General features: G+C 68.6%; 51 protein-coding genes. 25 read left to right on the top strand and 26 right to left on the bottom strand.

Annotated elements, in window-relative coordinates:
- The first annotated feature begins 44 nt into the window (after positions 1-44).
- From ffh to rimM, 3 genes are all read left to right on the top strand, one after another.
- Complete coding sequence (gene ffh, locus JWQ05_RS14545; RefSeq protein WP_299659571.1) at positions 45-1610, top strand: signal recognition particle protein; 1566 nt, start codon at positions 45-47, stop codon at positions 1608-1610.
- A 112-nt stretch (positions 1611-1722) separates the two neighbouring features.
- Positions 1723-2085: a 30S ribosomal protein S16 gene (rpsP, locus tag JWQ05_RS14550; RefSeq protein WP_108034162.1), complete on the top strand. Its 363-nt coding sequence runs from the start codon at positions 1723-1725 to the stop codon at positions 2083-2085.
- A gap of 15 nt (positions 2086-2100) precedes the next feature.
- Complete coding sequence (gene rimM, locus JWQ05_RS14555; RefSeq protein WP_299659580.1) at positions 2101-2787, top strand: ribosome maturation factor RimM; 687 nt, start codon at positions 2101-2103, stop codon at positions 2785-2787.
- 40 nt (positions 2788-2827) lie between these two features.
- Here the strand turns inward: rimM and JWQ05_RS14560 are convergent, their stop codons facing one another.
- On the bottom strand, positions 2828-4372 hold the full coding sequence (locus tag JWQ05_RS14560) for a sensor domain-containing diguanylate cyclase (protein WP_299659582.1): 1545 nt from the start codon (positions 4370-4372) through the stop codon (positions 2828-2830).
- Positions 4373-4473: 101 nt separating this feature from the next.
- Positions 4474-5220, bottom strand: coding sequence for a methyltransferase domain-containing protein (locus JWQ05_RS14565; RefSeq protein ID WP_299659585.1), 747 nt, complete (start codon positions 5218-5220; stop codon positions 4474-4476).
- Between the two features lie 71 nt (positions 5221-5291).
- Between JWQ05_RS14565 and trmD the strand changes: the two genes are divergently transcribed.
- The 5 genes from trmD (at position 5292) to mtnA (ending at position 9258) form a co-directional block, all read left to right on the top strand.
- Positions 5292-6002, top strand: a complete 711-nt coding sequence (trmD, locus tag JWQ05_RS14570; RefSeq protein WP_299659588.1) for a tRNA (guanosine(37)-N1)-methyltransferase TrmD — start codon at positions 5292-5294, stop codon at positions 6000-6002.
- 129 nt (positions 6003-6131) lie between these two features.
- On the top strand, positions 6132-7301 hold the full coding sequence (locus JWQ05_RS14575; RefSeq protein WP_299659592.1) for a phosphoserine transaminase: 1170 nt from the start codon (positions 6132-6134) through the stop codon (positions 7299-7301).
- 267 nt (positions 7302-7568) lie between these two features.
- The gene (locus tag JWQ05_RS14580; RefSeq protein WP_299659595.1) at positions 7569-7790 is read left to right on the top strand and encodes a DUF1902 domain-containing protein; all 222 of its coding nucleotides are present in this window, start codon (positions 7569-7571) and stop codon (positions 7788-7790) included.
- 111 nt (positions 7791-7901) lie between these two features.
- Positions 7902-8096 (top strand): type II toxin-antitoxin system HicA family toxin, encoded by a 195-nt coding sequence (locus JWQ05_RS14585; protein ID WP_299659598.1) that lies wholly within the window; start codon positions 7902-7904, stop codon positions 8094-8096.
- A gap of 64 nt (positions 8097-8160) precedes the next feature.
- Positions 8161-9258, top strand: coding sequence for an S-methyl-5-thioribose-1-phosphate isomerase (gene mtnA, locus JWQ05_RS14590; RefSeq protein WP_299659600.1), 1098 nt, complete (start codon positions 8161-8163; stop codon positions 9256-9258).
- Between the two features lie 4 nt (positions 9259-9262).
- On the opposite strand, the gene JWQ05_RS14595 is transcribed toward mtnA, so the two are convergent.
- The 4 genes from JWQ05_RS14595 to JWQ05_RS14610 form a co-directional block, all read right to left on the bottom strand.
- A complete protein-coding gene (locus JWQ05_RS14595; protein ID WP_299659602.1) occupies positions 9263-10258 on the bottom strand; it encodes a MaoC family dehydratase in 996 nt (331 codons plus the stop codon).
- Positions 10259-10357: 99 nt separating this feature from the next.
- A complete protein-coding gene (gene ychF / locus JWQ05_RS14600) occupies positions 10358-11455 on the bottom strand; it encodes a redox-regulated ATPase YchF (protein ID WP_299659605.1) in 1098 nt (365 codons plus the stop codon).
- A 69-nt stretch (positions 11456-11524) separates the two neighbouring features.
- Entirely contained in the window at positions 11525-12133 is a 609-nt protein-coding gene (gene pth, locus JWQ05_RS14605; protein WP_299659607.1) for an aminoacyl-tRNA hydrolase, read from the bottom strand.
- A 126-nt stretch (positions 12134-12259) separates the two neighbouring features.
- Entirely contained in the window at positions 12260-12955 is a 696-nt protein-coding gene (locus JWQ05_RS14610) for a 50S ribosomal protein L25/general stress protein Ctc (protein ID WP_299659609.1), read from the bottom strand.
- A 400-nt stretch (positions 12956-13355) separates the two neighbouring features.
- On the opposite strand from JWQ05_RS14610, the gene JWQ05_RS14615 reads away from it, so the two are divergent.
- Positions 13356-13880 (top strand): TIGR02281 family clan AA aspartic protease, encoded by a 525-nt coding sequence (locus JWQ05_RS14615; RefSeq protein ID WP_299659611.1) that lies wholly within the window; start codon positions 13356-13358, stop codon positions 13878-13880.
- 36 nt (positions 13881-13916) lie between these two features.
- On the opposite strand, the gene mutS is transcribed toward JWQ05_RS14615, so the two are convergent.
- Entirely contained in the window at positions 13917-16571 is a 2655-nt protein-coding gene (gene mutS, locus JWQ05_RS14620; protein ID WP_299659694.1) for a DNA mismatch repair protein MutS, read from the bottom strand.
- Between the two features lie 259 nt (positions 16572-16830).
- Positions 16831-17118, bottom strand: a complete 288-nt coding sequence (locus JWQ05_RS14625; RefSeq protein ID WP_299659613.1) for a hypothetical protein — start codon at positions 17116-17118, stop codon at positions 16831-16833.
- A gap of 192 nt (positions 17119-17310) precedes the next feature.
- Here JWQ05_RS14625 and hrpB point away from each other — a divergent pair, with 192 nt between their 5' ends.
- Complete coding sequence (gene hrpB / locus JWQ05_RS14630) at positions 17311-19830, top strand: ATP-dependent helicase HrpB (RefSeq protein ID WP_299659616.1); 2520 nt, start codon at positions 17311-17313, stop codon at positions 19828-19830.
- Positions 19827-20276, top strand: a complete 450-nt coding sequence (locus JWQ05_RS14635; RefSeq protein WP_299659618.1) for a DUF805 domain-containing protein — start codon at positions 19827-19829, stop codon at positions 20274-20276. The genes hrpB and JWQ05_RS14635 overlap by 4 nt, the downstream gene beginning before the upstream one ends.
- A 10-nt stretch (positions 20277-20286) precedes the next feature.
- Here the strand turns inward: JWQ05_RS14635 and lpxB are convergent, their stop codons facing one another.
- The 9 genes from lpxB to JWQ05_RS14680 form a co-directional block, all read right to left on the bottom strand.
- Positions 20287-21459, bottom strand: coding sequence for a lipid-A-disaccharide synthase (lpxB, locus tag JWQ05_RS14640; protein ID WP_299659620.1), 1173 nt, complete (start codon positions 21457-21459; stop codon positions 20287-20289).
- A complete protein-coding gene (lpxI, locus tag JWQ05_RS14645) occupies positions 21456-22373 on the bottom strand; it encodes a UDP-2,3-diacylglucosamine diphosphatase LpxI (protein WP_299659622.1) in 918 nt (305 codons plus the stop codon). Before lpxI ends, lpxB begins: the two co-directional genes overlap by 4 nt.
- A complete protein-coding gene (gene lpxA / locus JWQ05_RS14650; protein ID WP_299659624.1) occupies positions 22370-23179 on the bottom strand; it encodes an acyl-ACP--UDP-N-acetylglucosamine O-acyltransferase in 810 nt (269 codons plus the stop codon). The genes lpxI and lpxA overlap by 4 nt, the downstream gene beginning before the upstream one ends.
- Complete coding sequence (gene fabZ / locus JWQ05_RS14655; protein ID WP_299659626.1) at positions 23176-23640, bottom strand: 3-hydroxyacyl-ACP dehydratase FabZ; 465 nt, start codon at positions 23638-23640, stop codon at positions 23176-23178. The genes lpxA and fabZ overlap by 4 nt, the downstream gene beginning before the upstream one ends.
- A gap of 157 nt (positions 23641-23797) precedes the next feature.
- The gene (gene lpxD / locus JWQ05_RS14660) at positions 23798-24856 is read right to left on the bottom strand and encodes a UDP-3-O-(3-hydroxymyristoyl)glucosamine N-acyltransferase (protein WP_299659628.1); all 1059 of its coding nucleotides are present in this window, start codon (positions 24854-24856) and stop codon (positions 23798-23800) included.
- A gap of 45 nt (positions 24857-24901) precedes the next feature.
- Positions 24902-27472, bottom strand: coding sequence for an outer membrane protein assembly factor BamA (gene bamA / locus JWQ05_RS14665; RefSeq protein ID WP_299659630.1), 2571 nt, complete (start codon positions 27470-27472; stop codon positions 24902-24904).
- A gap of 353 nt (positions 27473-27825) precedes the next feature.
- Positions 27826-28986, bottom strand: coding sequence for an RIP metalloprotease RseP (gene rseP / locus JWQ05_RS14670; RefSeq protein ID WP_299659632.1), 1161 nt, complete (start codon positions 28984-28986; stop codon positions 27826-27828).
- A gap of 159 nt (positions 28987-29145) precedes the next feature.
- Positions 29146-30726: a DHA2 family efflux MFS transporter permease subunit gene (locus JWQ05_RS14675; RefSeq protein ID WP_299659635.1), complete on the bottom strand. Its 1581-nt coding sequence runs from the start codon at positions 30724-30726 to the stop codon at positions 29146-29148.
- A 5-nt stretch (positions 30727-30731) separates the two neighbouring features.
- Positions 30732-31907, bottom strand: coding sequence for an HlyD family secretion protein (locus JWQ05_RS14680; RefSeq protein WP_299659697.1), 1176 nt, complete (start codon positions 31905-31907; stop codon positions 30732-30734).
- Between the two features lie 187 nt (positions 31908-32094).
- On the opposite strand from JWQ05_RS14680, the gene JWQ05_RS14685 reads away from it, so the two are divergent.
- A complete protein-coding gene (locus JWQ05_RS14685; protein WP_299659638.1) occupies positions 32095-32739 on the top strand; it encodes a TetR/AcrR family transcriptional regulator in 645 nt (214 codons plus the stop codon).
- A 7-nt stretch (positions 32740-32746) separates the two neighbouring features.
- Here JWQ05_RS14685 and dxr read toward each other — a convergent pair whose 3' ends face one another.
- From dxr to JWQ05_RS14730, 9 genes are all read right to left on the bottom strand, one after another.
- The gene (gene dxr / locus JWQ05_RS14690) at positions 32747-33910 is read right to left on the bottom strand and encodes a 1-deoxy-D-xylulose-5-phosphate reductoisomerase (RefSeq protein ID WP_299659641.1); all 1164 of its coding nucleotides are present in this window, start codon (positions 33908-33910) and stop codon (positions 32747-32749) included.
- Between the two features lie 12 nt (positions 33911-33922).
- Positions 33923-34786, bottom strand: a complete 864-nt coding sequence (locus JWQ05_RS14695; RefSeq protein ID WP_299659644.1) for a phosphatidate cytidylyltransferase — start codon at positions 34784-34786, stop codon at positions 33923-33925.
- A gap of 2 nt (positions 34787-34788) precedes the next feature.
- Positions 34789-35514, bottom strand: a complete 726-nt coding sequence (locus JWQ05_RS14700) for an isoprenyl transferase (RefSeq protein ID WP_299659700.1) — start codon at positions 35512-35514, stop codon at positions 34789-34791.
- A 177-nt stretch (positions 35515-35691) separates the two neighbouring features.
- Positions 35692-36258: a ribosome recycling factor gene (gene frr / locus JWQ05_RS14705; protein ID WP_299659647.1), complete on the bottom strand. Its 567-nt coding sequence runs from the start codon at positions 36256-36258 to the stop codon at positions 35692-35694.
- Between the two features lie 149 nt (positions 36259-36407).
- Positions 36408-36884: a BLUF domain-containing protein gene (locus tag JWQ05_RS14710; RefSeq protein WP_299659650.1), complete on the bottom strand. Its 477-nt coding sequence runs from the start codon at positions 36882-36884 to the stop codon at positions 36408-36410.
- A gap of 171 nt (positions 36885-37055) precedes the next feature.
- Entirely contained in the window at positions 37056-37778 is a 723-nt protein-coding gene (gene pyrH, locus JWQ05_RS14715; RefSeq protein WP_299659653.1) for a UMP kinase, read from the bottom strand.
- 156 nt (positions 37779-37934) lie between these two features.
- Positions 37935-38858, bottom strand: coding sequence for a translation elongation factor Ts (gene tsf, locus JWQ05_RS14720; protein WP_299659656.1), 924 nt, complete (start codon positions 38856-38858; stop codon positions 37935-37937).
- A 172-nt stretch (positions 38859-39030) separates the two neighbouring features.
- Complete coding sequence (locus JWQ05_RS14725) at positions 39031-40098, bottom strand: 30S ribosomal protein S2 (protein WP_299659658.1); 1068 nt, start codon at positions 40096-40098, stop codon at positions 39031-39033.
- 189 nt (positions 40099-40287) lie between these two features.
- Entirely contained in the window at positions 40288-40662 is a 375-nt protein-coding gene (locus tag JWQ05_RS14730) for a PH domain-containing protein (RefSeq protein WP_299659660.1), read from the bottom strand.
- 94 nt (positions 40663-40756) lie between these two features.
- Between JWQ05_RS14730 and JWQ05_RS14735 the strand changes: the two genes are divergently transcribed.
- The 13 genes from JWQ05_RS14735 (at position 40757) to JWQ05_RS14795 (ending at position 51841) form a co-directional block, all read left to right on the top strand.
- Positions 40757-41518, top strand: coding sequence for a pyridoxine 5'-phosphate synthase (locus JWQ05_RS14735; RefSeq protein ID WP_299659663.1), 762 nt, complete (start codon positions 40757-40759; stop codon positions 41516-41518).
- Positions 41515-41928 (top strand): holo-ACP synthase, encoded by a 414-nt coding sequence (acpS, locus tag JWQ05_RS14740; protein WP_299659665.1) that lies wholly within the window; start codon positions 41515-41517, stop codon positions 41926-41928. Before JWQ05_RS14735 ends, acpS begins: the two co-directional genes overlap by 4 nt.
- A 117-nt stretch (positions 41929-42045) precedes the next feature.
- Positions 42046-42846, top strand: coding sequence for a signal peptidase I (lepB, locus tag JWQ05_RS14745; RefSeq protein ID WP_299659668.1), 801 nt, complete (start codon positions 42046-42048; stop codon positions 42844-42846).
- 13 nt (positions 42847-42859) lie between these two features.
- On the top strand, positions 42860-43660 hold the full coding sequence (gene rnc, locus JWQ05_RS14750) for a ribonuclease III (RefSeq protein ID WP_299659671.1): 801 nt from the start codon (positions 42860-42862) through the stop codon (positions 43658-43660).
- A gap of 67 nt (positions 43661-43727) precedes the next feature.
- Complete coding sequence (gene era, locus JWQ05_RS14755) at positions 43728-44630, top strand: GTPase Era (protein WP_299659702.1); 903 nt, start codon at positions 43728-43730, stop codon at positions 44628-44630.
- Positions 44631-44758: 128 nt separating this feature from the next.
- Positions 44759-45679 (top strand): methyltransferase, encoded by a 921-nt coding sequence (locus JWQ05_RS14760; protein WP_299659673.1) that lies wholly within the window; start codon positions 44759-44761, stop codon positions 45677-45679.
- Positions 45680-45729: 50 nt separating this feature from the next.
- On the top strand, positions 45730-46431 hold the full coding sequence (locus JWQ05_RS14765; protein ID WP_299659705.1) for a 16S rRNA pseudouridine(516) synthase: 702 nt from the start codon (positions 45730-45732) through the stop codon (positions 46429-46431).
- Between the two features lie 72 nt (positions 46432-46503).
- A complete protein-coding gene (locus JWQ05_RS14770) occupies positions 46504-47208 on the top strand; it encodes an MgtC/SapB family protein (RefSeq protein ID WP_299659676.1) in 705 nt (234 codons plus the stop codon).
- 325 nt (positions 47209-47533) lie between these two features.
- Entirely contained in the window at positions 47534-48013 is a 480-nt protein-coding gene (gene rpsF, locus JWQ05_RS14775) for a 30S ribosomal protein S6 (protein ID WP_056190048.1), read from the top strand.
- A gap of 3 nt (positions 48014-48016) precedes the next feature.
- Positions 48017-48313: a 30S ribosomal protein S18 gene (gene rpsR, locus JWQ05_RS14780; RefSeq protein WP_299659683.1), complete on the top strand. Its 297-nt coding sequence runs from the start codon at positions 48017-48019 to the stop codon at positions 48311-48313.
- Positions 48314-48477: 164 nt separating this feature from the next.
- Positions 48478-49485, top strand: a complete 1008-nt coding sequence (locus JWQ05_RS14785) for a DUF2232 domain-containing protein (RefSeq protein WP_299659686.1) — start codon at positions 48478-48480, stop codon at positions 49483-49485.
- Positions 49486-49511: 26 nt separating this feature from the next.
- Positions 49512-50075 carry a 50S ribosomal protein L9 gene (gene rplI / locus JWQ05_RS14790; RefSeq protein WP_299659689.1) on the top strand — a complete coding sequence of 188 codons (564 nt, stop codon included), beginning with the start codon at positions 49512-49514 and terminating at the stop codon, positions 50073-50075.
- Between the two features lie 275 nt (positions 50076-50350).
- Positions 50351-51841, top strand: a complete 1491-nt coding sequence (locus JWQ05_RS14795; protein WP_299659691.1) for a replicative DNA helicase — start codon at positions 50351-50353, stop codon at positions 51839-51841.
- The last annotated feature ends 158 nt before the right edge of the window (positions 51842-51999 follow it).

Genomic DNA, 51999 nt, shown 5'->3' on the forward strand with positions numbered 1-51999 from the left:
GGTCCGTCGCGTGATGGCCTCGGGCGGCGGCGAGTAGGATCAGCATGTTCGAAGGCCTGTCGGAACGCCTCTCCGGTATCCTCGATACGCTCACGCGCCGCGGCGCGCTGACCGAAGAGGACGTCAACGCCGCCCTGCGCGAGGTGCGTCGCGCCCTGCTCGAGGCCGACGTCGCGCTCGAGGTCGTGCGCTCCTTCATCGACAAGACGCGCACCCGCGCGGTCGGGGCGAATGTCGTCAAGTCGGTGACGCCCGGCCAGATGGTCGTCAAGATCGTCCATGACCAGCTCGTCGAGATGCTGGGCTCGGATGCCGAGGTCATCGACCTCAATGCGCCGGCGCCCGTCGCCATCCTGATGGTCGGCCTGCAGGGCTCGGGCAAGACCACCACCACCGCCAAGATCGCCCGCCGGCTGGTGTCGCGCGACAAGCGCCGGGTGCTGCTGGCCTCCCTCGACACCCGCCGCCCGGCGGCGATGGAGCAACTCGCGATCCTCGCCAAGCAGGTCGAGGTCGAGTGCCTGCCCATCGTGGCGGGGCAGTCGGCGGTGCAGATCGCCCGGCGCGCCATGGACGCGGCGCGCCTCGGCGGCTTCGACGTGGTCATGCTCGACACGGCCGGCCGCATCACCCTCGACGAAGCGCTGATGGCGGAGGCGGCCGAGGTCAAGGCCGCCACCAACCCGCACGAGGTGCTCCTCGTGGCCGACGCGCTCACGGGTCAGGACGCGGTCAACACCGCCCGAGCCTTCGACGAGCGGCTCGGCGTCACCGGCATCGTGCTGACCCGGATGGACGGCGATTCGCGCGGTGGCGCGGCGCTCTCCATGCGCGCCGTGACCGGCAAGCCGATCAAGCTCGTGGGCACGGGCGAGAAGGTCGACGCGCTGGAGGAGTTCCATCCCTCGCGCGTCGCCAACCGCATCCTCGGCATGGGCGACATCGTCAGCCTCGTCGAGAAGGCGGCCGAGACCATCGACCACGAGCAGGCGCTCCGCACCGCGGAGAAGATGCGCAAGGGCAAGTTCGACCTCGACGACCTGTCGATGCAGCTCGCCCAGATGGAGAAGATGGGCGGCATCGGCGGCCTGATGGGCATGCTGCCGGGCATGGGCCAGATGAAGAAGCAGGTCGAGAGCGCGAACCTCGACGAGAACATGTTCAAGCGCCAGCGCGCCATCATCTCGTCGATGACCGCGCAGGAGCGAAAGAATCCCGACATCCTCAAGAATTCCCGCAAGAAGCGCATCGCTGCGGGCTCGGGGACGAAGGTGGAGGAGCTCAACAAGCTCCTCAAGATGCACCGGACCATGGCCGACATGATGAAGGCCATGGGCTCGGGCAAGCGCGGCATCGGGCAGGCCCTCGGCTCGATGTTCGGCATGGGCGCAGGCGGCGGCGGGATGAGCGGCATGCCCGGCCTGCCCCCCGGAATGGCGGAGCCGACGCCGGAGATGATCGCCGACATGCAGAAGCAACTCGGCGGCAAGCTCCCCCCGATGCCTCCGGGCCTCGGGGCCAAGATGCCAGGCCTGCCCGGTCTTGGAGGACCGAAGGGTCCGGGCGGCCTGCCCGGCCTCGGCGGCTTCCCGTTCGGGAAGAAGAAGTAACCCGGGGCGCCGGTGGGCAGCGACGAGCGAAGGGGACGACACAACCCGCCTCCGCTCATCACTGCCCATCGGTCGCCTCAGACGAAGCACCTACCCCCTCTCAGGAGAAACCATGTCCCTCAAGATCCGTCTCACCCGTGGTGGCGCCAAGAAGCGCCCGTACTACCGCATCGTCGTCGCCGACGCCCGCGCCCCCCGCGATGGCCGCTTCATCGACAAGGTCGGCGTCTACGATCCCATGAAGCCGAAGGATGATCCGGCCCGTATCGTTCTCGAGGCCGACAAGATCCAGGCCTGGCTCGCCAAGGGCGCCCAGCCCACCGATCGCGTGCTGCGCTTCCTCGATGCCGCCGGCCTCGCCAAGCGTCCGGCGCGCAACAACCCGCAGAAGGCCGAGCCGGGCGAGAAGGCCAAGGAGCGCGCCGCCAAGCGCGCCGAGAAGGCCGCCGCCCCGGCCGAAGACGCCGCGGCCTGAGGCTGAGGTCCGCGCATGGCTCGCCGTCCCGGAGGCAACACACCCCACGGTGACGGCGGCCGCCGTGCGCGGCCCGGCCGCATCGGCAGCGAGGCGGCCACCTCGGCCCACCGGCCGAAGCTGGACGTCGACATCGCCCTGCCCGAGACAGACCCGAGCCTCGTCCGGATGGGCGAGTTCGGACGGGCCCACGGCCTCAACGGTGAAGTCCGCCTGAAATCCTACACCGGCGATCCGCAGGCCATCGGAGCCTACGGGCCGTTGATCGGCGGCGACGGGCGCCGGGTCGAGCTGACCGACCTGCGCCGGGCCGGCGGGGCGTCTGCGGACCTGCTCGTCGTGCGCGTGAAGGGCGTGGCGGACCGGACCGGCGCCGAGGCGTTGAACCGCCTCGCCCTCTACCTGCCGCGCGAACGCCTCGGCATCGCTGCGGACGAGGACGAGTTCTTCACCGCCGATCTCGTTGGCCTGACCGTGATCGATACGGCAGGCGTCGTGCTCGGCACCGTCGCGGACGTGCCGAATTACGGCGGCGGCGATCTCCTGGAGATCAAGCCGGCGCTCGGCGGTGCCACCGCGCTCCTGCCCTTCACCAAGACCTTTGTGCCGACGCTGCAGATCGCCGAGGGACGGATCGTGGTCGATCCGCCGGAAGACCTTTTTGCGCCGGCCGGACCGCGCCCGCCCGACGAGCCGATCTGAGCGCAGGCGGCGCTCGAACGTTCATCCGCGCCAGCCGCACTCAGGTGGCCCCGATCGGGTGCCAACCTGCCTCATGCCCCGTCGCTTCGCTACCGCGCGGCGCCGACCGGGTCTGATTTCGCCCAGCGGCCTTTGCCTCGTAGAGCGCGGCGTCGGCGTGCCGGTACAGGTCGGACGGACCGGCGGAATCGCTGGCCCAAGGCCCGGTGCTCGCAAGCCCGATGCTCACCGTGATCGCCCCGGGACGGATGCCCGCTGGGACGACGGCCAGCTTTGCGACCTCCGCATGGACCTTGTCGGCGATGCGCCGTGCCCCGGCCTCGTCCGTCTCGGGGAGGAGCATCACGAACTCCTCGCCACCGACACGGCAGACGAGATCGTCCGGGCGGTGGACGCTCGCCGTCAGGCAGCGCGCCAGCCCGATCAGCACCGTGTCGCCGACCGAATGGCCGTGCCGGTCGTTGACGGCCTTGAAGTGATCGGCATCGATGACGAGCAGGGCGCGGGGACGTGCCGGATCGGACGGGCCATTCCAGGCACGGGCCATCTCCGCCTCGAAACGGCGTCGGTTCGGAAGGCCCGTGAGGGCGTCGGTCAGCGACAGGCGGGACAGTTCGACCTGCATCAGGGCACGCTGGCGCAATTCGCGTCCGAACAGGAGCGACAAGCTGATCGTGAGTCCGCACAGGGCCAGCACCGTCAACCCGATGACAAGCGCCTTCGTGCGCCATTCGGCTTCGATCTCGTGTGTGGCAAGCGCGACGTTGAGGATGAGAGGCAGCGTGCCGACGCCCGTGAAGGCGTAGAGGCGCCGGACACCGTCACGCACGGAATCCCCCACGAACAGGCCGCTTCCGTCGCGCCGGAATCGCTCGAACGTGGGGGCGCCGGCGATGTTCGCACCGATGTCCGCCTCGACGCTCGGGTGGCGCATCAGGCGCGTCCCGTCACTCAGGTAGAGGTTGATCGCGCCGCTCGTCCCAAGCGCGATATTCTCGAACAGCCGGCTGAAGTAGGACAGCTTCAGCGACGCGGACACGACACCGCCGAAGCTGCCATCCGGCTTGTCGATGCGCCGGCTGAGAACCACCACGGGAACGCCCAGGAGGCGGGAGACGATCGGCCGGCTGATGACGAGCCCGAGATCGGCGCGCTTCGCATGGGCCTGGAAGTAATCCCGGTCGGCGTTGTTGAGCGTGCGGGCAGGCATCGCGTTCGATTCGATGATCGTATCGCCGTGCTCGTCGACGACGAGCATCACGCCCATGTCCGTGGCGGTGGCGGCGCGATCGAACAGGACGAGTTGGCGCAGTTCCGGACTGATCTCGGCGATCCCCGGGGCCGACAGGTTGTCGATGACGGCGCGCAGGGAAAGATCGATGATCTCCATGTTGCGGGCGACATCGCGCTCGATCACCTGGAGCAGGTTGCGGGAGGTCTGGGTGGCCGTCGCCCAGGCGTCGTTGCGCAGGTCGAGCAGCATCAGCCCCGAGATCACGAGCATGCCGATGGGCGCCAGCACACCGAGGACGATCCAGGTGCGCGCCGAACGGAGCCATCGGTCGAGTCGAGGTGGCAGACGCATGGTGAGCCGTGCCGTCATTCGAGGACCCCACGGCATTCGTCACACGCCAATCCCTAAGCGACGCTTGCACGTCGAGGCGATATTGGTGCGACCCTCACAACCTAACGCATGCGCGCCGCGCCGCGCGTGGTCTCGTCCCGGCAAGGCCGAATCGAACCCGGCGCCGGCCGCGCGTCGGGTGCCGGCGCCTCGAAGGTCGCGAGGTAGCCAACCCCTCCGTCGAGGGTGGTGAAGCCGGTGGGGCGGTAGCCGGCGGCGGCGAGTTCGCAGGCGAGTAGCGCCGGCGGCGTGCCGTGGCGGGCCGGCACGTCGTCGGCATCGACGATGCCGACGCGTCCGCCGGGCTTCATCGCGGCGGCGAGGTTGTGGAGCAGGCCGAAGGGCTGGGCGATCTCGTGGTACATGTGGACCAGCACGGCGGCGTCGAGGGAGCCCCGCTGCAGACGGGGGTCGTGCGGCTCGCCCCGAACCACCGTGACGTTGGCGAGCCCCAGCTTCGCGATCCGGGTTTCGAGACCGGCAAGGTAGCGCGGCGTCACGTCCTCGGCAAAGACCCGGCCCTCCGGCCCGACACGCTCGGCGAGCCTCACGGTGTAGTAGCCGCTGCCGGCGCCGAGATCGGCGATGCTTTCGCCGGGGGACAACCGCATCAGCCGCGCGACCTGCCCGACCTCGTCCACCGAATCGCGCTGCTTCTCCGAGGCCCAGAGCGGCGCGACGATCTCGGCCACCGGCCGGTCGGGCTTCGGGAAGGCCTCGGCCGGCGCACCGGGCGGGGCGAGGGGCTCGGCCGCCGTGGCGGGCGCGAGCATCAGGATGCAGACGAGGGGCAGCCAGGAGCGGATCATGCCGGGACAACAGCCCGCCGGCCCATCGGTGCCACGTTGACCGCGCAGCGTGCGGCACGCCATCAAGCGCCATGACCACCGCGACGCCGCCGACCTGGAACGCCACCATCCTCACCCTCTACCCGGAGATGTTTCCGGGCCCGCTCGGGCTCTCGCTCTCGGGGGATGCCCTGGCGCGCGGCACCTGGGGGCTGGAGGCCCGCGATATCCGCGAGCATGGCCTCGGCCGCCATCGCGCGGTGGACGACACGCCGGCGGGCGGCGGCGCCGGCATGGTCCTGCGCTGCGATGTGCTGGGGGCCGCCATCGACGCCGCCTCGGGCCCTGACGATCCCCGCCCGCGCCTTCTCATGAGCCCGCGCGGACAACCCCTGACCCAGGCCCGCGTCCGGCGCTTGAGCGAGGGACCGGGAATCGTCGTCGTCTGCGGCCGTTTCGAGGGGGTGGACGAACGCGTCATCGCGGGCCGTGGTCTCGAGGAGGTATCGATCGGCGACTACATCCTGTCCGGCGGCGAGATCGCCGCACTGGTGCTCCTCGATGCCTGCATCCGCCTCCTGCCGGGCGTGATGGGCAAGGTCGCCTCCGGCGAGGAGGAGAGCTTCGAGACCGGCCAGCTCGAATATCCGCACTACACGCGGCCCCGCGACTGGGAGGGCCGGGCGATTCCCGACGTGCTCACCGGCGGCAATCACGGCGCCATCGCGGCGTGGCGCCGGGCGGAGGCCCTGCGCCTCACCCGCGAGCGCCGGCCGGATCTGCTGCGCAGGAACGAGGGCTGACCGCGCTTCGCGTGCGGATTGATCCGCTGCGGGGGCGCGGCTGCTTGCGTCTTGGCAATGGCGGGTTCATTGGCGTCTTCGGGATACTCCTCCCCGACGAGGAGCTCTCATCTGTAAGGATGACGTCACGTGACCAACCGACCCGCCACGCGCCCCCGCGTGCCGTATTTTTCGTCCGGCCCCTGCACCAAGCGCCCGGGCTGGAGCCTGCAGGCCCTGGAGGGAGCGGCGCTGGGCCGCTCGCACCGTTCGGCCATCGGCAAGGCCAAGCTCAAGGAAGCCATCGACCTCACCCGCAGCGTGCTGCAGGTGCCGGCCGATTACCGGATTGGCATCGTGCCGGCCTCCGATACCGGCGCGGTCGAGATGGCGATGTGGTCGATGCTCGGCCCGAAGACCGTCGAGGTCGTGGCCTGGGAGGCGTTCGGCCTGGAATGGGTCACCGACGCCCTGAAGGAACTCAAGATTTCGCCGCGCATCCATGTGGGCGAATACGGCGTGCTGCCCGACCTCTCGGCGGTCGACACGCAGCACAACGACGTGATCTTCACCTGGAACGGGACGGCGGCGGGCGTGCGCGTGCCGAACGCCGACTGGATCGCGGCAGACCGCGAGGGCGTCACCCTCTGCGACGCCACCTCGGCCGCCTTCGCGATGCCGCTGGATTGGGAGAAGCTCGATGTCGTCACCTTCTCCTGGCAGAAGGTGATGGGCGGCGAGGCCGCGCACGGCATGATCGTGCTCTCGCCCCGCGCCGTGGCGCGCATCGAGGGCAACGTCCCGGCCTGGCCCGTGCCGAAGGTCTTCCGCATGGCCAAGGACGGCAAGCTCATCGAGGGTATCTTCAAGGGCGACACCATCAACACGCCCTCGATGCTCGCGGTGGAGGACTACCTCGACACGCTGAAATGGGCGCAGGGCATCGGCGGCCTGCCCGCGTTGCATGCGCGCGCCGACGTCAACGCGAAGGTGATCCACGACTGGGTGGCACGCACCCCCTGGATCGGGCACCTGGCTGCCGATGACGGCACCTACAGCAACACCGGCGTCTGCCTCGTGATCACCGATCCGGACGTGCTCGCCCGGGGTGACGCCGCCGTGGGCGCGGTCGCCAAGGGCATTGCGGACAACCTCGACGCCGAGGGCATCGCCTACGATATCGGCGCCTATCGCGACGCGCCCGCCGGCCTGCGCATCTGGTGCGGCGGCACGGTGGAGCGCGCCGATCTCGAGGCCCTGACTCCGTGGCTCGACTGGGCCTTCGCCACCGAGAAGGCCAAGCTCGCCAGGGCGGCCTGAGGCGTCGGTCTTGAACTCAAGGTTGCCGCTCACGATTCCTAACCCCAAGCCGAAGCGCGCAGAGATCGGCGTTGAGAAACGCGAACTCGACGCGCTCCGGGTGCGCCGGCCCGATGCGATCGGCGTTCAGTTACTGGACACGGGGTGGAGACGGGCGCAGATGGCGAAATTCCCCAGGATGCACCGGGTACGGGCAGCACGGTTCTGACAGGCTTGCCACGAAGCGGTTGCCCGGTGATCCTGAAGACACGATTCAGGAGTTGTACGATGCTTCGTCACGCCGTCATTCGCTGCTCCTGGGACCCGGATGCCGGCGTCTGGTTCGTGCAGGAAACCGACATCCCAGGCCTCGTCACGGAGGCGCCGACCCTCGACGTCTTACGCGCGAAGCTGCCCGGCATGGTTCGCGATCTCATTGACGAGGATAGCGAAATCGAGCTCGACCTCATCGCCTATGCGCACGATCGGGTGCGGGTCGAGGCTGCCTGAGATCCAAGACACTCGGACCGCCGCAGGATAAATCAAGAAACGGTGTCAAAACTTGAAATATGTTCCTACGATCGTGAACATCTCAGGATTGTTTGGAGTGCAGGTTAGCGCGTGACGGACTTTACTCCAGACCTGAAGAAGCTGTTGCGGAAAAGTGGGTACGTATTCTGGCGCAGCGGTCGAGGCGATCACGAGATCTGGCGTCACGATGAGACCGGACGAAAGGTGGTCGTCGACAATGCCATCAAGTCACGCCACACAGCCAACGGCGTCCTAAAGCAGGCTGGCCTCGCCAAGGCGTTCTGACGTAAACGCGGGGACGCGGAGGCCTTCCGGCCTCGAAGCCCCCACGAGCATCCGGACGCGCGGCATGAAGATCGACGGCAAGCCCTACCGCACCATCTTCCCCGCCGAGGACGGGGCCTCCGTGGCGGTGATCGACCAGACGCGGCTGCCTTTCGCCTTCGAGCTGAAGACGCTCGTCACCCTCGACGACGCGGCGGTGGCGATCCGAACCATGGTGGTGCGCGGTGCGCCGCTGATCGGCGTCACGGCGGCCTATGGGCTGGCGCTCGGGCTGCGCGACGACGCATCCGAGGCCGGCCTCGACCGGGCGGTGGCGACGCTCGCCGCCACGCGACCCACCGCGATCAACCTGCGCTGGGCCCTCGACCGGGTCGCGGCCAAGCTCCGCACGGTGCCGGAGGCGGAACGCGCCGGCTTCGCCTACGCGGAGGCCGGCCGCATCGCCGAGGAGGACGTGGAAAGCTGCCACGCCATCGGCGTCCACGGGGCTCGGATCCTGAGCGACCTGCACCGCAAGACGGGGCGGACCGTCAACGTCCTGACCCATTGCAACGCCGGCTGGCTCGCAACGGTGGATTGGGGCACGGCGCTCGCGCCGATCTACGTGGCCCACGATGCCGGGATGCCCGTCCACGTCTACGTGGACGAGACCCGCCCGCGGAACCAGGGCGCGGCGCTCACCGCCTTCGAGCTCAACGCGCACGGCGTGCCCCACACGGTGATCGCCGACAATGCCGGCGGGCACCTGATGCAGCACGGGGCCATCGACGTCTGCATCGTCGGCTCCGACCGCACGACGGCCTCCGGTGACGTCTGCAACAAGATCGGCACCTACCTGAAGGCGCTGGCGGCCACCGACAACCGCGTGCCGTTCTACGCCGCCCTGCCCTTCTCGACGATCGATTGGACCCTGAACGACGGCGTCGCCGAGATCCCGATCGAGGAGCGTGACGGCCGCGAGGTCACCCACCTGACCGGACGCCTCGCCGATGGGGGCTTTGCCACGATCGAGGTCGTCTCGCCCGGCAGCCCGGTCGCCAACCCCGCCTTCGACGTGACGCCGGCCCGCCTCGTCACCGGCATCATCACCGAGCGCGGTGTGGCATCCGCCGATGCCGAGGGGCTGCTGTCGCTCTATCCGGAGCGTCGCAGGGCGGCTTGAAACCTTACGCCTCGGGCGCCCACTGCCAGAACACCGAACCGGTGAACGTGAAGACCGTCTGGCCGCGCTGGTTGACGCCGGTGTTCTGGTGGGTGGCGAGCCCCCAGCCGGGGCGCGAGGCGGTGGCGCGCTTGTCCGTCAGCGTGCAGGTGTAGCGGATGGTGTCGCCGGCATAGACCGGCACCAGCCAGCGCATGTCGCGAAAGCCCGGCGAGGGGCCGAGCTGCGGCACGGGACCGGATTTCGCCGTGTGAGCGATGTCGCGTTCCCGCGTGATGTGCAGGCGCTTCATCCAGGCGGCGGCGGTGTGCCAGCCCGAGGCGCACAGGGCACCGAAATGCGTCTCGCGGGCGGCTTCCGGATCGAGGTGGAAGGCCTGCGGATCGTACGCCCGTGCGAAGGCGACGATGGCGTCCGGCGTGAAGCGATGCCGGCCGAGATCGCGCGTGGTGCCGAGCGGCGCCGATTCGAGGAAGTGCAGCGGCTCGGAATCTTCGGCCTCGACGAGGGGTTCGTCATCGGCCGGCGCCACCACGCGCGGTGGCAGCGGAGTCGTCCCGCGCCGGGCGAACATCACCGTGAAGGCTTGCGTCATCACCGTCTTGCCGGCGCCGTTCAGCACCGTCATGGCGAAGGTGACGAACCCGCGATCCGGCTTGGTGTTGGAGGCCCGGCAGGTCTCCACCTTGACCGAGATGCTCAAGGTATCGCCAGGCAGGACCGGCCGCAGCCAGCGCAATTCCTGGATTCCGGGGGACCCCATCGAGGTCGCACCCCGGAAGACGTGCTTCTGCGCGAGGCGCATGCCGAAGCCGGCCGTCTGCCAACCGGAGCCGATCAGCTGCCCGACGAAGGTCGCCTTGGCCGCCTCGGCGTCGAGGTGAAACGGCTGCGGGTCGAACTCCGCCGCAAAAGCGACGATCTCGGCCTCCGTCACCGTCAGCGGCCCGCCCTCGATCATCGAACCGGGAGTGAAATCCTCGAAGGCGATGCCGGTCATGCGGGTCCTTTCCGCCGGAGATGTTTCTCGCAGAGACAAAGCGAGACCGGTGCCGTAGGTCTCGGCACCGGTAGGATCGTCTAGGTGGCGCGGCGCGGCTCAGTTGGCGAAGCGGAAGTGGAGCACGTCGCCGTCCTGAACCACGTATTCCTTGCCCTCGAGGCGGAACTTTCCGGCCTCCTTGGCGCCGCTCTCGCCCTTCAGCGTCGTGTAGTCGTTGAAGGCGATGGTCTCGGCCCGGATGAAGCCCTTCTCGAAATCCGTGTGGATCACGCCAGCGGCGGCGGGGGCCCGGGTGCCCTTCTCGATGGTCCAGGCGCGCGCTTCCTTGGGGCCCACCGTGAAGTAGGTGATGAGGCCGAGGAGTTCGTAGCCGGCGCGGATCACCCGGTTCAGGCCCGGCTCGACGAGGCCGACGGCTTCGAGGAAATCGCCCTGGTCGGCCGGCGGCATCACGGCGATCTCGCTCTCGATCTTGGCGGATACGACCACGGCCTTGGCGCCCTCGGCCTTGGACTGCGCCATCACCGCGTCCGAATAGGCGTTGCCCTTGTCGGCATCCCCCTCGTCGACGTTGCAGACGTAGAGGACGGGCTTCGCCGTCATCAGGCCCAGGCTCTGGAACAGCTTCTCCTCGTCGGCCTTGCGCTGCACGAGGCGCGCCGGCTTGCCCTCGCGTAGCAACGGCAGGGCGCGGTTCACGAGATCGAGGGCCTCCTTGGCCTCCTTGTCGGCGCCCTTGGCCTTCTTCTCCAAGGCGATGACGCGCTTTTCCAGGCTGTCGAGGTCGGCGAGCATCAGCTCGGTCTCGATGGTCTCGATATCGGCGGCCGGGTCGACCTTGCCCTCGACATGGGTCACGTCGCCATCGGTGAAGCAGCGCACCACGTGCGCGATGGCATCGACCTCACGGATGTTGGCGAGGAACTGATTGCCGAGGCCCTCGCCCTTCGAGGCGCCGCGCACGAGGCCGGCGATGTCGACGAAGGTCAGCCGGGTCGGGATGATTTCCTTCGACGCGGCGATCTTCGCCAGATCGTCGAGGCGCGGGTCCGGCACCGCCACCTCGCCGACGTTCGGCTCGATGGTGCAGAACGGATAGTTCGCCGCCTGCGCGGCCGCCGTCTGCGTCAGCGCGTTGAAGAGGGTCGACTTACCGACGTTCGGCAGGCCGACGATGCCGCATTTGAAGCCCATGGGTCACCTGTCTGTTCGCGAGGCCGCTGTTGAGGTCAGCGCGCGTGAAATCCGATGTCACCGCCGCGGTCAATCGCGGGCGTTGACCTGCTTGACGTCGTCCCAGCCCCGCCCCGCCATGGCGAGATGCACCTTGTTCTGGAAGCTCGCATCCTCGCCCGCCGCCAGCAGCGGCGCGTGATCGGCGATCCCCCGGCAGAGATCGTCGACCCAGGCCTCCTCGCCCTTGCCGAAGTCGTTGAGGACGTAGGCGTGGACCAGGGCCTTGTCGCCCGGATGGCCGATGCCGAGGCGCACCCGCCTGTAATCGTTTCCGCATTGCGCCGTGATCGAACGCAATCCGTTATGGCCCGCATTGCCGCCACCGGTTTTGACGCGGAGCTTGGCCGGCGCGAGATCGAGTTCGTCGTGCAGCACGATCACGTCGGCCAGGGCGATCTTGTAGAAGCGCTGCGCCTCCTGCACGGCGCGGCCGGATTCGTTCATGAATGTCAGCGGCTTCAGGAGGATGGCCCGCTCGGGCCCGAGCGTGACCTCGGCGATCTCACCCTGGAACTTGCGCCGCCACGGCCCGGCGCGGTGCACGCGCGCGATCTCGTCCAGCGCGAGGAAGCCGATGTTGTGCCGGTTCTTCGCGTAGCGGGGGCCGGGATTGCCGAGTCCGACGATCAGGCGCATGGCGCGAATCGATCCTGACAGAAACCTTCATGGGCGATGCGAAGGCATCCCCCGAAACGGAGATGCCCCGGCCTGATGGCCGGGGCATCTGCCTGGATGGCGTGAAACCGGGCTCTCGCCCTGGCCTCAATCTTCCTTCTTCTCGTCTTCGGCGGCCTCGTCCTCGGCCTTTTCTTCCTCGGCCTTCTCCTCGGCGGCCTCGGCGGACTGCGCCTCGGCGATCGCGGCCTCCTCGGCCTCGACCTCGGCGCCGAGCACGGTCGGCGGCACGATGTTGGCGACCGTGGCGTCCGGCTCACCCGTGAAGGTGGCGTTGGCGGGCAGCTTCACATCCGTGATGTGGATGGCATCGCCGATCTGGCGTCCGGTGAGGTCGATCTCGATGGCGTCCGGGATCGCGTCGGGCGCGACTTCGAGGGCCAGCGTGTGGGACACGATGTTGAGGGTGCCGCCGTTCTGCTTGATGCCGGGGGCCGCGTCCTCGTTCACGAAGTGCACGGGCACCTCGACGACGATCGACTGGCCGGCGACGACGCGCAGGAAGTCGACGTGGATCGGAACGCCGGTCACCGGATCGAGGTGGAAGTCGCGCGGGATCGCGCGGGTCTTCTTGCCGCCGGCATTGATCTCGAACAGGGTGGTCTTGAAACCACCGGCGTAGATCAGCGTCCGCGTGCGGATGAGGTCGATGGCGATGGATTGCGGGGCCTGACCGCCTCCGTAGATGACGGCGGGAACTTGACCCTGGCGACGAACGGCCCGGGCGGCCCCCTTGCCGACCCGGTCGCGTGCCACGGCCTCAAGCGTCTTGACTGCGCTCATGGCGTGATCCTTTTGAAGATGAAAACCCGGGGAAACGCGAAAGGCCGCCCAAAACGGACGGCCATGCCCCGATCCCCGAAGCGCCCGTGCCTCCAAGGGTGTCTGGCGGGCGCTGGTGCCGCACATACGCGGATGTGTCCGCGCCCGCAAGTGTCGGCGGCCACAAGTGTCCGCGCTCCACCGGGCGTACAAAGGAAACAGATCTCACCGCGCGTTGCGCGCCACCTTCCACGAGAGGGCATATCCCTCGCACCGCCACGGAGAGGGATGCCTACCGCATTAGGGAATTCGCAACCGTCGCTGCCGGTCTCCCGCGTTGCGCGAGAAAATCGACCAAGACGCCGACGTTTCGTTCACCCTGGCGATCCTAACCTGACATCCTTTGGGACGGGTGAGATCGATGACGCGGCCGATCGTGTGGGCGTTCGGGGTGACGACGGCGGCGGCGATCTGGGCCATCGGCCTCGCGGAGCGTTTCGATCGCTCGACGCCCGCGGCGGCGGCCGTGACCAAGCTTTCGGCCGACAATCTGGCGCCGCGTCCGCCGATGCAGCCCAACACCGAGACCCTGTATGCCAATCCCCAAGGCCACTTCGCCACCGACGCGGTGATCGACGGGCGGCGGTTGCGCATGCTGGTCGACACAGGCGCCACGAACTGCGCCTTCACCTACGAGGACGCGGAGCGGGCCGGCCTGCGTGTGAACGAAAGCGATTTCCGGATTCCGGTCCAGACGGCCAACGGCACCGTCATGGTCGCCCGCATCCGGGTTCCGTCGATGCGGGTGGGCAACATCGTGGTCGAGGGAGTCGACGGCATGGTGATGCCGCGCGGGCGGTTGTCGACGAGCCTGCTCGGCATGTCGTTCCTGAAGCGGCTCTCGGAGTTCAACATGAACGGCGGGCGGCTCACGCTGCGGGGATGAACTCCGGACGGCCTGCCGTATCCGCCGGATGGTGCCTCAGGCCCTGTCAGCGTTCACCGCCTTCAGGCGATACAGAGCCTCCAGCGCCTCGCGCGGCGTCAGCGAATCCGGGTCGACGGCATCGAGTGCGAGGCGCAGTTCGTCGTCTATCGCCTCGGCTACGGGCTCGGGCATCGGCGGTGGGCTGAGATTGGCAAAGAGCGGCAGATCGTCGATGCGCGGCTTCGAGGGCCGGTCGCGCTCGGCTTTTTCCAGGTGTTTGAGAATCGCGCCCGCACGCACGATCACGCCGGCCGGCAGACCCGCGAGACGCGCCACCTGCAGGCCGTAGGAGCGCTCGGCGACTCCAGGCACCACCTCGTGCAGGAACACCACCTCGCCCTTGTGCTCGGCCACCCGCAGGGTCGCGTTGTCGAGGTGCGACAGCCGTTGCCCGAGGGCCGTCAACTCATGGAAATGGGTGGCGAACAGGGCGCGGCATCCGTTCTGCTCGTGCAGGTGTTCGAGGCAGGCCCAGGCGATGGAGAGGCCGTCGAAGGTTGCGGTGCCACGCCCGATCTCGTCGAGGATGACCAGCGAGCGACGCGATGCCTGATTCAGGATCGCGGCGGTCTCGACCATCTCGACCATGAAGGTGGATTGGCCTCGCGCGAGGTCGTCGGCGGCGCCGACCCGGGAGAACAGGCGATCGACCAGACCGAGCCGGACGCGGGTGGCGGGCACGAAGGCGCCGACCTGCGCCAGCACGGCGATCAGCGCGTTCTGGCGCAGGAAGGTCGACTTGCCGCCCATGTTCGGGCCGGTGACGAGGCGGATGCGCCCGCGCCCGTCGCCGGAGAGGTCGCAATCGTTGGCGATGAAGGGCTCGCCCGAGTGCCGGAGTGCGGCCTCGACCACGGGATGGCGTCCGCCCTCGACGACGAAGGCATAGCTCTCGTCCACCACCGGCCGGCGCCAATCGCGCTCGACGGCGAGCTCCGCGTGCGAGGCGGCGACATCGAGGCCGGCCAATGCCTCCGCGACCTCGGCGATCGCCGCGGCTTGCGCCAGGATGCGGCCTGCGAGGGCATCGAACACCGCGCTCTCCAGCGCGAGCGCACGGTCGGACGCACCGGAGATCCGGCTCTCCAGCTGGCCCAGTTCGACGCTGGTGAAGCGCATCGCGTCGACCATGGTCTGGCGATGGATGAAGGTCTCGCGCAACACGCCCTTGAGGCAGGCCTCGCCTACCCCCTGCGGCACCTCGATGTAGTAGCCGAGCATGTTGTTGTGCTTGATCCGCAGGGTGCGACAGCCGGTCTCCTCGGCGTAGCGCGCCTGCAGGGCGGCGACGACCTTGCGGGAATCCTGGCCGAGCACGCGGCATTCGTCGATCTCGGCGTCGTAGCCGGCTCGAACGAAACCGCCGTCCTGCCGCTTCAGCGGAAGATCGTCGGCGAGTGCCGCGCGCAGCTCGGCCACGAGGTCCGCGTCCACCGCCGCAAGGCGCGTCGCGAGGCGCGTCAGGTCCTCGGGTAGGCCGGTGAGCTCGGCGCAGCGCGCCGCGAGGTCCTGCGCCGCGTCGAGCCCGTCGCGCAGGGCCGCCAGATCGCGCGGTCCGCCCCGCCCGAGCGCGAGCCGCGAGAGCGCACGCGCGAGGTCCGGCGCGCGGGCGAGGTTCTCGCGCATGGCCGCGCGGGCCGGGGCGTTCTCGGCGAGGAACTCGACGGCCGCGTGGCGGCGCCGGATCGCGTCGACGTCGGTGAGCGGTCCGGCGAGATGTTCGGCCAGGAGCCGCGCCCCGCTCGCCGAGACCGTGCGGTCGATGGCATCGAGCAGACTGCCCTTGCGCTCTCCCGACAGCGTGCGGGTGAGTTCGAGGTTGGCGCGGGTCGAGGCATCGATCGCGAGGGTCGACCCGGTGCTCTCCCGCGTCGGGGGCGAAAGCGTCGGCCGGGCGCCGATCTGCGTGCGCTCGATGTAGAGGAGGGCCGCGCCGGCCGCCGCGAGTTCGGCGCGCCCGAACTGGCCGAACCCCTCGAGGGTCGAGACGCCGAACTGCGCCTTGAGGCGCCGCTCCGCCGAGGACGGCTCGAGTTCGGCCTGGGGCAGCGGGGTCACGGGTGCGGAGACCTCGCGCCAGAGACGGGCCAGGGTGGGATCGGCATGGATCGCCTCTGACATCACGATCTCGCGGGGCTCGTGGCGGGCGATGGCCGAGGCGAGCTCCCCCGCCGGCACTTCGCTCAGGGAGAAGCGGCCCGTGGAGATGTCGAGCGCGGCGAGGCCGTACACGGACGAGGTCTCACCGGCCTTCCGCCGGCCGATGGCCAGCAGCACGTTGGCGCGGGCGGGATCGAGAAGGCGGTCTTCCGTGATGGTGCCGGGGGTGACGAGGCGGACGACCTCGCGCCGGACCACGGATTTCGGCCCGCGCTTCTTGGCTTCCGCCGGGTCCTCGGTCTGGGCGCAGACGGCGACGCGGTGGCCGAGCGCGATCAAGCGGCTGAGGTAGTCGTCCGCGCGCTCCACGGGTACGCCACACATCGGAATGTCGGCGCCGCCATGCTTGCCGCGCTTGGTCAGGACGATGCCGAGGGCGCGGGACGCGATCTCCGCATCCTCGAAGAACAGTTCGTAGAAATCGCCCATCCGGTAGAACAGCAGGCAATCGGTGTTGGCGGCCTTGATCTCGATGTACTGCGCCATCATCGGCGTCGCGCCGGCGGTCTCGAGGATCGCGGCGCTCGTCGTGTAATCGGACGGGGCGGCGCCGGTCTTGGCGAGCGATCGAGCGGGGCGCTGTGACATGCCGCGAGCATAACAGAGCGGGCGGGCGGGCATCAGCGCCGCGCCACGCTGGCCTGGGGAGAAGGGTGGAGAAGCACTCCATTCGCGCAAAAGAAAAGGCCGGCACGCCCTGCGTACCGACCCTCTCCGTCAGGTCGACCTGTGGTCCGGTCGATCGATTTTAGTAGCGCGGGCCGCCCGAGGTGGTGCCCTTGCGCTGCATGTAGCCCGGCTGCGACGGGTTGCGCGAGTTCGGATCGCCCATCATCCGGGACTGCGGCATGCGGTGCATGCGGCGGTGATGATGGTGGCGCATGCCATGGTGACGACGATAGGCCACCTGATCGACAGCCAGATCGCCGGCGAGGGCGACGGCCGGAGCCGGCATCACCGGGGCGGCCGACGCGGACGTCAGGCCGAAGGCGCCGAGCAGGGTGCTCGCCGCGAGTGCAATCGCGAGTTTGTTCATGGGGTTCATCTTCCGTGGCGCGCTTGTCGCGCTTCGAGCCAACAAGTCGGCCGCAGGGAATCCGTTCCCACGTCACAGTGCCGAGAAGGGGGAATATCTCCGCTCGCCCGGCAGGATTGGAAAATCGTCGTAAACGTGTGCTGAAGCGGGGTGACTTGCGGATCCCCGCGGATCGCGGCACCACCGCTCCCGATGGCCCCTAGATCCCTGAACGCCGAGGCGGCGGACCGTTCGAGCGGATCCGCCCTCCCCATCGAATCCGCTCTGCCCGCCCTGTGCGAAGCCCTGGCGCGCGGTGCGTCCGCCGTGCTCGTCGCCCCGCCGGGCGCGGGCAAGACCACCCGCGTGCCCCTCGCTCTCCTCGACGCGCCCTGGCTCGGACCGACCGACCGGATCATTCTCCTTGAGCCGCGTCGGCTCGCGGCGCGGGGTGCGGCCGAGCGCATGGCGGCGACGCTGGGCGAGCGCGTCGGCGAGACGATTGGCCTGCGTGTGCGGCTCGGCTCGAAGGTTTCCGGACGGACCCGGATCGAGGTCGTCACCGAGGGCGTGTTCACCCGCATGATCCTCGACGACCCCGAACTGACGGGCATCGGCGCGGTGCTGTTCGACGAGTTTCACGAGCGCTCGCTGGACGCCGATCTCGGCCTCGCCCTGGCGCTCGACACCCAGGGCGCCCTGCGCGAGGACCTGCGCCTCCTCGTGATGTCGGCGACCCTGGACGGTGCCCGCGTCGCCAGGCTTCTGCACGACGCTCCGGTGGTCGCCTCCGAGGGCCGTGCCTATCCCGTCGAGACCCGGCACTGGGAGCGCGATCCCAACCGCCGCATCGAGGACGTGATGGCCGACGCCATCCTGCGGGCCCTGCGCGCGGACCCGGGCTCGGTGCTGGCCTTCCTGCCGGGCCAGGGCGAGATCCGACGGGTCGCGACGCTTCTCGCGGACAGGGTCGACGAGACCACCGAGATCGCGCCCCTCTACGGCGCCCTCACGCCCGCCGAGCAGGACCGCGCGGTCTCCCCTGCTCCTCCGGGAAAGCGAAAGGTCGTGCTCGCCACCAGCATCGCCGAAACTTCGCTGACCATCCAGGGCGTGCGCATCGTGGTCGATTCCGGCCTGTCGCGCGTGCCGGTCTATGAGCCGGGCCTCGGGCTGACGCGCCTTGTCACCGCGCGCGCCTCGCGAGCCTCCGTCGACCAGCGGCGGGGGCGCGCCGGCCGCACCGAACCCGGCATCTGCCACCGCCTCTGGTCGGAGGCCGCAACCAGCGCGCTGGAACCGTTCACCCGGCCGGAAATCCTGGCCGCCGATCTCTCCGGCCTCGTCCTCGATTGCGCGGCCTGGGGTGTCGCCGATCCGTCCACCCTCGCGTTCCTCGATCCGCCGCCCGCCCCTGCCCTGTCGGAAGCACGCGCGATGCTGCGCGACCTCGATGCCATTGATGGCGATGGGCGGCTCACCGAGACCGGACGCGCGCTTCGCGCCCTCCCCCTGCCCGCGCGCCTCGCCCGGATGGTCGTCGGTGCGGCGAGCGCGGGCCGGGCACGCGAGGCCGCCGATCTCGCGGCGGTACTGGTGGAGCGGGGCCTTGGCGGCGACGAGGCCGACGTCACGCAACGCGTCGAGCGCTTCGTCCGGGATCGTGGCCCCCGGGCGACGGACATGCGACGCCTCGCGCAGGGCTGGGCGCGCCAGGCCGAAGGCTTCGCGCGTTCATCAAAAGCGGGGCCGAACGTCGACCTCGCCGAGGCCGGACCGCTGCTGGCACTGGCCTACCCCGATCGCGTGGCGCGGGCGCGCGGACGCGACGGCGAGTTCGTGATGGTCAACGGCCGGGCCGGGCGGGTCGATCCGGCCTCGGCGCTCGCGCGCGCCCCGTTCTTGGTGGTCGCGGACATCACCGGGACGGCCGCCGCCGCCCGCATCCTGGCCGCGGCCCCGATCACGCTGGAGGCGATCGAAGCGCTGTTCGGGGACACGATCGCGGCGACGACGCAGGTCGTGTTCGACAAGACCGCCCGAGCACTGCGGGCTCGCTCGCTGCGGCGCCTCGGAGCCCTGACCTTGGGCGAGCGCACCCTTCCGGTGCCCGGGGACCGGGCTTCGGCCGAGATCCTGGCGCGGGGCATCGGCGAGATCGGGCCCCAGGTGCTGCCCTGGACGCCGGCTCTCGCCCAGTGGCGGGCGCGCCTGACATTCCTGCGCGCCGCCGATCCCGCGACCTGGCCCGACCTGTCCGATGCGCAGCTGACCGAGACGATCACGGATTGGCTGGCCCCCGAGATCGTCGGCCGGGCGAGCCTCGACGCGATCACCACCGACGATCTCGGTCGCGCCCTTCAGGCGCTTCTGCCCTGGAACCTGCGCGCGCGCCTGGACGCCGAGGCCCCGACCCATGTCGAGGTGCCGACCGGTTCGCGCATCGCCCTCGACTACGAGGCCGGGGGTGGCCCGGTGCTCGCGGTGCGGGTGCAGGAACTGTTCGGCCTCGAGCGCCACCCCAGCATTGCGGGTGGGCGTATCCCCCTCGTTCTGCACCTGCTCTCGCCGGCCTCGCGCCCGATCCAGATCACCCGGGACCTGCCGGGCTTCTGGCGCGGCTCCTGGAGCGCCGTGCGCTCCGAGATGCGCGGACGCTATCCCCGCCACCCCTGGCCGGAAGACCCGGTGGCCGAGCCGCCGACCCGGCGGGTCAAGCCGAGGGGCACGTGAACCGGGTTGTGCGCACCGCGCTCACTCCGTTCGACCCGCGCGGACGGCTCTCGGCACCCGCCTTCCGGCACGCCGTGATCCGGCTGTTGCTGACCGCCGCCGGGCTCGTCTGCCTGTCGATCTGGCTCGCGTCCCTCGGCCTGCGCTGGCCCGGCATCCTGACTTTCGCGAGCACGTTTCTCGTCGTCCTGGCGGCACTCGCCCAGACGACCCGCCGGCTGCACGACCGGGATCGCACAGGCTGGTGGCTCGGTCTCTACGTCCTGATGGAGGGCATGACGACGCTGCCCCTGGAGGACGCCGTCGAGACCGATTCGGTCCCGGTGACCGCCCTCGTCGTCACGATGCTCGGCTACTTCGCCTGGTTCTGCAAGGAGACGCTGCTGCGGCCCGGCACGACGGGCCCGAATCGCTACGGCCCGGCACCCTCGGATCCGACCGGGTAGCGCGGCTGGTTCAGAGCGCGCGCTCGGCCGATAGGACGATGCGGGCCGCGCTCCGGCTCGGCTCGTCGTCGCCGGAAAGACGCATCAGGCTGTCGATGCGCGCCAATGCGGCCACCTGCGCGTCGCGTTCGGGACCACCGGCGATGAGCGGCGCTAGCGCCTCGGCAAGCAGGGGCGCCGTGCAGTCCGCCTGAATGAATTCCGGCATCGCGTTCTGCCCCAGGATGAGATTCGGCAGGACGATGGTCGGGACCTGGATAAGGCGGCGGGCCACCGCCTCCTCGATGCGCGAGACCTTGTAGGCCACGACCATCGGCACGCCGGCTAGCGCCAGTTCCAGGGTGACGGTGCCGGAGGCCGCGAGGGCTGCCCGCGCGCGCCGGAAGGTGGCGTGCTTGGCCGCCTCGCCATGAACGAGGGTGACCGGCGCCTCCCAGGCCAGGGCCAGCCGCTCGATCAGGGCGCGATGGCGTGTGACGGCCGGCAGGACCGCCTCGATGGAGCCGAAACGCTGGGTCAATCGCGCGAGCACGGCGCCGAAGACCGGCATCAGCCGCTCGATCTCGGAACGGCGCGAACCCGGCAGGATCGCGAGCACCGGAGGCCCGGTCATGCGGGCTGCGGACTCGGCCGGACCGGGGCGCAGTTCCGCGAGACGCTCGATCAGCGGGTGGCCGACATAGGTGCAGGCGGGTCCGTTCAGGCGCCGATGCGCCTCGGGCTCGAAGGGTAGCAGGGCGAGCACATGGTCGATGAACGGGCGCATCCGTGCCGCCCGCCACGGGCGCCACGCCCAGACGCTGGGCGAGACGTAGTCGACGATAGGCAAGTGCGGCATCCGCTTGCGCACCCGCGACGCCACGGCGTGGGTGAAGCCGGGGCTGTCGATGATGACAAGGACGTCGGGACGGGCCTCGACCACGTCGCGCACGGTCTGGCGAATACGGCGCAGGAGGGTGCGCAGGCGCGCGGCCACCGGCAGGTAGCCCATCACCGCCACGTCATCGATGGGGAACAGCGAGCGGAAGCCCTGTTCGGCCATGGCCTCGCCGCCGACCCCGCCGAAGCGGATCGGGCGATCCGAGAGTTCGGTGAGGCCCCGCATCAGCTTGGCCCCGAGCTGGTCGCCGGAATCCTCGCCCGCCACCAGCCAGATCGTCCGCTCGGCCTGCGGCCCGCTCATACGCTCAACCCGGTTTTCGCGCTCGATCCCGTTCCCGCCTCCGTGGCGAGTCCGATGAGGAAGAGGCCCATTCGGTCGGCCGCCGCGATGGTGGCCGGGCGGTCGATGATCAGGGTAAAGCCCGCCTGGACGGCAAGACCCGCGCAGCCGGCGGCGGCCGCGTTCGCGACGGTGCGTGGTCCGATGGCCGGGAGGTCGACCCGGAGATCCTGGCCGACCTTGGCGAGCTTGACCAGGACGATCCCGGCCTGCGGGCTGCCGTAGCCGAGGGGCCGGCGTGCCAGGGTTCGGGCGCGGGCGAGCATCCGGTCGGTGCCCTCCGGCCCCTCGACGGCCAGCGCGCGCTGGCCCACGAGCACGGCGGCCTGTCCGACATCGTAGGGCGAGAGCGCACCGAGCAGCGCCTGCCCCTGGGCGATGGATTCGCGGGCGGCCTCGTCCGGGCGATGCCGTCCCATCGCACCGAGCGGGCTCAGGAGGTCGGGCGCCACCTCGTGCACGCCGACGACGGCGTGGCCGTTTTCCTCCAAGAGAGACAGCGCCCCGCGCAGGAGGCGGTCGTCGCCGCCGTCGGAGAGCGCCTTGAGGGCTTCGCGATTGCGCAGGGCGGCGGCGGCGTTGAGGATCGCGGCCGGATTGGGGCGTGAGACGCCGCCCGCCGGCACCACGCTCACCGGCCCCCAGGCCCTGAGGATCGCCAGGATGCCGGCGATGTCGAGGAGATCGACGGTGGCCTCGGCCCGGGCGCGCATGGCCCGCTCGGCAAAGCCCCGGATCGCCAGAACCCGGAACGGGCGTCCCGATCGTTCGAGGGACGCCGCCACGAGTTCCGGCAGGCGCCCGGCGCCCGCGACGAGCACCAGGGCCGCCGGCTCCGGATCTGTGCGCTCCACCGGGGCCGGGTTCGCGCTCAAGGGGAGCCCGGCGTCTCGCGCGGGGTGCAGAGCGAACGCTTCCCGCCCGCGCGGATGAAGGCGACGATCTCCGCCACGGCGGGATGGCTCTCGAACTCGGCGGCCACGTCCTCCAGACGCTCCATGAGCGTGCCCTCGTTCGCAAAGAGCAGCCGGTAGGCCCGACGCAGGGTGTGAATGTCCTCCCGGGCAAAGCCGCGCCGCTGCAGGCCGATGATGTTGAGACCCGACAGGTAGGCCCGATTGCCGAGCGCCATGCCGTAGGGGATGCAGTCGTTCTCCAGGCCCGACAGGCCGCCGACGAATGCGTGTGCGCCGACGCGAGCGAACTGGATCACGGCGGCGCCGCCACCCAGGATCGCGTAGTCGCCGACGCTGCAATGGCCGGCCAGCATGACGTTGTTGGAGAAGACGACCCCGTCTCCCACGCGGCAATCGTGGCCCACATGCGAATTGGCCAGGAACGTGCAGTTGTCGCCGACCGTAGTCTCGAGCCCGCCCCCTGCAGTGCCCGGGTTCATGGTGACGCCCTCGCGGATCAGGCAATCGGCGCCGATCGTGAGGGTGGAGGCCTCGCCCCTGAACTTCAGGTCCTGCGGCGGGTGGCCGATGGAGGCGAAGGGATAGAGCTTCGTGCGCGGCCCGACCGTGGTCGTACCCGCGACCACCACGTGGCTGACGAGTTCGCAAGCCTCGCCCAGGCTGACACCCGGGCCCACATGGCAGAACGGACCGATCCGGACGCCGGCGCCCAAGGTTGCACCATCCTCGACAACGGCGCTCGGATGGATGTCCGCCGCGCTCACTCGGTCACCAGCATGGCACCGATCTCGGCCTCGGCGACCAGCACGCCATCGACCCGGGCCTCGCCGCGGAACCACCACATGGTGCGGCGGTGATTGATCTTGGTCATGTGATAGCGGACGGTGTCGCCCGGAACGACGGGCTTGCGAAACTTGCACTTGTCGATGGTCATGAAGAACACCTGCTTGGTCTGCAGGTTGTCGCTCATGATGTGACGGCAGCAGATGGCACCGGCCGTCTGGGCCATGCCCTCGATCAGCAGGACGCCCGGGAAGACCGGCAGGCCGGGAAAATGCCCCGTGAACTGCGGCTCGTTGATCGTGACGTTCTTCACGCCGATGCAGCTTCGGTCACCGTCGATCTCGACGATCCGGTCGATCATCAGGAAGGGGTAGCGGTGCGGCAGCAGTTCCAGGACCTTCTGGATATCAGCCGAGCCGAGCTCACGCGGCATGTCGTTCATCGATCCGATCAACCTCACTGAGCGCGTCGACGCCCCCGCCGCCCCGCCTCGTTTCCAAAGAATTCGTTATCCCACAGAGCCCGCCTTCTGACGGCAGAAGCCCGGCGGATGCAAGCCCTCGCGAAACATGCAGGGTCGACGCCCGCACGCGGGTGCCTCAGCCCTTCGGCTCGTCGCCGCCCGTGGAGCGCTCCGCGAGGCGCGCCAACGTGGTCAACTCGCGGAACCAGGCGCGCACGGGCTTGGCCGGCGTGCCGCCCCAGCGGCTGCCCGGGGGCACGTCGCGATTGACGTTCGAGGAGCCGGCGATCTGCGAACCCATGCCGATGCGCAGGTGGCCGACGACGCCGACCTGTCCGCCCAGCACCACATAATCCTCCAGCGTCGTCGAGCCGGAGATGCCGACGCCCGAGACGATGACGCAGTGGCGTCCGATGACGACGTTGTGGGCGATCTGAACGAGGTTATCGATCTTGGTGCCCTCCCCGATCACCGTATCGCGGCTGGCGCCGCGATCAATCGTGGTGTTGGCGCCGATCTCGACATCGTCCTGGACGATGACGCGGCCGATCTGCGGAACCTTCAGGTGCCCACCCGGCCCCATGGCGAAGCCGAAGCCGTCCTGGCCGAGCCGGGCGCCCGGATGGATGATGACCCGGTTTCCAAGCAGCGCATGGGTCAGGGTCGCTCCGGCCCCGATCGCGCAGTCCCGCCCGATCCGGACACGGGGGCCGATGCTGGCATTCGGGCCGATGACGGTACCCGATCCGATCTCCGCGCCTGGACCGATGACGGCACCGGGATCGACGTGGACACCGGGCTCGAGGCGGGCCTCCGGATGGATGTGGGCGCCGGGCGCCGCGCCCACGGCGCCGAAGAGCGAGCCGGGGCGCATCGCGTCTGGGTGCAGCCGGGCGAGCAGCCCCGCATAGGCCCGGTAGGGATCGCGCAGGACGAGCGCCACGGTGCCGGCCGGCACACGCGGGGCGAAGCGCGGCGAGACGAGGCATAGGCCCGCGCGGGTCGCGGCGAGCGCGTCGCCGTAGCGGGCATTGTCCATGTAGGCGACGTCGTGCTGCGTCGCCGTCTCGAGGGGGGCGGCCCCGGAGATCACGCCGTGCGGATCGGCGCCGTCGGGCAGTGAAACGCCAGCAGCCTCGGCGATGGCGCCGAGGCTGAGGGTGGTGGACGCGTGGAAGAAGACCGGATCTGACATGCTGTCACAACGCGCCGCCTCCCGAAAAGGAGGCGGCGCTCGGTGTCAGAACCGCGAGCCGCCGGAGAACCGGAAGGCCTGCTTCTGATCCTGGCCGACACGGCCGAAGGCCGTCATCACGCCCCGGTCTTCCGACAGAGCGTAGGCGTAATCGAACCGGATCGGACCCAGCGGCGAGTTCCAGAGGATCGAGGCACCGACGGAGGAGCGAATGATCATCTTGTCGCGGACGTTCACGCACTCGGGTTCGACACCGATGGTCGACTGGTTGAAGTTACAGCCACCACCCGGCGCGATGCCGTTGATGAAAGTATCGCCGTTCACGTCGAACGTGGTGCGGCCGTGATACCCGAACAGGGTACCGGCATCGGCAAACACCGCGCCCTTCAGGCCGAGATCCCGTGGGATGCCCGGAAGCGGGAACTGAACTTCGAGGGTTCCACCGAAGTAGGTCGAGCCGCCGATGGCGTTCGAACGGGAATCGGTGGTGCCGACGTCACGCGGACCGATGCCGTTGGGCGCGAAGCCGCGCACCAGCGATGGGCCGAGGAAGAACTGATCCGTAATGCGAAGCGGCTGGTCGTTCAGGGCCTGAATGTGACCGCCCTGGAAGCGCACGAAGCCGACGATGTCTTCGTAGAACTCCTTGTAGTAGCGCGCATCGCCCGTCACGCGGAAGAACTTGGAATCGCCGCCGAGGCCAGCGATGTCCGGCTTCAGTTCGGCGTAGAGGCCGTTCCGGGGAGACGCGAAGTTGTCGAGGGTTGAGTAAGCGAGGGTCAATCCGGCAAGCGAGGTCAGCGTGCTGCCTTGCGAACCCTTGAGAGCGATCGAAGCTTCACCATCGAGGGCACAGGTCGGATAGATCGATTGTCCGCCGACGTTCCGAACCGGATCACCGACATTCAGACCCGGAAGGGTCGTGCCAGCAGCATAGGTCGCGGTGTAGCCGGAGATCGGGTTCGAACAGTCATTGTACGGCCGCTTGACCGTGTTCGGGACCTTCAGCTCGGTGTTGTAGAGCGAGTAGCGCAGCGTGATGCCGAACTCTTCCGTGATCGGCAGGCCGACGCGGAGCTGACCGCCGTAGACGGTGGTCTCGTAGCGCGAGTAGCGGGTCTGGTCGCTGTACTTGTAGAAGGCGTCGAAGCCTGCGGCGAGGCGGTAGCCGAGGAAGTACGGCTCGGTGAACGAGAAATCGAGACCGCGCGAATACTGGCCGCCGGTGCCGGCGACGCGGACATACTGGCCGCGTCCGAGGAAGTTGGACTCGGAGACTGAGACTTCGCCGATGATGCCGTCCTGGGTCGAGTAGCCACCCGCCACCGAGAACGAGCCCGTGGGCTGATCCTCGACATCGATGTTGATCACCACGCGGTCGGCGGACGAGCCCGGCTCGTTGGAGAACCGGACCTTCTTGAAGAAGCCGAGACCGTTCAGGCGGCGCTCGGCACGGTCGGTGAGCACCCGGTTGTAGGCATCGCCCTCGGTGATATCGAGCTCGCGCCGGATGACGTAGTCGCGGGTGCGGGTGTTGCCGCGGATGTTGATGCGCTCGACGTAAACGCGGGGGCCGTCCTCGACCACGAAGCCGAGGGCCACCGTGTGGGTGGCGCGGTCGCGCTGGCCGGTGGGACGCACCTGGGCGAAGGGGTATCCCTGGCGGCCGACCTGGTTGGTCACGCCGTTCAGGGTGCGCTCCACGTCCTCGGCGTTGTAGACGTCGCCGACCTGGGCACGGAGCTCGCCGTCGAGCGGCGCGGTGTCGAGACCGGGCAGACGGGCGTCGATCGCCACGGCGCCGACGCGGTACTGCTCGCCTTCCTCGACCGTCACGGTGACGACCCAGCCGGCATCACCCTCGCCCTCGACGTAGCGGGCATCGGCGTTGACGACGCGGAAGTCTGCGTAGCCGTTCTTCAGGTAGTAGCGGCGAACGATGTCGAGATCGCTGGTGATGCGGTCCGGATCGTAGACGTCGGAGGTCTTGATGAAGCTGAGAAAGTTCATCTCCGACGAGGACATGAGTTCGCGCAGCTTCGACGCCGAAAAGGCGCTGTTGCCGACGAAATTGATCGCCTTGATGCCGGTCTTGTCGCCTTCCTCGATGACGTAGATCACGTCGAGGCGGCCATTCGGCAGGTCGACCGTGCGGAAGCTGACCTTGGCGGTGCCGCGCCCGGCGCGGCGGTAGACTTCGCGGATCCGCTGGATGTCGGCCTGGACGACGCCCTGGCTGAAGGCGCCGCGGGCCTTGGCCTCGACCTCGCCCTCGAGGGTGGCCTTCTCAATCTTCTTGTTCCCCTCGAACACCACCCGGTTGATGATGTTGTTCTCGCGGACGCTCACCACCGTTCCGCCGCCGCTTCGCGACACCTTCACGTCGGAGAACATGCCGGTCGCCAGCAGGTTGCGGCGGGCCTCTTCAGGGGAGCCGGAGGCGGTGCCGGTCACGTAGGACCGGATCGTGTCGGAGTCGACACGCTTGTTACCCTGGACGACGATCTGCTGCGCCTGAGCGGCGCCACCGAGAACCAGGCCAGCGGCCGCCGCGGCGACTAGGACGATGGTCTGTTCCGCCGACTTACGCCGGCGCTTCCCCGTCATCGACATCATGTAATCGCCCGTCTCTTTATATTTTAAGCGCGAGTTCGCACCCGCAATCAGGCACCCGTTTTCGGGCGTCCTGACATCTGGTCCCAAGCTCAGCTTCTATCGGGATTCCGGAGCTAAGCAAACGCTCGGAGGTCCCTCACACCGGGGATTTTGGGGAGACGTGGCCTTCCGGTCACTTAACGCCCCGAACCAATCGCCGAACAGCGTCAACGCGCGGTTGCGCGCCGGTCCGCCGGACTGGACGCGCAAAGTCGATTGTGATGACGATCGAGGCGCTTACGTGTCCCGATGCGGGACGGAGCCGTAAAAAACGGCGCCGCCCCCGCAATTCACACCGTCGCGTGGAAGCGCGATCAGGTGCGGCGGGCACCCCAGGACGCGCCGAGGTTCAGGAGGTCGTTCCAGGCCGCGAACAGCATCAGGAAAAGAACCAACGCGAGTCCGATCCGGAACCCGATCTCCTGGGCACGCTCGCTCAGGGGCCGTCCGCGCACCGCCTCGAAGGCGTAGAACAGCAGATGGCCGCCATCGAGGAGCGGCACGGGAAACAGGTTCAGGAGGCCGATCGAGACGGACAGCAGGGCGATGAGCCCGATCAGGCCGCCGATGCCACCGACCTTGGCGACTTCACCGGAGACCCGGGCGATGCCGATCGGTCCGGACAGCTGGTCGGGGGATTCGCGGCCGGTGACGAGCTTGCCGATGTAGTCGATGGTCCGGTCGACCACGAAGTAGGTTTCGTACATGCCGAGGCCGATGGATTCCACCGGCCCGTAATGGACGAGCTTCGCCTCCGTGCCCTTCGGGCCCTGGATGCCGAGGCGCCCGAAGCGGTGACGGCCGAACGGGGTCACGTCTTCCTTGCTCTCCGGAACGGCGACCAGATCCTTGGTCTCGCCGGCCCGATCGATCGTGATCGTTAGGCTGGCCCCGGCCGCGCCGGAAACGGTGCGCTGCATGTCGGTGAAGCTGTCGATCCGGGTACCGCCGATGGCGCGGATCACGTCACCGGGCTGGAAGCCCGCCCGCGCAGCGGCGCTGTCGGGCATCACGGCCTCGACGCGGGCCGGCGTCTCGTAGCGACCACCGAAATAGATGGCGCCAGAGAACAGCGCGATGGCGAGGATGAAATTGGCGATGGGGCCGGCGGCGACGATGGCCGCGCGCTTGGCCAGGGGCTGCGTCGGGAAGCTGATCGCCCGCTCCTGAGGGCTCATGCGCGCGACCGCCTCCGGGTCGGGAACGCTGGCGCCGTTGGCGTCGCCGTGGAACTTGACGTAACCGCCGAGGGGCACCGCCGAGAGCTTCCAGCGGGTGCCGTGACGGTCGTTGAAGCCGAACAGTTCCGGACCGAATCCGAGGGAAAAGGCGTGGACCCCGACGCCGCACCAGCGCCCGACCAGGAAGTGCCCCATCTCGTGGACGAACACGACGATGCTCAGCACGATCAGGAAGGGGATCACGGCACCGAAGAAACCGGATGCCGTGCCACCCATGGCGTTCAGGAAGTCCATTCGTCGATCCTTTCGGCCTCCCCCGGGGCCGTTTCTCCGCTGTAGCAGATCGGATGCATTCGACGCGAACGCAAACCCCGGGGCCGGGTTACGCGGTCGCAGTGGGGTCTTGGGCTCCGCCTGTCCCCGCTTTCCCCGGCGGAGGGTTAAGGCGGCATCTCAGTGGCCGCCCCCCGCCCCGGCCGCCGCGCGCGGCCGCCGGATGAACGGCACGGCGCAGGCCATGGCCAGGAACAGGACGGTCAGGACCAGGAACACATCCATGAATCCCATCACCAGCCCCTGCATCCGGACGGTGTTCATCATCGCCTTCAGCGCCATCGCATCCGCGCTGCCGCCGAGACCTTCGAACTGGCGGCGCGTCATCTCCAGACGCTCCAGCGCCGCCGTGTTCGTCCAGGTGAAGCGTTCGTGCAGGCGGGCGAGATGCAGGTCCCAGCGATCGTTCAGCACGGTGTTGATGAGCGCGAGGCCCACCGCGCCGCCGAGGTTGCGCGTGAGATTGTAGAGGCCCGAGGCGTTCTTCATCCGGGCCGGCGGCAGCGTGCCGAGCGCGATGTTGTTGATCGGGATCATGCACAGCATCAGCGAGCAGCCGCGCAGGATCTGCGGCACCAGCAATTCCCAGAAGTCCCAGTCCTTGGTCAGCCCCGTGACCATCCAGGTGCCCGTGGCAAAGCCGAAGAACCCCAATCCCATCATCAGGCGCGGATCGACCTTGCCCGAGAAGCGTCCCGCGATGGGCGCGGTGGCGAACATGCAGAGACCGGAGACGAACATCGTCTCGCCGATCTGGAGCGCCGAGTAACCTCGCACCCGGCCGAGATAGACCGGGTACAGGTAGGTCAGGCCGTAGAGGCCGATGCCGAGGACGAAGCTGAAGATGCAGCCCGCCGCGAAATTGCGGTCCGAGAAGGCGCGAAGATCCACGATGGGCTCGGCCGCAGTGAGGGCGCGCCAGAAGAAGGCGGGACCGGCCGTGAGGCAGACCGCCGCGCAGGCGAACACGGCCTCGTCGGCAAGCCAATCGTGGTTCGGCCCCTCCTCCAGCACGTATTCGAGGCAGCCGAGCATCAGCGCCATGAAGACGAGGCCGAACCAGTCGAAGCGCTTGAACAGAGCGAGGTTCGGTTCGTCGAAATCGACCAGCAGGTAGGTCGAGACCGTGACGAAGATGCCCGGCACCACGTTGACGAGGAAAAGCCAGTGCCAGTCGAACAGGTCTGTGAGGTAGCCGCCCACCGTTGGGCCGATGGTGGGCGCCAACGTCGCCACGAGGCCGATCATCGGCGAGACGATGGAGCGTTTGGAGGGCGGGAAGATCGTGAAGGCGGAGGCGAACACCGTCGGGATCATGCCGCCGCCGATGAAGCCTTGCGCCGCGCGCCAGAGGATCATCTCGTTGATCGAGGTCGAGGTGGCGCACATCAGGCTCATCAGCGTGAAGCCGCCGGCCGAGATCACGAACATCCAGCGGGTCGAGACCACCCGCGACAGGAAGCCGGAGAGCGGGATCGAGATCACCTCGGCGATGAGGTAGCTCGTCTGCACCCAGGGGATCTCGTCGCCGGAGGCCGACAGGCCGGCCTGGATCTCAGCGAGGGAGGCCGAGACGATCTGGATGTCGAGGATCGCCATGAACATCCCGAACACCATGCAGACGAACGCCACCATGCGGCGGCGGTCGAGCGGCGGTTCGGCGACCTGCGGGATCGGGCCCGAGGCGGCGGAGGCGGCCATCGTCCTCACTCGTGCCGCGAGGCCGTGCGCACGGTGTCGTCGCCCGCCACGGTCCCTGAAGGCTCGCGGGTATCGACCCGGACGGTGACGGAGAGGCCGGGCCGCAGGATGCCCTCGCGCGCGATCTCGGCCGGGACATGCACCCGCACGGGCAGGCGCTGGACGATCTTGGTGAAGTTGCCCGTGGCGTTGTCGGGCGGCAGCAGGCTGAACACCGAGCCGGAGGCCGGCGACAGCGATTCGACCTCACCGACGATGTCGCGATTCGGATAGGCGTCCACCGCGATGTGGACGCGCTGGCCGGGATGCATGCGCTCGACCTGCGTCTCCTTGAAGTTGGCGTCGACGCGCACGCTCTCCAAGGGCACCAGGGCGGCGATGCGCGAGCCTGGCGACACGTAGGCGCCCGCCTCCGCCGCCTTGTTGCCGACGACACCATCGAACGGCGCGCGAATCGTCGTGAATTCCAGGTCACGCGCGGCACGCGCCTCGGCGGTGCGAAGCTCGGCGGCCAGACCTTCCGCTTCCTTCCCTTGTGCCCGCAGGACCTCGACATTGGCGCGCATGGCCACGAGGGAGGCCTCGGCGCCCTTCACGGCGGCGTCGGTGCGGTCGCGGTCGGCCCGTGCCTGCTCGATACGGGCCTTGGCGACGAAATCGACCTTTTCGAGTTGCTGCTGACGCGCATAATCGGCGGCGGCGCGCACGGCATCCGCCTTGCTGGCGTCGATCTGCGCGGACGCCTGGAGCATTTGTGCCTGCGCCGCTTCGACCTGCCGGCCGATGCGGACGATGGCCGCCTGCTGCGTCTCGAGCTTGTCGTGCGCCGCCTGGGCTGCCAGACGATAATCGCCGTCGTCGATTCGGGCGATCACGTCGCCTTTGTGCAGAACCTGCCCGTTCACCACGGGAACGGCCGCGAGGTACCCGGGGATCTTTGCCGCCAGGACGGAGATGTCGGCCTGCACATAGGCATCGTCGGTGCTCACGAAGAAGCGGCCGAACGTCCACCAATCGTAGGCCTTGTATGCGCCGCCTCCGAGCGCCGCCGCCAGGAGCGTCACCAGCACGAGCTTCTTCGTGCGCCTCGGCTTTGCAGGCGACGCGACCGGCTGCGCCCCGATCACCGCCGGCGTGTTGGTGAGCGGAGCCGCGGTCGCAGGGGCTTGAGCCGAGAGCATCGGCTCGACACCGTCGATGGCCTGCTCCGCCCGTATGGTTTGATCCTCGCGCAGGCTCATGGCGTCGATCCGGCCCATTCTGTCGATTGACCGAACCGTTCGGTCATTTTCGTAACCGCATACGGTGGCGCGGCGTCTCGCCATCAGATATTATGACCGAACCGTTCGGTCAATCAGGATGACAATCATGGCTGCCGCCACCGCCACGCCGGATTCACACGGCCGGGTCGCGCCGGATTCCGACAAGAGGCGACAGATCCTCGACGGCGCCCGGGCGGTCTTCATGGCCTCGGGCTTCGACGGGGCGAGCATGGGCGAGATCGCCAAGGTGGCGGGCGTCTCGAAAGGGACGCTCTACGTCTATTTCGACAGCAAGGAGGCGCTGTTCGAGGCCCTCGCGCTGGCCGAGAAGCGGGGGCTCGCCGAAGTGCTGTTCCGGCTCGATGCGGACGATCCGGACGTGCCGGGCGCCCTCACCCGCCTCGGGCACAGCTATCTCGCCGAGATGATCCGGCCCGAGCACGTCACCGCGATCCGCATGGTCATCGGCGCCTGCGAAAAGTTTCCGCGCCTTGGCCAAGCCTTCTTCGAGGCCGGACCTGTCCAGGGCGCGACGCGGCTCGGTGCCTATCTCGACGCGCAGGTCGCGGCGGGGCGGCTGCGCCCGGCGGACACGAATCTGGCGGCCCGCCAGTTCCTGCACCTCTGCCAGGCGGGGATCCTGACCCGCCTGCTGTTCCGCGCCGGGGACAAGGTGACGCCCGAGGAGATCATGCACCACGTCACACAGGCGGTGCGGGTGTTTCTCGCGGGCTACGGCCCAACAGCCTGAGGAGCGATCAGGACGCCGGCAGGGCCTGAGCGGACCAGCGCCGGACTTCGGCGTCGATGGCCAATGCCTCGTCGACATCCTGGGGCGCCGTCCGGTAGGTGCCAGCGAAGTGCTCGCAGGCCCGCTCCACCAGTTCGGCGATTCCGTAGAACCTGATCGCGCCCCTGATGAAGGCTGCGACCGCGACCTCGTTGGCGGCGTTCATCACGGTCGGCACCGCGCCACCGGCGGCCAGGGCCGCGCGGGCGATGCGCAGGCAGGGAAAACGCTCCTCGTCGGCCGCCTCGAAGGTGAGGCTGCCGGCAGCCGCGAGGTCGAGATGGCGGCCACGGGCGATGGTGAGGCGCTCGCCGAGACCGAGGCAATGGGCGATGGGTACGCGCATGTCCGGCATGGCGAGCCCCGCCGTCACGGCGCCATCGCGCCAGTAGACCAGTCCGTGCACGATCGATTGCGGGTGCACGATGACGTCGAGCCGCTCCGGCTCCAGGGCGAAGAGGTGGTGGGCCTCGATCAGTTCGAGCCCCTTGTTCATCAGGGAGGCCGAATCGATGTTGATCTTCATGCCCATCGACCAGGTCGGGTGGGCGGCGGCCTCGGTGGCCGAGGCAGTGGCGATGCGTTCGCGGGTCCAGGTCCGGAACGGGCCGCCGGAGGCGGTGATCGTCATCTTGGCGACGTCGTCGAGGCGGCCATCGCCGAGCGCCTGCGCGAGGGCGTTGTGCTCGGAATCCACGGGCAACAGCGTGGCGCCGTAGCGCTTGGCGTCGCGCATGAAGGCGTCGCCGGCGCAGACGAGGCTCTCCTTGTTGGCGAGCGCCACGGTGCGGCCGAGCTTCAGAGCCTCGTGCGTGGGCCTGAGACCAGCGGCCCCGCTCACCGCCGCCACCACGATGTCGGCATCGCGCGCCACGGCCTCGAGGACCGCGCCCTCTCCGGCCCCGTTGCGGATACCAGTGTGCGCCAGGGCCTCCCGCAGGGCCGTTCCGGCGGATTCATCGGCGAGCGCGACGAAATCGGGCTGAAGATTGCCGGCGAGACGGGCGATCGCGGCGACGTCACGACCCGCCACGAGGCCGCCGATCCGGAACTTGTCCGGGTGCTGGAGCAGCAGGTCGATGGTCGATTGGCCGATGGAGCCGGTGGCGCCGAGGATGGTGACGGTCAGCAACGGATTGGTCCTTCAGGCCGCCGCGAGACGGCGTGCGATGAGATAAAAGCCGGCGAGCAAAGCCACGGCGAAGAAGCCGTCGAGACGGTCCATGACCCCGCCGTGGCCGGGGATGGCCCGGCCCGAATCCTTGACGCCGTAGCGGCGCTTCAGGGCGGATTCGACGAGGTCGCCCCCCTGGCTCAGGATCGAGGCCGTGGCGCTCAAAGCCCCGACGAGCACCAGCGGCGCGGTCGCGAGATTGCTCCAGCCGTGCTCGCGGGCCAAGACCACGATGCCGATCCCCGCCAGCGTGCCGCCGCCAAGACCGCCGAGGGCGCCCGACCAGGTTTTCTTCGGGCTGACGCGGGGCATGAGTTTGGGGCCGCCGAGGGTACGTCCGGTGAAATAGGCGACGATGTCGGTAGTCCAGACCACGGCGAACATCCAGGCGGGCCCGAGAAGGCCGATGGCGGGGTCGTCGCGCAAAGCCGTCGGCACCAGGGCGACCACGGCGGCGCTCGCAAGCCCGAGGACCGCGCGCAGGCGGCCCGGTCCATCCTTGGCAATGGCCGCCACCAGAAGCGCGCCGACAGCGCCGACCCCGAGGCCGACGCCGACCGGGGCATCGCCGTGCAGGCAGAGGACGAGGCCAAACAGGGTGGTGGCGGTGAGCGACAGGACGAGGCGGCGCGGTGCGATCGCGCTCATGCCGATCCATTCGGCCGCGAAGACGATGCCGGCGGCGAGCCAGATCACCGCGAAGGGCCAGCCGCCGAGGATCAGCGCGGAGAGCACGACGGCCCCGAGCAGGATCGCCGAGATCACGCGAGCCTGAAATTCACGGCCCGCGAAGGGGCCACGCGGCGATGTCGGCGCCGCTTCGCCGGGGACCATGGTCAGCCGGCCCTGCCGCTGAGCCCGCCGAACCGGCGGTCGCGGCGATGATATTCGTCGAGGGCGGCCCGAAACGCCGCGTCATCGAAGTCGGGCCAGAATTCGGGCACGATCACGTATTCGGCGTAGGCCGTCTGCCAGGTAAGGAAGTTCGAGAGGCGCTGCTCGCCCGAGGTGCGGATGACGAGGTCCGGATCGGGAATGCCGGTGGTGTCGAGGGCACCGGCCATCGCCTCAACGTCGATGGCGTCCGAGGCGAGGCGTCCGTCCGCCACCGCTTCGGCCAGTCGGCGCACGGCCCGCAAGATTTCCTGGCGCCCGCCGTAGTTGAAGGCAACGACCAGGGTCAGGCCGGTATTGCCCCGCGTCCGCTCCTCGGCCTCGTCGAGGAGGCCGGCGATATCGGCACTGAGGCCTTCGCGCTCGCCGATGATCCGAACGCGGACATTGTTGCCGTGAAGGTCGGCAAGGTCCCGGCGCACGAACAGCTTCAGCAACCCCATCAGGTCGGCGACTTCGGCGGCCGGCCGGCGCCAGTTCTCGGAAGAGAAGCTGTAGATCGTCAGGTAGCGCACCCCGAGATCGATGGCCGAGCGCACGGCGCGACGCACCGCCTCAACGCCGCGACGATGCCCCTCGACGCGAGGCAGACCGCGCCGGGCCGCCCAGCGGCCGTTGCCGTCCATGATGATGGCGACGTGGGCCGGTGCCGTCCCTAGCCCCGCCAGGGGCTGAGCAGGAAGGTCGGTCGGTCCGCTATCCTGCGCGTCCGGCGCGACGGCATCGGTGCCGTGCGTCCGAGCGGTCTCCACCTGACGCGCGCCCTCTGAGCGACCCAACGCGCTTCTCCCCCAACCGTCGTTCGTATCGATCACGCGCCGTACTCAAAGTCCGGGATCTCTATCCTAGACCTGCATGATCTCCTTTTCCTTGGCGGCGAGCACGCCGTCGATCTCGGTGATGAACTGATCGGTGGCCTTCTGGACGTCGCCGGCCTGACGCTTCTCGTCGTCCTCGCTGATGGCGCCGTCCTTCTCCAACTTCTTCAGGTGGTCGAGACCGTCGCGGCGCACATGGCGGACGGCGACGCGCGCCTCCTCGGTATACTTGTGTGCGACCTTGACCATCTCCTTGCGGCGCTGCTCGTTCATCTCCGGCACGCGCAGGCGGATGGTCTGGCCCTCGGTCTGAGGGTTCATGCCGAGGTCGGATTCACGGATGGCCTTCTCGACGGCGCTGACCATGCCCCGATCCCAGACCGAGATGCTGAGGAGGCGCGGCTCGGGAACGCTCACGGTGGCGACCTGCGCCATCGGCATCATCGCGCCGTACGCATCGACCTGGATTGGATCGAGGATGCTCGGCGTGGCGCGGCCCGTGCGCAGGGACCCAAGGTCGCCCTTCAGTGAGGCGACGGCGCCCTGCATGCGACGCTTGATGTCGTTCAGGTCGAATTCTGGAATGGCTGCCATACGGATGGTTCCCGACGCGAACTAAAGGGAGCGGGGTCGGGCCGCCGGGGCCCGTTCGTGGGCCTCAATGAACCAAAATCCGATGGGTCGCAAATGGCGTTCGCGCCCGCAGCAACGAAACGTATCGATCCGACGCCGCCCTTGCGCGGCTAGCCCTTCGCCGGGACCGAAACCGGAGCCCGCGAGCGCTGGATGAAGTGGTTGCCCTCCATCTGCGTGAAGGCCTGCAGGAGCCCCACGGCGCCCGAGATAGACATCGTGGTGGGATCGAGCTTCGCCTTGGGGCCAAACTGGAGATAGAGCTCGTCCAAGGCCTCGGAGCGTCCGGCATAGCCGACGGTCCAGCCGCGGAACTCGCGCCGCTCGACCACGCGAGCCGAGACCAGCACCATGGCGTTGTGGCGGCTGTCGGCGGCCAGGGTCCAGAGCTGTTCGGAGAGGGCCGCCGTCTCGCCCTCCATTCCCTGCAGGAAGAACTTTTCGTTGAAGATCAGGGCCCCCGTGAAGCCCGAGGCGCGATCGTAGCGACTGCACGAGGCGAGGATGTCTCGCACCATCTCCCGCATGGCATCGCCTTGCAACGTCAGGAGGTTGTGACTGTAGAAGACAATCTGCGAGACGGACATGCTTCGTCCTCGGCAGTCGTCACGACAGACTGCTGGTGGATACTCGGTCCCAGCAGACACGATATTGATAAACAAATGATCATTATGGATCTTGGAGGCCTCGGACGGCCACCCGAGAACATCGTCCACGCGCATCAATTGCATCGCGTCGCGGGACACACCTCGTGGGAATCACGGGACCACTTGGGTCGACGGGGCCGCTCCCGTCAGGATCGCCTTGATCGAACTCGGTGCGTGGACGGAGCCGACCACGATGGACAGCCGGCTCTCGCGAGCGAGCGCGAAGGCGGCGGTGTCCATCACCTTGAGGTCGCGGGCGATGGCCTCGTCGTGGGTCAGGCGGTCGTAGCGGGTGGCGGTCGGGTCCTGCTTCGGGTCTGCGGAATAGACGCCGTCCACCTGCGTCGCCTTGAGCACCGCGTCGCAGCGCAATTCGGCTGCCCGCAGGACGGCTGCGGTGTCCGTGGTGAAGAACGGGTTGCCGGTGCCGCCGGCGAGCACGATGACCTGGCCCTTGTCGAGGTGGTGCAAGGCGGGCTGGCGCGCGAAGGTCTCGCAGATCGTCGGCATCGACACCGCCGACATGGTGCGGGCTGGAACACCGGCGGCGTTGAGCGCGGTCTCCAGCGCCAGGGAGTTCATGACGGTCGCCATCATGCCAAGCGAATCGCCCGTGGCGCGGTCGATCCAGCCGGCGGCCGAAATGCGCGCCCCCCGGATCATGTTGCCGCCGCCGACCACCAGCGCGATCTGGATGCCGGCCTCGCGGGTGCGGGCGATGTCGTCGGCGATGCCCGCGAGGGTCGGGGGGTGCAGCCAGTATCCATCCGGGGCAGCCAGGGCCTCGCCGGAGAGCTTCACGAGGACACGGCGAAACAATGTGGTCTCCGGCATCGAGCCAGTCCCCTCAAACCCGGCTCGGACGAAGAGCGGGAAGCCAATCGGAAGCGGAGGGGTGTCTAGCCCAAGGCAGGCCGGAACGTCGAGGGGCGGCGGCATCCCTGCCACCGCCCCTGTCGTGAATATCGACGCTTTCGCGGCGGTCTGACCTCAGCCGCGGGCGGCGGCAGCCACCTCGGCGGCGAAATCGGGGGCCTCTTCCTTCTCGATGCCCTCGCCGAGCGCGTAGCGCACGAAGCCGGTGAGCTTGACGGCGGAGCCGGCCTTGCCTTCGGCCTCCTTGAGGACCTGGGAGATGGTCTTCGAGCCGTCGTGCACGAAGGGCTGCTCCAGGAGGGTGACCTCCTTGTAGTAGCTCTTCAGGCCGCTCTCGACGATCTTGGCAAGCACGTTCTCGGGCTTGCCGGCGTTCTTCTCGCGCAGGATGTTGATCTCGCGGTCGAGGGTCGCCTGATCGACGCCGGCGGCATCGAGCGCCACCGGGTTGGTCGCGGCGACGTGCATGGCGATCTGGCGGCCGAGGGTGGAGAGCACCTCGACGTCGCCCTCGGACTCGAGGGCGACGAGCACACCGATCTTGCCGAGACCCTCGACGACCTGACCGTGAACGTAGGACGCGATCACGCCCTTGGTCACGTCGAGCTTGGCGACGCGACGCAGCGTCATGTTCTCGCCGATGGTGGCGATCAGGCTCGACAGGCTGTCCTTGACGGTGGTCGAGGCGCCGGGGAACGTGGCGGCTTCGAGGCCCTCCAGCGTGCCGTCCGTGTTCAGCGCCAGCTTGGCGGCCTCCCGGGCGAAGGCCTGGAAGCTGTCGTTGCGGGCGACGAAGTCGGTCTCGGAATTCACCTCGACGATGGCGGCGTGATGGCCGGCGGATTCGACGGCGACGAGGCCCTCGGCGGCGACGCGGCCGGCCTTCTTGGCGGCCTTGGCGAGGCCCTTCTTGCGCAGCCAGTCGACGGCGGCTTCGATGTCGCCATCCGTCTCGTTGAGCGCGCCCTTGCAGTCCATCATGCCCGCGCCGGTCTTCTCGCGGAGCTCTTTCACCAATGCGGCGGTGATGTTGGCCATGGCGGGTCCTTTCTGTAATTCGTTGGAATGCGAAGCTTTCCGATGGGAAAAGCTTCCAAAGCGATCATCACTTGAAGCGACTGAGCCCGGCGCTCTGGAAAAGCACCGGGCTTCAGGATGCAGTGTCCGGCCTGCCGGTGGCGGCCCGATGACGGGCCGCCGAAGTCCGGGATCAGGCGGTGGCGGCGGCCTCGGCGAAGCCACGAGCCTGCTCGATCCAGCCATCACGGCCGATGCGGCCGTTGAGCTTCAGATCGGCATCGACCTTGGCGACATCGGCTTCGCTCATCGCGACAAGCTGCCAGTAATGGTAGATGCCCGCCTCGTTGAGCTTCTGCACGATCTGGGGACCGGCGCCGTGGAGCTTCGACAGGTCGTCCGGCGCACCGCGCGGGGCCGACAGCAGCTCGAAATGCTCGGTGGACTCGACCAGGGCCGCGACCTCGGCCTGCGTGACCGAGCCGGACTCGATGGAGGCGGCCGCCTCCTCGTGAACCGGCAGCTCCTCGGCGGTCGGCTCCTCGGACGCGCCGAGGTCGATGCCGAGCGAGCCCTGGCCGCGCGAGATGCCGTCGATGGCGGCGCGGGCGATCAGGTCGCAGTAGAGGGCGATGGCGCGGCCGGCGTCATCGTTGGCGGGCACGACGTAGGTGATGCCGTCCGGGTTGCAGTTGGTGTCGACGATGGCCGCCACCGGGATGCCGAGACGCTGGGCCTCCTTGATCGCGAGCTGCTCCTTGTTCGTGTCGATCACGAACAGAAGATCCGGCACGCCGCCCATGTCCTTGATGCCGCCGAGGGCCTTCTCGAGCTTGTCCTTCTCGCGGCCGAGCATCAGACGCTCCTTCTTGGTGAGGCCCTGGGCCCCGCCGTCGAGGGTCTCGTCGACCTTGCGCAGACGCGCGATCGAGCCCGAGATGGTCTTCCAGTTGGTCAGCATGCCGCCGAGCCAGCGGGAGTTGACGTAGTACTGAGCCGAACGCTTGGCGGCTTCCGCAATGGTGTCGGCGGCCTGGCGCTTCGTGCCGACGAACAGCACGCGTCCGCCCTTGGCCACGGTGTCGCTCACGGCCTGCAGGGCCTGGTGGAGGGCCGGCACCGTCTGGGCGAGGTCGATGATGTGGATGTTATTGCGCGTGCCGAAGATGTAGGACTGCATCTTCGGGTTCCAGCGGTGGGACTGGTGTCCGAAATGGGCGCCGGCCTCGAGAAGCTGACGCATGGTGAAATCGACGGCCATGTCTGTGTACTCTCCGGTTGATACCGCCGCGGAGGAAGCGATCGTGCCGATACGGCAACGACCACCGGAAAAACCTCATTCAGGCATGAGGCCAACTCCGCGTGTGGAATGGGCGGGGCCTTAACAGAGGCCGACGCCCGAGGCAAGGTTTTCGCCAAGGCCCGGGACCGCCGGGGCGATGGGCGTACGTCAGCGGATCGACGCCGCGATCGCCTGCTGGATCCCCAGAATGTTCGCCCCCCGCTTCAGGGTCTTGCGGATCGGCTCGGACCGGCCCGACACCCAGATCGCGAGTTCCGAATCGAGGTCGAAGCTTCCCGCAGTCTCCACCGAGAACGACGTGATCGCCCGGTAGGGGACCGTGAGGTAGGAGACCTTGCGGCCGGTGATGCCCTGCTTGTCCACCAGGATCAGGCGGCGGTCGGTGAAGACGATCAGGTCGCGGATCAGCCGGAAGGCGATCTGGACCGGTTCGCCCTGGGTGAGGATGCCGGCGAGCTGCTCGTTCACCTCCGCGGGCGAGAGATCGCTGCCGTGCCCGAGCAGTCCATCGAGAAAACCCATCGCGCGCCGTATCCCCCTCAAGCATCCTTCTCCCTATGTAGGAGCGCGTTCGTTCCCTGTCAGGGCACCGCGCCCGCGTCCGGAGTCCGCCTCGATGTCCTCTCCCACCCGGTATCCCCATCGCCTGCGGCTCGGCGTCAACATCGACCACGTGGCGACGGTCCGGAATGCGCGCGGCGGCGCAGCGCCCGATCCGATTCGCGCCGCCCGGGAGGCGGTCGCGGCGGGAGCCGACGGGATCACCGCGCACCTGCGCGAGGACCGGCGCCACATCCGCGACGCCGACATGGAGATTCTGGCGCGCATCCTCGACGTGCCGCTCAACTTCGAGATGGCGGCAACGGACGAGATGATCGGCATGGCGGTTCGCCTGAGGCCCCATGCGGCCTGTCTGGTGCCGGAGAAGCGCGAGGAGCGTACCACGGAAGGGGGTCTCGACATCGTCGGCGCGCACGATTCGCTCCTGCCCCGCATCGGACGCCTGACCGATGCCGGCATCCGCGTCTCGCTCTTCGTCGAGCCGGACGAGGCGGTGATGGATGCGGCCAGACGGCTCGGCGCGCCGGTGGTCGAGTTGCACACGGGCAGCTACTGCGAGGCTGTCGCCAGCGGCGATGCCGGACGGACGGCGCGCGAACTCGCCCGGATCACCCGCGCGGCGGCTTACGGCGCCGGCCTCGGCCTGGAGATCCATGCCGGGCACGGCCTCGCCCTCGACAGCGTCGGGCCGGTGGCGGCGCTGCCGGAGATCGCAGAACTGAACATCGGCCACGCGCTGATCGGCGAGGCGATCTTCGTCGGCTTGAGCCAGGCCATCCGCGACATGCGCGCCGCCATGGACAGAGCACGGACATGATCCTCGGCATCGGCTCCGACCTCTGCGACATTCGCCGGATCGAGAAGTCGCTGGACCGCTACGGCGAGCGCTTCACCCACAGGGTCTTCACCGAGGGCGAGCGGGCGAGATGCGACGCCCGGGCCGGGCGCGCGCCCTCCTACGCCCGCCGCTTCGCCGCAAAGGAGGCCTGCGCCAAGGCCCTCGGCACCGGCATCGCCCAGGGTGTGTTCTGGCGCGACATGGAGGTGGTGAACCTGCCCGGCGGACGTCCGACCCTGCGCCTGACGGGTGCGGCGGCCGAACACCTCGCCGCGATGATGCCGGCGGGCCACGCGCCGAAGGTACACATCACGCTGACCGACGACCCGCCGATGGCCCAGGCCTTCGTGATCATCGAAGCGGTGCCGGACGGCACGGCGGGAACTTAGCCCGGAAGGCCCGTGCGTTGCGGCGCGTTTGCGCATGGTCTATGCCGCCGCTCGACCGTCGATGACGGGCGCCACCCGGATTTTCGGCGCTCGGCTCGGACCGGAGATGGCAGCCAGATGGAACGTGCCCGCGTGGACCACCAGACGAAGCGTGACCTGAAAGCCGCCGAAGCCGGCACTTGGGCGAGCATCAAGGAAACGTTGAAGGTCGGCGGGCAGGCCCTGCTGATCGCCCTCGTGGTGCGCACGCTGCTGTTCCAGCCCTTCAACATTCCGTCGGGCTCGCTGGTGCCGACCCTGTTGATCGGTGACTATCTGTTCGTCTCCAAATATTCCTACGGCTACTCGAAATACTCCCTGCCCTTGAGCGAGTACCTGCCCTTCACGGCCGATGGCCGGGTCTGGGCGGCGACCCCGAAGCGCGGCGACATCGCGGTGTTCAAGCTGCCGAAGGACAATTCCACTGACTACATCAAGCGGGTGATCGGCCTGCCGGGCGACAAGGTCCAGATGAAGGCGGGCCTGCTCTACATCAACGACGTGCCGGTCAAGCGCGAGAAGATCGCGCCGTTCGAGACCACCGGTCCCTATGGCGAGCAGGCCAAGGCCGAGCAGTACCTCGAGACCCTGCCCAACGGCGTCACCCACCGGGTGATCGAGCGCGACGGCGACAACGGCTACTGGGACAACACCGAGCCCTACACCGTGCCGCAGGGCCGCTTCTTCATGATGGGCGACAACCGCGACAACTCGACCGATTCGCGCGATCTCGCCAATGTCGGCTTCGTGCCGTTCGAGAATTTCGTCGGCCGGGCGGAGATGATCTTCTTCTCCATCGACGAAGGCACGCCCGCGTGGCAGATCTGGAACTGGCCGGCGAAAGTCCGCTGGAACCGGCTGTTCACGGCCATCCACTAGGACCCGACGCATTGTGACCGAAGAGGCGCGTCCCTCCAGCCGGGCGCGGCGCGCGCCCCGTCCGAAGCCCAACCTCGCGGTGCTCGAGGCCCGGATCGGCCACGCCTTCGCCGATCCGAAGCTTCTCATCCTCGCGCTGACCCATGTGAGCAAGGCCGGCGGCAACGGACGCCTCGGCAGCTATCAGCGTCTGGAATTCCTCGGTGACCGGGTGCTGGGTCTCGCCATCGGCGACCTTCTCTACGAAGCATTCCCGGGCGCCGACGAGGGTGAACTCTCGCGACGTCTCGCCGGCCTCGTGCGGCGTGAGACCTGTGCGACCGTCGCCACGGCCTGGGACGTGGGCCCCCACCTCTCGCTCGGTCCCGGCGAGGTCCAGAGCGGCGGGCGCCGCAACCAGACCATCCTGGCCGATGTCTGCGAATCGATCCTCGGCGCGGTGTTCCTCGACGCCGGCTACGAGGCGGCCAAGGCGATCGTGAACGCGGCCTTCACCCCCGACACCGACACCGCCGCTCCGCGCGGCCGGGACGCCAAGTCGGCCCTGCAGGAATGGGCCATGGCCCGCGCCCTGCCGATCCCGTTCTACGAGGTCGTCGAGCGCTCCGGCCCTGACCACGCCCCGGTCTTCCACATCGCCGTGCGTGTCGAGGGCCTCGCGCCCGGCATCGGCGTCGGGCCCTCGAAACGCCTCGCCGAGCAGGAGGCCGCCCGCCTCGTGCTGGGCCGCGAGGTCCACGGCCTCCACCCCTCCGGCACCGCAACCATGGAGACGTCGGCGGACGTCGATGAAGGACACGCCTCCGATGCCTGACGACGATTTCGAAACCGACGACGACGATTTCGCCCCGCCTCCGCTGCAGCCGCTACCGGCGGTGCCGATGCCGGAGAACACGACGGCCGGCTTCGTCGCCCTGATCGGCATTCCCAATGCCGGCAAGTCGACCCTGCTCAACAGCCTCGTCGGCACCAAGGTCTCCATCGTCTCCCGCAAGGTGCAGACCACCCGCGCGCTGGTGCGCGGCATCGTCATGCACGAGGCCGCGCAGATCATCCTGGTGGATACCCCCGGTATCTTCGCGCCCAAGCGACGCCTCGACCGGGCCATGGTGCATTCGGCCTGGAGCGGCGCTTCGGACGCCGACGCGGTCTGCCTGCTGATCGACGCGCGCAAAGGGGTCACCGAGGAGGTCGACGCGATTCTCGCAAAGCTTCCGGACGTGAAGCGTCCCAAGGTGCTGATCCTCAACAAGATCGACCTGATCCCGCGCGATCGCCTGCTGGCGCTCGCGGCCTCGCTCAACGAGCGCATCCCGTTCCAGCACACCTTCATGGTCTCGGCCCTCAACGGCGACGGGATCGAGACGCTGAAGTCGACGCTCGCCGGCATGATGCCCAAGAGCCCCTGGCTCTACCCGGAGGACCAGGTCTCGGACGCGCCGATCCGCATGCTGGCCGCCGAGATCACCCGCGAAAAGCTGTACGACCGCCTGCACGAGGAACTGCCCTATCGCTCGACGGTGGAGACCGACCAGTGGCAGGTCCGGACGGACGGCTCGGTCCGCATCGAGCAGACGATCTTCGTGGAGCGCGAGAGCCAGCGCTCCATCGTGCTCGGCAAGGGCGGCCAGACCATCAAGGCCATCGGCCAGGCCGCGCGCCGCGAGATCGCGGAAGCCGCCGAACAGACGGTCCACCTCTTCCTGCACGTCAAGGTGCGCGAAAACTGGGCGGACGATCCGGCGCGCTACCGGGAGATGGGTCTGGAGTTCCCGCGCGGCTGAGCATGGGCTATGAGGAAAAGAGATCGGCCCTCGCGACGATTCTCGTCGCGGGCTGAGCCGAGCCTCCCGAATTCCTGTCACGCCCTGAGCCGTCGAGGCGCGCGCGCCGTCGCGCCGGATCCGTTACGATGTCCCTCATGTCCTTCTCGGAAGCCGTCTACGGCGCGCCGCCCCTGGAATTGGCCGCGGTGCCGGATTCCGCGACGCAGGTCTCGCCGCTGATCCCCGGCGCGGCCCGGCTCGAAGATGCCGCACCCGAAAGCCTGGAGCGGATCGATATCCTCGCGCCGGCCGGCACGATCGAGCGGCGGTACGTCCTGGCCCACGCGCTGCGGGCCCTGCGGCCCGGTGGGCGCCTGACTGCGCTGGCCCCGAAGGATCGTGGCGGAAGCCGGCTTGCCAAGGAGCTCGCCGGCTTCGGCTGCGCCGTGCATGAGGATGCGCGACGCCATCACCGCATCTGCGTGGTGTCGCGTCCCGAGGCCGTCACCGGAATCGCGGACGCGCTTCACGAGGGCGGCCCGCGTCATATCGACAATCTGGCGCTTTGCACCCAGGCCGGGATCTTCTCGTACGACCGACTCGATCCCGGCACCGGACTGCTGCTCGCAAGCCTGCCGCCGCTCGCCGGCAGCGGCGCCGATTTCGGCTGCGGCCTCGGCATCCTGGCCCGGGCGGTCCTGGCCTCGCCGAAGGTGACCGCCCTGACTTTGATCGACATCGACCGTCGCGCCGTCGAGATGGCGAAGCGCAATGTCGGCGATCCACGCGCGACCTTGCGCTGGGCCGACATCCGCACGGGGGACCTCGGTCTCGCCCGCCTCGACTTCGTGGTGATGAACCCGCCCTTCCACGACGGCGGGGCCGAGGATCAAGCCTTGGGCCAGGCGTTCATCACCCGGGCAGCGGAGGCCTTGCGCCCCGGCGGCAGCCTCTGGCTCACCGCCAACACGCACCTGCCCTATGAGGCGCCCCTGAACGCGGCCTTCAAGAGCGTGGCGCTGAGGGCCTCGGCGGGCGGCTACAAGATCTACGAGGCGCGCCGGTGACGAAGCCGACGAAGGTCGCCACTCTCCGCCTCGACCGCCTCCTCGCCAATATGGGCTACGGCTCACGCCGGGAGATGTCGCTGCTGACCCGCGCCGGTCTCGTCGTGCTCGACGGCGTTCCCTTGCGCGATGCCGACCAGCGAATTCCGGTGACGCCCGATCTGGCGCACCGCATGACCGTCGACGGCGAACCCCTCGATCCGCCACCGGGCCTGACGCTGATGCTGCACAAGCCGCTGGGCGTCACCTGCTCGCACAAAGAGGTGGGTCCGCTGGTCTACGGCCTGCTGCCCGAGCGCTGGCGCCGGCGGGACCCGGCCCTCTCCACGGTAGGTCGTCTCGACAAGGAGACCTCCGGCCTCCTACTCCTCACCGATGACGGCGCCCTGTTGCACCGGATCATTGCGCCGAAAGCCAATGTCGCCAAGCGCTACCGGGTGACGCTCGACCGTCCCCTGAAGGGCGACGAGGCCGCGATCTTCGCCACCGGCACCCTGATGCTGGAGGGCGAAGAGAAGCCTCTGCTGCCGGTGGATTTCGAGGCTGAAGGCGAGACCGGCGCCGTGGTGACCCTGCACGAGGGGCGCTACCATCAGGTCCGGCGCATGTTCGCCGCCATCGGCAACCACGTCGGCGCACTTCACCGCGACCGCGTCGGCGGGCTTGATCTGCCGGAAGATCTCGGACCGGGTGAGCATCGCATCCTCGGGGAGGCCGAGATCGCGGCCGTGTTTGCAGGCGGCGAAACCTGATCCGGACGGACTCGCACTGCGACGCCTGATCCCGCGATTGACGATCGAGGTCGGTCTGGCGAAGTTCGCGTCATGCTCAGCAACCTCGATATGGTCGGCCGCCTGCTTGTCGCGGCCCTCCTCGGCAGCGTCATCGGCTTCGAACGCGAACGCCTCGTCTGGGCCGCCGGCATGCGTACGCACATGCTGGTCTGCGTCGGCTCCTGCCTGCTGATGATCGTCTCTGCCTTCGGCTTCTCGGACATCCTGGGCAGGCCGAACGTCACCCTCGATCCGTCGCGCGTCGCGGCGCAGGTGGTGTCCGGCATCGGCTTCCTCGGCGCCGGCACCATCCTCCTGCGGGGCGAGGTCGTGAAGGGTTTGACCACCGCCGCCAGCCTCTGGGCGGTGGCCGCCATCGGGCTCGCTTCCGGCGGCGGCCTCTACGTGCCGGCCATCGCCACCACCGCCATCGTTCTGGGCATCCTGGCCGGGATGAAGCCCCTCGAGGAGCGCTACCGCCAGCGGCGGCAGAGGCACGATCTGCGCATCGTCGCCCGACACGGCGTCCTCACCATCGAGGCTCTACGCGAGTTGGCCGGTCCCTGCGCGTCGAAGCTGCGTCAGGTCGTGATCCGGCAACGCGAGGCCGGTGCTACCGACGACATCACCTTCTGCCTCGTGCACGTGGATCGCACGGCCATCGACGCCCTGACCGAGCGCCTGCGACGCCACGAAGCGATCGCGAGCGTGGAGACGATCCACCGCGAAACCGTCGGTCGCGATCCCGACAGCTGAGGTGCTTCCTTCGACGAACGAGCGCTCCGGCGGAAGGGCCTTGAAGCGCGCTGCCTTGCCAATCCCGAACAACTCGTTTATGCGCCAGCCCTCGCGTTCGCTCCGGCTGGGGGCTGAACGGACGGTGTCGATTCCATCGGCATAGGGGCGGACCTCGAACGAGGTGTTCCCCATCGTCCCGTGTCTCCGCCTTCGATCAACCGCTCGGGCCTTCAAACGGCTCGAAGGGCTTGGCGCCGGGTGAATTGCGTACGAACCGGCCCGACGCTGTCTTTCCCGCACGATTCCGTGCCGTCGGGCCCCTTTGGATATGAAGGGCCCGTTTATGCCTCTCTACGAACACGTCTTCCTGGCGCGCCAGGACGTGACGGCCCAGCAGGTCGAGACCATGGTCGAGACCTACAAGGGCGTCATCGAAGCCAATGGCGGCAAGGTCGAGAAGATCGAGATGTGGGGCGTGAAGTCCCTCGCCTACCGTATCAAGAAGAATCGCAAGGCGCATTTCACGCTCCTCAACGTCGACGCCCCCCCGGCGGCGCTCGCCGAGATGGAGCGTCAGATGCAGATCTCCGAGGACGTCCTGCGCTTCATGACCGTCCGCGTCGAAGAGCTCGAGTCCGAGCCGTCTGCGATGATGCAGAAGCGCGATCGCGACGACCGCAAGGATCGCGAGCGCGGCCGTCGTCGTGACGACGAGGGCTTCGGTGGTGGTGGTGGATTTGGCGGCGACCGCGATCGCGGCGACCGTGGTGATCGCGGCGACCGGGGTGACCGCCCCGAGCGCAGCTTCGGCGGGGAGGCTTAAGTCATGGCATTTGGTGCTGGAGCCGGTGCACCCGCCGCGGGCGGTGCTGCTGCAGGTGGTGGTGGTGCAGGCGGCGGTCGCCGCCCCTTCTTCCGCCGTCGGAAGACCTGCCCCTTCTCGGGCGCGAACGCGCCTAAGATCGACTACAAGGACGTCAAGCTCCTGTCGCGCTACGTCTCCGAGCGCGGCAAGATCGTGCCGTCGCGCATCACGGCGGTGTCCGCCAAGAAGCAGCGCGAGCTCGCCCAGGCGATCAAGCGTGCCCGCTTCCTCGGCTTCCTCCCCTACGTGATCAAGTAAGCTCTTACGGAGCTTCACCCCGGCCCGGCTTTGCCGGACCGGGGACTTTCGCCGCTCGTGCGGCATTCGAATTCGTACCGGTTTGCTTGCAGCAGGCCGGGAGTCGTTGGGGCGACACGCGCCTCTAACCCTGCCCGGATCGGGACAGTGGGACAGCGGGATTGATGGCACAGTTCATCGGCATCGGCATCGGCGCGGGACTCGTCTCCGCCCTCCTCTTCGGCGTATTGCTGAAGGCGACGGCGCTCGCGATCCTGCTCTACCTGCTCGCCCCGCTCCCGATCCTGATCGTGGGGCTCGGCTGGAGCCATCGGGCTGCCCTTGTCGCCGCCTTCACCGGTGCGCTCGCCCTCTCGCTCATCGTTCAGCCCTTCCTCGGCCTCGGCTTCCTCGCCTATTTGGCGCTACCGGCCTGGTGGCTCGCGTATCTCGCCTTGCTCGGCCGGCCCGGCGCGGACGGTACGATGGAGTGGTACCCCACGGGGCGCCTCCTCGCCTGGACCGCCGGCACGGCCGGCATCGCCTTCGTGGCGATCGCGGTGATCGCGGCCCCGAACTACGAGACCTTCCAGTCGCAGTTGCGGGGCATGACCCGCACCATCGTGCGCATCCAGGCCGATCGCGCCGCCGGTGCCCCGGTGCCCAAGCCCGTGACACCGGATGCGGGCGTCGAGGCGCCGGTCGAGCCCGCGCCGGAAACGCCTGCCGAGGCGACGCGCACGGAAGTCGCCAACGCGCTCGCGGCCATCGCGCCCGGTCTCGCGACGCAAGGCCTGACGGTCCTGCTGACCTTCTATCTCTGGGCGGCCGCCCGGATCGTGCGGATCTCGGGGCGCCTGCCCCGTCCCTGGCCGGACCTTGCCGCCACGGTGATGCCCCGGCGTGTGCTCGCGGTGCTCGCGGGCTCCATCGTGCTCGCCCTGGTGCCGGGTTATCCCGGCGTGCTCGGCGTCGCACTCGCGGGGGCGTTGAGCGCCGCCTTCGCCATGCAGGGGCTGGCGGCTTTCCACGATCGCAGCCGGGGCCGCCCGGGGCGTCTGGCTCTGCTGTTCGGCCTCTACGTCGTCCTCTTCCTCACACAGGGCGTCGCCCTCGTCGCCCTGACCCTCTTCGGCATTGCCGATACCGCCCTCGACCGCCGTCGCCCGCAAGGGTCGGCCGGACGACCCTGAGCCCACAAACCCAAAGGATCAGAACCATGCAAGTCATTCTCCTCGAGCGCGTCGCCAAGCTCGGCCAGATGGGCGAGACCGTGAACGTGAAGCCGGGCTACGCCCGCAACTTCCTCCTCGCCCGCGGCAAGGCCCTGCGCGCCACCGAGAACAACAAGAAGCACTTCGAGGTGCAACGCGCCCAGCTCGAGGCCCGTAACCTGGAGCGCAAGTCCGAGGCCCAGGCCATCGCCGAGACCCTCGAGGGCAAGAGCTTCGTGCTCATCCGCCAGTCGGGCGAGACCGGCGTGCTCTACGGTTCGGTCTCGACCCGCGATCTCGCCGAAGTCGTCACCGCCGACGGCTTCACGGTGGGCCGCGACCAGTTCGCCCTGAACCAGCCGATCAAGACGCTGGGCCTGCACACCGTACCGGTGGTGCTGCACCCCGAGGTCGAGGTCACCATCACGGTCAACGTCGCCCGATCACCGGAAGAAGCCGAGCGTCAGGCGCGCGGCGAATCCACCACCGAGCGTGAGGCCTTCAACCTCGACGACCTCGGCCTGGAAGTCGGCGCCGCCCTGGCCGAAGCCGGCGACGATCGCGAATAAGACGCGGTGGAGAACGGGGATAGCCGTTCTTAACGGTTGACTCGTTCCTTGTTTGTTCCAGCATGGGCGCCCGCTCTCCAGACCGGAGGGCGGGCGTTTCCATGATCGGTCCCGGCCGCCGAGGCGTGCGGTTGATGCACGGGCGCCACGGCGTGAAAGCGCGAATCGGCTAAGGTTCGGCTAACCATGCCAGGGCCATGGTCGCGGGATAGGACCGCGCGGTGTCGGACACGCGGTCACGGACGCAACGACGAGTCGGAGCCTCGAATCAGCCCATGGCCCTGCCCAATGCCCTGACGGCCAACCTTCAGCCCGTCGCGCAGGAATTCCGCGTCGCGCCGCACAACATCGACGCAGAGCAGGCGCTGCTCGGTGCCATCCTGGTCAACAACGACGCCTATTACCGGATATCGGACTTCCTCCTCCCCGAGCACTTCATGGAGGATGTCCACCGCAAGATCTTCGAGGTCGCCGCGCAGCTCATCAAAGCCGGGAAACTCGCCACCCCCATCACCCTGAAGACCTATCTGGGCGACGCCGATCTCGGCGGCCAGACCGTGATGCAGTACCTCGCGCGCCTCGCGGCCGAGGCCACCACGGTGATCAACGCGGGCGATTACGGCCGCACCATCTACGACCTCGCGATCCGCCGCCGCCTGATCACCATCGGCGAGGATCTGGTGAACGGGGCCTACGAGGCGCCGGTGGAATCCTCCCCCCGGGACCAGATCGAGGGCACCGAGCGCCGGCTCTACGAACTTGCCGAATCGGGCAAATACGATGGCGGCTTTCAAAAGTTCTCCGATGCGCTCACCGCCGCGGTGGACATGGCCGCCAAGGCCTATCAGCGCGAGGGCAAACTCTCGGGCATCGCCACCGGCCTGTCGGATCTCGATGCCAAGATGGGCGGATTGCAACGCTCGGATCTGATCATCCTCGCGGGCCGCCCGGCCATGGGCAAGACCTCGCTGGTGACCAACATCGCCTTCAACGTGGCCAAGGCCTATCAGTCCGAAAAGCTCCCCGACGGTCGGATCGAGACCAAGAACGGCGGCATCGTCGGCTTCTTCTCCCTCGAAATGTCGGCCGAGCAATTGGCGACCCGTATCATCGCCGAGCAATCCGGGGTGCCCTCGTACAAGATCCGGCGCGGCGACATCCAGCCGGCGGACTTCTACAAGATCACCGACGCCGCCCGGGACATGCAGACGATCCCGTTCTACATCGACCAGACCGGCGGCATCTCCATCGCGCAGCTCGCCGCGCGCGCCCGGCGCCTGAAGCGCCAGAAGGGCCTCGACCTCCTCATCGTCGATTACCTGCAACTGCTCTCGGGATCGGGCAAGCGCAGCGACAACCGCGTGCAGGAGATGACCGAGATCACCACCGGCATGAAGGCGCTCGCCAAGGAGCTCGCGGTGCCGATCATCGGCCTGTCGCAGCTCTCGCGGCAGGTCGAGAGCCGCGACGACAAGCGCCCCCAGCTGTCGGATCTGCGCGAATCCGGATCGATCGAACAGGACGCCGACATGGTGCTGTTCGTCTACCGCGACGAATACTATCTCAAGGGCAAGGAGCCGCAGCCCGGCACGCTCGAGCACAACGAGTGGCAGAGCAAGATGGAACGCGTGCACGGCAAGGCCGAGGTAATCATCGGCAAGTCTCGGCACGGGCCGACCGGCACGATCCAGCTCGCCTTCCAGGCCGAGGTGACGCGCTTCACCGACCTCGCCGACGAGGACAAGCTGCCCATCATGGAGGATTGAGTGCCGCGAGGGGCCGGTTTGATGGGGCCTGGGTTGGGTCTATCCTGCGCGACCAGCTGGAGCCGCCCATGTCCGCCCCGCGCCTGACCGACACGCCCGCCCCGGACGAGCCTGCCGCCTACGCGCAGGATTTCTATACCTGGACGCTCGACCAGGCG

Origin of the sequence: Methylobacterium sp. (assembly GCF_028290105.1) — a bacterium.
Lineage (GTDB): Bacteria > Pseudomonadota > Alphaproteobacteria > Rhizobiales > Beijerinckiaceae > Methylobacterium.

Bases quoted from the DNA above. Each gene is read 5' to 3' on its own strand.
- tsf (WP_299659656.1), bottom strand. From the start codon at position 38,858: ATGGCCAACATCACCGCCGCATTGGTGAAAGAGCTCCGCGAGAAGACC.
- JWQ05_RS14760 (WP_299659673.1), top strand. From the start codon at position 44,759: ATGTCCCTCATGTCCTTCTCGGAAGCCGTCTACGGCGCGCCGCCCCTG.
- fabZ (WP_299659626.1), bottom strand. From the start codon at position 23,640: ATGAACGACATGCCGCGTGAGCTCGGCTCGGCTGATATCCAGAAGGTC.
- JWQ05_RS14785 (WP_299659686.1), top strand. From the start codon at position 48,478: ATGGCACAGTTCATCGGCATCGGCATCGGCGCGGGACTCGTCTCCGCC.
- JWQ05_RS14625 (WP_299659613.1), bottom strand. From the start codon at position 17,118: ATGAACAAACTCGCGATTGCACTCGCGGCGAGCACCCTGCTCGGCGCC.
- JWQ05_RS14580 (WP_299659595.1), top strand. From the start codon at position 7,569: ATGCTTCGTCACGCCGTCATTCGCTGCTCCTGGGACCCGGATGCCGGC.
- JWQ05_RS14565 (WP_299659585.1), bottom strand. From the start codon at position 5,220: ATGATCCGCTCCTGGCTGCCCCTCGTCTGCATCCTGATGCTCGCGCCC.
- lepB (WP_299659668.1), top strand. From the start codon at position 42,046: ATGGAACGTGCCCGCGTGGACCACCAGACGAAGCGTGACCTGAAAGCC.
- ffh (WP_299659571.1), top strand. From the start codon at position 45: ATGTTCGAAGGCCTGTCGGAACGCCTCTCCGGTATCCTCGATACGCTC.
- frr (WP_299659647.1), bottom strand. From the start codon at position 36,258: ATGGCAGCCATTCCAGAATTCGACCTGAACGACATCAAGCGTCGCATG.
- JWQ05_RS14770 (WP_299659676.1), top strand. From the start codon at position 46,504: ATGCTCAGCAACCTCGATATGGTCGGCCGCCTGCTTGTCGCGGCCCTC.
- JWQ05_RS14795 (WP_299659691.1), top strand. From the start codon at position 50,351: ATGGCCCTGCCCAATGCCCTGACGGCCAACCTTCAGCCCGTCGCGCAG.
- JWQ05_RS14765 (WP_299659705.1), top strand. From the start codon at position 45,730: ATGGGCTACGGCTCACGCCGGGAGATGTCGCTGCTGACCCGCGCCGGT.
- lpxD (WP_299659628.1), bottom strand. From the start codon at position 24,856: ATGTCAGATCCGGTCTTCTTCCACGCGTCCACCACCCTCAGCCTCGGC.
- JWQ05_RS14610 (WP_299659609.1), bottom strand. From the start codon at position 12,955: ATGAGCGCAGTCAAGACGCTTGAGGCCGTGGCACGCGACCGGGTCGGC.
- JWQ05_RS14595 (WP_299659602.1), bottom strand. From the start codon at position 10,258: ATGACCGGCATCGCCTTCGAGGATTTCACTCCCGGTTCGATGATCGAG.
- lpxB (WP_299659620.1), bottom strand. From the start codon at position 21,459: ATGAGCGGGCCGCAGGCCGAGCGGACGATCTGGCTGGTGGCGGGCGAG.
- pth (WP_299659607.1), bottom strand. From the start codon at position 12,133: ATGCGCCTGATCGTCGGACTCGGCAATCCCGGCCCCCGCTACGCGAAG.
- rimM (WP_299659580.1), top strand. From the start codon at position 2,101: ATGGCTCGCCGTCCCGGAGGCAACACACCCCACGGTGACGGCGGCCGC.
- JWQ05_RS14675 (WP_299659635.1), bottom strand. From the start codon at position 30,726: ATGGCCGCCTCCGCCGCCTCGGGCCCGATCCCGCAGGTCGCCGAACCG.
- rpsR (WP_299659683.1), top strand. From the start codon at position 48,017: ATGGCATTTGGTGCTGGAGCCGGTGCACCCGCCGCGGGCGGTGCTGCT.
- ychF (WP_299659605.1), bottom strand. From the start codon at position 11,455: ATGGGCTTCAAATGCGGCATCGTCGGCCTGCCGAACGTCGGTAAGTCG.
- bamA (WP_299659630.1), bottom strand. From the start codon at position 27,472: ATGATGTCGATGACGGGGAAGCGCCGGCGTAAGTCGGCGGAACAGACC.
- pyrH (WP_299659653.1), bottom strand. From the start codon at position 37,778: ATGCCGGAGACCACATTGTTTCGCCGTGTCCTCGTGAAGCTCTCCGGC.
- JWQ05_RS14615 (WP_299659611.1), top strand. From the start codon at position 13,356: ATGACGCGGCCGATCGTGTGGGCGTTCGGGGTGACGACGGCGGCGGCG.
- trmD (WP_299659588.1), top strand. From the start codon at position 5,292: ATGACCACCGCGACGCCGCCGACCTGGAACGCCACCATCCTCACCCTC.
- JWQ05_RS14725 (WP_299659658.1), bottom strand. From the start codon at position 40,098: ATGGCCGTCGATTTCACCATGCGTCAGCTTCTCGAGGCCGGCGCCCAT.
- JWQ05_RS14695 (WP_299659644.1), bottom strand. From the start codon at position 34,786: ATGGTCCCCGGCGAAGCGGCGCCGACATCGCCGCGTGGCCCCTTCGCG.
- acpS (WP_299659665.1), top strand. From the start codon at position 41,515: ATGATCCTCGGCATCGGCTCCGACCTCTGCGACATTCGCCGGATCGAG.
- JWQ05_RS14730 (WP_299659660.1), bottom strand. From the start codon at position 40,662: ATGGGTTTTCTCGATGGACTGCTCGGGCACGGCAGCGATCTCTCGCCC.
- JWQ05_RS14685 (WP_299659638.1), top strand. From the start codon at position 32,095: ATGGCTGCCGCCACCGCCACGCCGGATTCACACGGCCGGGTCGCGCCG.
- mutS (WP_299659694.1), bottom strand. From the start codon at position 16,571: ATGATGGCGCAGTACATCGAGATCAAGGCCGCCAACACCGATTGCCTG.
- rpsF (WP_056190048.1), top strand. From the start codon at position 47,534: ATGCCTCTCTACGAACACGTCTTCCTGGCGCGCCAGGACGTGACGGCC.
- rseP (WP_299659632.1), bottom strand. From the start codon at position 28,986: ATGGACTTCCTGAACGCCATGGGTGGCACGGCATCCGGTTTCTTCGGT.
- JWQ05_RS14560 (WP_299659582.1), bottom strand. From the start codon at position 4,372: ATGCGTCTGCCACCTCGACTCGACCGATGGCTCCGTTCGGCGCGCACC.
- JWQ05_RS14710 (WP_299659650.1), bottom strand. From the start codon at position 36,884: ATGTCCGTCTCGCAGATTGTCTTCTACAGTCACAACCTCCTGACGTTG.
- rpsP (WP_108034162.1), top strand. From the start codon at position 1,723: ATGTCCCTCAAGATCCGTCTCACCCGTGGTGGCGCCAAGAAGCGCCCG.
- era (WP_299659702.1), top strand. From the start codon at position 43,728: ATGCCGGAGAACACGACGGCCGGCTTCGTCGCCCTGATCGGCATTCCC.
- mtnA (WP_299659600.1), top strand. From the start codon at position 8,161: ATGAAGATCGACGGCAAGCCCTACCGCACCATCTTCCCCGCCGAGGAC.
- hrpB (WP_299659616.1), top strand. From the start codon at position 17,311: ATGGCCCCTAGATCCCTGAACGCCGAGGCGGCGGACCGTTCGAGCGGA.
- JWQ05_RS14680 (WP_299659697.1), bottom strand. From the start codon at position 31,907: ATGCTCTCGGCTCAAGCCCCTGCGACCGCGGCTCCGCTCACCAACACG.
- rplI (WP_299659689.1), top strand. From the start codon at position 49,512: ATGCAAGTCATTCTCCTCGAGCGCGTCGCCAAGCTCGGCCAGATGGGC.
- JWQ05_RS14735 (WP_299659663.1), top strand. From the start codon at position 40,757: ATGTCCTCTCCCACCCGGTATCCCCATCGCCTGCGGCTCGGCGTCAAC.